Annotated in this window: 54 protein-coding genes and 1 pseudogene (2 of these 55 cut by a window edge); 9 read left to right on the top strand and 46 right to left on the bottom strand. The window is 55.1% G+C overall.

Annotated elements, in window-relative coordinates:
* The 35 genes from HMPREF9623_RS09575 to HMPREF9623_RS09400 form a co-directional block, all read right to left on the bottom strand.
* Window positions 1-850: the 5' end (the start) of an ABC transporter ATP-binding protein gene (locus HMPREF9623_RS09575; RefSeq protein WP_009533685.1), read on the bottom strand. 1067 nt of this gene lie to the left of the window's left edge; 850 of the gene's 1917 nt are visible here — the first part of the coding sequence; it begins with the start codon at window positions 848-850; its stop codon lies beyond the left edge, outside the window.
* A gap of 48 nt (window positions 851-898) precedes the next feature.
* A complete protein-coding gene (locus HMPREF9623_RS09570) occupies window positions 899-1504 on the bottom strand; it encodes a TetR/AcrR family transcriptional regulator (RefSeq protein ID WP_009533684.1) in 606 nt (201 codons plus the stop codon).
* 238 nt (window positions 1505-1742) lie between these two features.
* Complete coding sequence (locus HMPREF9623_RS09565; RefSeq protein ID WP_009533683.1) at window positions 1743-3389, bottom strand: flotillin family protein; 1647 nt, start codon at window positions 3387-3389, stop codon at window positions 1743-1745.
* Between the two features lie 53 nt (window positions 3390-3442).
* Window positions 3443-4729, bottom strand: a complete 1287-nt coding sequence (locus tag HMPREF9623_RS09560; protein ID WP_009533682.1) for an adenylosuccinate synthase — start codon at window positions 4727-4729, stop codon at window positions 3443-3445.
* A 28-nt stretch (window positions 4730-4757) separates the two neighbouring features.
* On the bottom strand, window positions 4758-6197 hold the full coding sequence (purB, locus tag HMPREF9623_RS09555) for an adenylosuccinate lyase (RefSeq protein WP_009533681.1): 1440 nt from the start codon (window positions 6195-6197) through the stop codon (window positions 4758-4760).
* 373 nt (window positions 6198-6570) lie between these two features.
* Window positions 6571-7824 carry a [FeFe] hydrogenase H-cluster maturation GTPase HydF gene (gene hydF / locus HMPREF9623_RS09550; protein WP_009533680.1) on the bottom strand — a complete coding sequence of 418 codons (1254 nt, stop codon included), beginning with the start codon at window positions 7822-7824 and terminating at the stop codon, window positions 6571-6573.
* A 189-nt stretch (window positions 7825-8013) separates the two neighbouring features.
* Window positions 8014-9093: an ABC transporter substrate-binding protein gene (locus HMPREF9623_RS09545; RefSeq protein WP_009533679.1), complete on the bottom strand. Its 1080-nt coding sequence runs from the start codon at window positions 9091-9093 to the stop codon at window positions 8014-8016.
* Window positions 9094-9148: 55 nt separating this feature from the next.
* Window positions 9149-9907, bottom strand: a complete 759-nt coding sequence (locus HMPREF9623_RS09540; RefSeq protein ID WP_009533678.1) for an ABC transporter ATP-binding protein — start codon at window positions 9905-9907, stop codon at window positions 9149-9151.
* Window positions 9908-10891 (bottom strand): FecCD family ABC transporter permease, encoded by a 984-nt coding sequence (locus tag HMPREF9623_RS09535; RefSeq protein ID WP_334290535.1) that lies wholly within the window; start codon window positions 10889-10891, stop codon window positions 9908-9910.
* 140 nt (window positions 10892-11031) lie between these two features.
* Window positions 11032-12495 (bottom strand): [FeFe] hydrogenase H-cluster radical SAM maturase HydG, encoded by a 1464-nt coding sequence (gene hydG / locus HMPREF9623_RS09530; protein ID WP_009533676.1) that lies wholly within the window; start codon window positions 12493-12495, stop codon window positions 11032-11034.
* Window positions 12496-12560: 65 nt separating this feature from the next.
* Window positions 12561-13643: a [FeFe] hydrogenase H-cluster radical SAM maturase HydE gene (gene hydE / locus HMPREF9623_RS09525; RefSeq protein ID WP_009533675.1), complete on the bottom strand. Its 1083-nt coding sequence runs from the start codon at window positions 13641-13643 to the stop codon at window positions 12561-12563.
* Complete coding sequence (locus HMPREF9623_RS09520; RefSeq protein WP_009533674.1) at window positions 13630-13878, bottom strand: TM1266 family iron-only hydrogenase system putative regulator; 249 nt, start codon at window positions 13876-13878, stop codon at window positions 13630-13632. The genes hydE and HMPREF9623_RS09520 overlap by 14 nt, the downstream gene beginning before the upstream one ends.
* Window positions 13879-13889: 11 nt before the next feature.
* A complete protein-coding gene (locus tag HMPREF9623_RS09515; protein WP_009533673.1) occupies window positions 13890-14624 on the bottom strand; it encodes a phosphoribosylaminoimidazolesuccinocarboxamide synthase in 735 nt (244 codons plus the stop codon).
* A gap of 13 nt (window positions 14625-14637) precedes the next feature.
* Window positions 14638-15408, bottom strand: a complete 771-nt coding sequence (gene dapB / locus HMPREF9623_RS09510) for a 4-hydroxy-tetrahydrodipicolinate reductase (protein WP_009533672.1) — start codon at window positions 15406-15408, stop codon at window positions 14638-14640.
* A complete protein-coding gene (gene dapA, locus HMPREF9623_RS09505) occupies window positions 15405-16295 on the bottom strand; it encodes a 4-hydroxy-tetrahydrodipicolinate synthase (RefSeq protein WP_009533671.1) in 891 nt (296 codons plus the stop codon). The genes dapB and dapA overlap by 4 nt, the downstream gene beginning before the upstream one ends.
* 223 nt (window positions 16296-16518) lie before the next feature.
* Entirely contained in the window at window positions 16519-17022 is a 504-nt protein-coding gene (locus HMPREF9623_RS09500; protein ID WP_009533670.1) for a hypothetical protein, read from the bottom strand.
* Window positions 17023-17280: 258 nt separating this feature from the next.
* Window positions 17281-18054 carry an ABC transporter permease gene (locus HMPREF9623_RS09490; RefSeq protein WP_009533669.1) on the bottom strand — a complete coding sequence of 258 codons (774 nt, stop codon included), beginning with the start codon at window positions 18052-18054 and terminating at the stop codon, window positions 17281-17283.
* Window positions 18032-18826 (bottom strand): ABC transporter permease, encoded by a 795-nt coding sequence (locus HMPREF9623_RS09485; protein ID WP_408640650.1) that lies wholly within the window; start codon window positions 18824-18826, stop codon window positions 18032-18034. The genes HMPREF9623_RS09490 and HMPREF9623_RS09485 overlap by 23 nt, the downstream gene beginning before the upstream one ends.
* Complete coding sequence (locus HMPREF9623_RS09480) at window positions 18810-19733, bottom strand: ABC transporter ATP-binding protein (protein WP_009533667.1); 924 nt, start codon at window positions 19731-19733, stop codon at window positions 18810-18812. The genes HMPREF9623_RS09485 and HMPREF9623_RS09480 overlap by 17 nt, the downstream gene beginning before the upstream one ends.
* Window positions 19734-19836: 103 nt before the next feature.
* A complete protein-coding gene (locus HMPREF9623_RS09475; RefSeq protein WP_009533666.1) occupies window positions 19837-20754 on the bottom strand; it encodes a sensor histidine kinase in 918 nt (305 codons plus the stop codon).
* An 8-nt stretch (window positions 20755-20762) separates the two neighbouring features.
* Window positions 20763-21497 (bottom strand): response regulator transcription factor, encoded by a 735-nt coding sequence (locus tag HMPREF9623_RS09470; RefSeq protein WP_009533665.1) that lies wholly within the window; start codon window positions 21495-21497, stop codon window positions 20763-20765.
* On the bottom strand, window positions 21494-22063 hold the full coding sequence (locus HMPREF9623_RS09465) for a GrpB family protein (protein ID WP_040800291.1): 570 nt from the start codon (window positions 22061-22063) through the stop codon (window positions 21494-21496). Before HMPREF9623_RS09465 ends, HMPREF9623_RS09470 begins: the two co-directional genes overlap by 4 nt.
* A 14-nt stretch (window positions 22064-22077) precedes the next feature.
* Complete coding sequence (gene galT / locus HMPREF9623_RS09460; protein ID WP_009533663.1) at window positions 22078-23559, bottom strand: UDP-glucose--hexose-1-phosphate uridylyltransferase; 1482 nt, start codon at window positions 23557-23559, stop codon at window positions 22078-22080.
* Between the two features lie 40 nt (window positions 23560-23599).
* Complete coding sequence (locus HMPREF9623_RS09455; protein ID WP_009533662.1) at window positions 23600-24352, bottom strand: EFR1 family ferrodoxin; 753 nt, start codon at window positions 24350-24352, stop codon at window positions 23600-23602.
* Between the two features lie 10 nt (window positions 24353-24362).
* On the bottom strand, window positions 24363-25037 hold the full coding sequence (locus HMPREF9623_RS09450) for an LbetaH domain-containing protein (RefSeq protein ID WP_009533661.1): 675 nt from the start codon (window positions 25035-25037) through the stop codon (window positions 24363-24365).
* Window positions 25034-27085 (bottom strand): DNA topoisomerase, encoded by a 2052-nt coding sequence (locus HMPREF9623_RS09445; protein ID WP_040800395.1) that lies wholly within the window; start codon window positions 27083-27085, stop codon window positions 25034-25036. The genes HMPREF9623_RS09450 and HMPREF9623_RS09445 overlap by 4 nt, the downstream gene beginning before the upstream one ends.
* Window positions 27082-28167: an aldose epimerase family protein gene (locus HMPREF9623_RS09440; RefSeq protein WP_009533659.1), complete on the bottom strand. Its 1086-nt coding sequence runs from the start codon at window positions 28165-28167 to the stop codon at window positions 27082-27084. Before HMPREF9623_RS09440 ends, HMPREF9623_RS09445 begins: the two co-directional genes overlap by 4 nt.
* Window positions 28168-28247: 80 nt before the next feature.
* Entirely contained in the window at window positions 28248-29345 is a 1098-nt protein-coding gene (locus tag HMPREF9623_RS09435) for an acyltransferase family protein (RefSeq protein ID WP_009533658.1), read from the bottom strand.
* Window positions 29346-29665: 320 nt separating this feature from the next.
* Window positions 29666-30772, bottom strand: a complete 1107-nt coding sequence (gene asd / locus HMPREF9623_RS09430; protein WP_009533657.1) for an aspartate-semialdehyde dehydrogenase — start codon at window positions 30770-30772, stop codon at window positions 29666-29668.
* A gap of 201 nt (window positions 30773-30973) precedes the next feature.
* The gene (locus HMPREF9623_RS09425) at window positions 30974-31516 is read right to left on the bottom strand and encodes a glutathione peroxidase (RefSeq protein ID WP_009533656.1); all 543 of its coding nucleotides are present in this window, start codon (window positions 31514-31516) and stop codon (window positions 30974-30976) included.
* A 66-nt stretch (window positions 31517-31582) separates the two neighbouring features.
* Window positions 31583-32152: a hemerythrin domain-containing protein gene (locus tag HMPREF9623_RS09420; protein WP_009533655.1), complete on the bottom strand. Its 570-nt coding sequence runs from the start codon at window positions 32150-32152 to the stop codon at window positions 31583-31585.
* Window positions 32149-32748, bottom strand: coding sequence for a hypothetical protein (locus tag HMPREF9623_RS09415; RefSeq protein ID WP_009533654.1), 600 nt, complete (start codon window positions 32746-32748; stop codon window positions 32149-32151). The genes HMPREF9623_RS09420 and HMPREF9623_RS09415 overlap by 4 nt, the downstream gene beginning before the upstream one ends.
* 147 nt (window positions 32749-32895) lie before the next feature.
* Window positions 32896-34311, bottom strand: a complete 1416-nt coding sequence (gene pyk, locus HMPREF9623_RS09410) for a pyruvate kinase (RefSeq protein ID WP_009533653.1) — start codon at window positions 34309-34311, stop codon at window positions 32896-32898.
* A gap of 96 nt (window positions 34312-34407) precedes the next feature.
* Window positions 34408-35505 carry a sugar kinase gene (locus HMPREF9623_RS09405; RefSeq protein ID WP_009533652.1) on the bottom strand — a complete coding sequence of 366 codons (1098 nt, stop codon included), beginning with the start codon at window positions 35503-35505 and terminating at the stop codon, window positions 34408-34410.
* Window positions 35506-35536: 31 nt separating this feature from the next.
* Complete coding sequence (locus HMPREF9623_RS09400) at window positions 35537-36829, bottom strand: glycosyltransferase (protein WP_009533651.1); 1293 nt, start codon at window positions 36827-36829, stop codon at window positions 35537-35539.
* Between the two features lie 215 nt (window positions 36830-37044).
* On the opposite strand from HMPREF9623_RS09400, the gene HMPREF9623_RS09395 reads away from it, so the two are divergent.
* From HMPREF9623_RS09395 to HMPREF9623_RS09380, 4 genes are all read left to right on the top strand, one after another.
* Window positions 37045-37554 carry an HD domain-containing protein gene (locus tag HMPREF9623_RS09395; RefSeq protein WP_009533650.1) on the top strand — a complete coding sequence of 170 codons (510 nt, stop codon included), beginning with the start codon at window positions 37045-37047 and terminating at the stop codon, window positions 37552-37554.
* A gap of 3 nt (window positions 37555-37557) precedes the next feature.
* Window positions 37558-38082, top strand: a complete 525-nt coding sequence (locus tag HMPREF9623_RS09390) for a DUF1836 domain-containing protein (RefSeq protein ID WP_009533649.1) — start codon at window positions 37558-37560, stop codon at window positions 38080-38082.
* Window positions 38083-38293: 211 nt separating this feature from the next.
* Window positions 38294-39196, top strand: a complete 903-nt coding sequence (locus tag HMPREF9623_RS09385) for a radical SAM protein (RefSeq protein ID WP_009533648.1) — start codon at window positions 38294-38296, stop codon at window positions 39194-39196.
* Window positions 39197-39203: 7 nt separating this feature from the next.
* Complete coding sequence (locus HMPREF9623_RS09380; RefSeq protein WP_009533647.1) at window positions 39204-40457, top strand: coproporphyrinogen-III oxidase family protein; 1254 nt, start codon at window positions 39204-39206, stop codon at window positions 40455-40457.
* A 51-nt stretch (window positions 40458-40508) separates the two neighbouring features.
* Here the strand turns inward: HMPREF9623_RS09380 and HMPREF9623_RS09375 are convergent, their stop codons facing one another.
* From HMPREF9623_RS09375 to HMPREF9623_RS09355, 5 genes are all read right to left on the bottom strand, one after another.
* Window positions 40509-41309: an ABC transporter ATP-binding protein gene (locus tag HMPREF9623_RS09375; RefSeq protein ID WP_009533646.1), complete on the bottom strand. Its 801-nt coding sequence runs from the start codon at window positions 41307-41309 to the stop codon at window positions 40509-40511.
* Entirely contained in the window at window positions 41303-42250 is a 948-nt protein-coding gene (locus tag HMPREF9623_RS09370; RefSeq protein WP_009533645.1) for an ABC transporter permease, read from the bottom strand. Before HMPREF9623_RS09370 ends, HMPREF9623_RS09375 begins: the two co-directional genes overlap by 7 nt.
* A gap of 9 nt (window positions 42251-42259) precedes the next feature.
* Window positions 42260-43327, bottom strand: a complete 1068-nt coding sequence (locus HMPREF9623_RS09365; RefSeq protein ID WP_009533644.1) for an ABC transporter substrate-binding protein — start codon at window positions 43325-43327, stop codon at window positions 42260-42262.
* 110 nt (window positions 43328-43437) lie between these two features.
* Window positions 43438-44163, bottom strand: a complete 726-nt coding sequence (gene trmD / locus HMPREF9623_RS09360) for a tRNA (guanosine(37)-N1)-methyltransferase TrmD (protein WP_009533643.1) — start codon at window positions 44161-44163, stop codon at window positions 43438-43440.
* The gene (locus HMPREF9623_RS09355) at window positions 44160-44645 is read right to left on the bottom strand and encodes a flavodoxin (RefSeq protein WP_009533642.1); all 486 of its coding nucleotides are present in this window, start codon (window positions 44643-44645) and stop codon (window positions 44160-44162) included. The genes trmD and HMPREF9623_RS09355 overlap by 4 nt, the downstream gene beginning before the upstream one ends.
* Before the next feature lie 230 nt (window positions 44646-44875).
* Between HMPREF9623_RS09355 and HMPREF9623_RS11005 the strand changes: the two genes are divergently transcribed.
* A complete protein-coding gene (locus HMPREF9623_RS11005) occupies window positions 44876-45649 on the top strand; it encodes a TraX family protein (protein WP_009533641.1) in 774 nt (257 codons plus the stop codon).
* 14 nt (window positions 45650-45663) lie between these two features.
* On the opposite strand, the gene HMPREF9623_RS09345 is transcribed toward HMPREF9623_RS11005, so the two are convergent.
* On the bottom strand, window positions 45664-46581 hold the full coding sequence (locus HMPREF9623_RS09345) for a heparan-alpha-glucosaminide N-acetyltransferase domain-containing protein (protein ID WP_009533640.1): 918 nt from the start codon (window positions 46579-46581) through the stop codon (window positions 45664-45666).
* A gap of 150 nt (window positions 46582-46731) precedes the next feature.
* Here HMPREF9623_RS09345 and HMPREF9623_RS09340 point away from each other — a divergent pair, with 150 nt between their 5' ends.
* The gene (locus tag HMPREF9623_RS09340) at window positions 46732-48672 is read left to right on the top strand and encodes a flavocytochrome c (RefSeq protein ID WP_009533639.1); all 1941 of its coding nucleotides are present in this window, start codon (window positions 46732-46734) and stop codon (window positions 48670-48672) included.
* A 189-nt stretch (window positions 48673-48861) separates the two neighbouring features.
* Here HMPREF9623_RS09340 and HMPREF9623_RS09335 read toward each other — a convergent pair whose 3' ends face one another.
* From HMPREF9623_RS09335 to HMPREF9623_RS09320, 4 genes are all read right to left on the bottom strand, one after another.
* On the bottom strand, window positions 48862-49908 hold the full coding sequence (locus HMPREF9623_RS09335) for a Fic family protein (protein WP_009533638.1): 1047 nt from the start codon (window positions 49906-49908) through the stop codon (window positions 48862-48864).
* Window positions 49909-50126: 218 nt separating this feature from the next.
* Complete coding sequence (gene lon / locus HMPREF9623_RS09330) at window positions 50127-52409, bottom strand: endopeptidase La (RefSeq protein ID WP_009533637.1); 2283 nt, start codon at window positions 52407-52409, stop codon at window positions 50127-50129.
* Window positions 52410-52511: 102 nt separating this feature from the next.
* Window positions 52512-53768, bottom strand: a complete 1257-nt coding sequence (locus HMPREF9623_RS09325) for a 6-phosphofructokinase (protein WP_009533636.1) — start codon at window positions 53766-53768, stop codon at window positions 52512-52514.
* 148 nt (window positions 53769-53916) lie between these two features.
* Window positions 53917-54477, bottom strand: coding sequence for a biotin transporter BioY (locus HMPREF9623_RS09320; RefSeq protein ID WP_009533635.1), 561 nt, complete (start codon window positions 54475-54477; stop codon window positions 53917-53919).
* 157 nt (window positions 54478-54634) lie between these two features.
* Between HMPREF9623_RS09320 and bioB the strand changes: the two genes are divergently transcribed.
* The 3 genes and pseudogenes from bioB to HMPREF9623_RS12195 form a co-directional block, all read left to right on the top strand.
* Complete coding sequence (gene bioB / locus HMPREF9623_RS09315; RefSeq protein WP_009533634.1) at window positions 54635-55672, top strand: biotin synthase BioB; 1038 nt, start codon at window positions 54635-54637, stop codon at window positions 55670-55672.
* Window positions 55673-56132: 460 nt separating this feature from the next.
* Entirely contained in the window at window positions 56133-56396 is a 264-nt protein-coding gene (locus HMPREF9623_RS09310) for a SemiSWEET family transporter (protein WP_009533633.1), read from the top strand.
* Between the two features lie 105 nt (window positions 56397-56501).
* A pseudogene (locus HMPREF9623_RS12195) lies at window positions 56502-56843 on the top strand (transposase); the annotation flags it as partial.
* A 185-nt stretch (window positions 56844-57028) separates the two neighbouring features.
* Here the strand turns inward: HMPREF9623_RS12195 and HMPREF9623_RS09305 are convergent.
* Window positions 57029-57035 carry the end of a hypothetical protein gene (locus HMPREF9623_RS09305; protein WP_009533632.1) on the bottom strand. Its footprint extends 698 nt past the window's final position, so the window shows 7 of its 705 coding nt (coding positions 699-705); its start codon lies off the right edge, out of view; the stop codon is at window positions 57029-57031.

Raw genomic sequence — 57035 nt, 5'->3', positions numbered from 1 at the left:
CGTAAGAAGCCTTATCTTGTGCAAACGCTTTGATTACAGGGATTCCGCGAACATATTCAGCGCTTCTATCCGCAACATTGGCATAGCTCGACAACCAAACAGCCATCCTACTGCGGTATTTATGCATCATTGTCGCCATTCCTATAAGAACAACAGGTAGAGGAACGAAAATCGACAATCCTATACGCCAATCCAAGCAAAATAAAATGATCACACAAAGGATTGGATGTAAAAGACGGCTTGGCAGCTCCGGCATGAGATGAGCTACCCAATCTTCCATATCCGCTACCCGGTCCATAATGATCACCTTGATTTTCCCCACGGGATTATCCACCAAGTATCCCATGGGAATTACTTTTAACTTCTCGAATAGCGTCTGCCGGAGCTTTTCCAATATAGAAAAGGACGTCTTATGCGAAATAGTTGTGCTGAGGCCGGTAAGCACAAAATAAAGCAGTAACGAGCCCATTGCCAAAAAAGCGTATTGCAGAAGTTCATCAAAACCGATCGAACTGCCTCCGGCTCTTTTTATAAGCCATGCGGCAGCGTAAGCGCTAAAGAAATAAGTGGCGAAACTGAAAATCTCTCCGAGGCAAGCAAAAATGACAGAAAGCCGCATTCTGCCCTTGTACTCCGGAGCAACACTCATGAGCGCTTTGGTTAAACCATCCATGCTGATTTTAGCTTGCTTTTCACTTTGCGCAACATCACTTTCGATCCGCTGCATAATTTCCTGCGGAACGTCAAGATTCAGACTCTCGACCTCTTTTATTAACGCTTCATCCTTCCCTAGCTTCGTACCGCCCGAAGTACGTTTAAGCATTTCATCATGATGTTTTTTCTTCTCCATATAATTTATCCTCATGTTTTAGTTTTGACTAACTAGCAGTCGAAAAAATTATTTGATTTTGCCTTTATCATAACCATCAATAAACAGCTTTACTGTATTCAGAAAGAACTCTCTGTTCCTCACAAAGCTATCCCTTGCTCCATCCAGAATTTCACATCCTAGCACAATCGTGTTTATAAGAAATATCAAAAAGTCGTTGCGAAAATACTTGTATACATCCTCTCTTGCCCCTTTCACTCCGCTGTAGCTCGCTTTTAAGGATTCCTCAACCAAGATCGGGAACAAAGCTCTCAACTCTTCATTGTTTTTCATCGATTGTAGATATATGGCATATACGCTCATAAGCTCACTTTCACCGAGCATTTTATCGACAATCATCTGTGCCACTGCATTTCCGTCCAGTTCTCCCGAATAGGACGATAAAAATTCATTGATTTTCTCAATCCGATAAGCCATGCCCTCCCGCATTAGATCATGTAATATTTCTACCTTGTTTTTGTAATGGTAATATACACCTCCTCTTGAAAGGGATGTTTCGGTGATAATATCCTCCATTACCGTGTCGGCAAACCCTTTGCTCAAAAAGACCTTTTTAGCCGCATCTAAAATCTCTTTTTTCCTGATTTGACCGGCTTTCTGTTTTTTCTCTTCCAAAAATAGATTTCTCCTCGTAGTAAAAAAACCGACAACTTTGTCGGTTTTATTGTAGCACCAAGTTTTGATAGAGTCAACTAATATCCCCATGTTTACTCTATTATCCTGAAATCAAAAAAGAGAAAAGGGACGGCAGAGCCACTCTGCCGTCCCTCGCTTCATCTCTGAATTCGATTCATCATATTCTGAATTTCTTTTGCCTGCTAGGATCTGCTGACGTATTGGGGCTTAAAACGACTCATTGTGCCTTCCGTCCGCTGTGCTTGTTTGTCGAATTCGTGTCATTCGTACTTCTCGGCTCTACCGCCGGAGCTTCCGGCGCAGCTTCCCGCTTTTCCGCAGGCACTGCCGGCACTTCCGCCGTTCCCTCGGCGCTCACATTGGCACGCTCAAGTCCGGTCACATTGAGGTTACGATTCACCTTTGCGTCATAGGTGCCCGCGCGCATAATCTCGCCGAGATCGATGCCCGTGGTCTCCTTCATCGACTCGAAGAGCTTGCCCATGACGACGGGGACATTCGACGCAAGCTGAGATACGCCGTTTTCATTGCTACCGCTGCCGCCGATGATTGTGATCTTATCAATCTGCGCGAGCGGCTTCGCAATCTCACTTGCAATGTCCGGGAGCACTTTGATCAGCATCTCCGCCATTGCGGCATTGTTGTACTTCTGGTAAGCCTCGGCCTTCTTTTCCATGGCCTCGGCCTCCGCAAGACCCACGGCTCTTCTCGCCTCAGCCTCCGCCTTACCGCGGAGAGCAATACCGCTTGCCTCTGCCTCGTACTTCGCGCGGATACCGCTGGCCTCCTGCTCTGCGGCGTACTTCGCAGCCTCGGCAACGGCCTTTTTCGCCTCTGCCTCTCTCTCCTGCTCGTACTTTCTCGCCTCTGCCTCTCTCTGGCGCTTTGCGAGCTCTGCGGCTGCCGCCTGCTCCACGCGGTACTTCTCGGCATCCGCCTTCTTGTTGATTTCGGCATCCAGCGCCTGCTGCATGACCGCAACTTCCTGCTTCTTCAGCTCGGAGTCGCGCTCTGCCTTTGCGATTGCGGCATTGACCGTCGCAATCTGAATATTCTTCTCCTGTGCCTGCTTCTGAATCTCGTACGCGGCATCCGCCTCTGCCTTCTTCGTATCGGAAATGACCTTCAGTTCAGACTGGCGAATTGCGAGTTCATTGTTCTTCTGCGCAATCTCGGTGTCCGCGAGCACACGCGCATCGTTTGCGGCCTTATTTGCCTCGGCCTGCGCAATCGCGACGTCGCGGTCCGCCTGCGCCTTCGCAATCGCGGCATCCTTCTTGATCTTAGAAGTGTTATCCGCACCGAGGTCGTTGATGAGACCCTTCTCATCCGTCACGTTCTGAATGTTGCAGGAGAGAATCTCGATGCCGAGTTTCTCCATGTCGGCAGCTGCCTTCATCATCACCTGATCCGAGAACGAATCGCGGTTCGTATTGATGTCCTTTAAGGTCAGCGTGCCGATGATTTCACGCATATTACCCTGCAGGGAGTCCTGCAGATCCATAGCAATCTGCTCGGGTTTCTTATTCAGGAAGTTGCGGGAAGCCTTTTCAATGCCCTTGCTGTCCGGCGCGATTCTGACCTTCGCGACCGCATCCACATTGACGTTGATAAAGTCCGTCGTCGGCACCGACTGCTCGGTCTTGATATCGACCGTCATCTGGCCGAGGTAAAGGACATCGAGGCGCTCAAGGAACGGAATTTTGACGCCCGCGCGGCCGATTAAAATCTTCGGCGTCTTCCGGTAGCCCGAAATGATGAATGCCTTGTCCGGCGGCGCTTTGACATATCCCGAGAGTACGACGATCAGAAAGAAAACAATGAGGATAACAGGAACAAGGGTGCGAAGCAATGCAAGATCCATGACAAAATCCTCCTTTTCTCAAATGACTGTGCCGCTGCCAAAAAACTTTTTTCTTACTTCTTGCGGTAAATGAGTTCCTCTCTGCCAGGTCCGTTCGAGACCATCGTAATCGGCACGCCGATCTCCTTCTCGATGAACTCGACATACTTTCTGCAGTTCTCCGGTAACTCCTCATAGCGCGTGATGCCGCGGATATCCTCTTTCCAGCCCGGCAGCACCGTGAGCACCGGCTTGCAACGCTTTAAGAGCGGCGTGACCGGGAAATAGTCAATGACCTTTCCGTCGAGCTCATAGCCCGTGCAGACCGGAATCTCGTCGAGATAGCCGAGCGCATCCAACACCGTGAGCGCGACCTCCGTGCTGCCCTGGACGCGGCAGCCGTAGCGGGTCGCGACCGCGTCAAACCAGCCGACGCGGCGCGGTCTTCCGGTGGTCGCACCGTACTCGCCCTTGTCGCCGCCGCGCTTTCTGAGTTCCTCTGCCTCGGTCTCGTCGAGAATCTCGGAGACAAACTCACCCGCGCCGACCGCGCTCGAATAAGCCTTGGTGACCGTCACAATGTCCTTTAACTCATAGGGCGGGAACGCCGCACCGACCGCCGCAAAAGCTGCCGTCGTGTGCGAGCTCGTGACCATCGGATAAATGCCCTGATCCGGGTCCTTGAGGGAGCCGAGCTGGCCCTCGACGAGGACGGTTTTGCCCGCGCGGAGCGCCTCGGTGAGGAAAGCGCCTGTATCCGCGAGATAGGGGGCAATCGCCTCGCGGTACTCCGTCAGGGTCTGCATGATCTCATCCGCCTTCAGCGACTCCTGATGATAGAGATGCACAAAGAGGGCATTCTTAATGGTGCAGATATTCTCGACCTTCTCGCGCAGCGCCTCTTCGTCGAAGAGCTCAGCCGCCTGAATGCCGATTTTCGCGTACTTGTCCGAGTAGAACGGCGCAATACCGGACTTCGTGGAACCGAAGGCCTTACCCGCGAGGCGCGCCTCCTCGTAGCTGTCCTGTAAGATGTGATAGGGCATCAGGAGCTGCACACGGTCGGAGACCAGAATCTTCGGTGCCGGCACGCCCTGCGCCTCGATGCTCGCGAGTTCCTTCACAAACGAGGGAATGTGGAACGCGACACCGTTGCCGATGACATTGGTGATATTCTCGGAGAACACGCCCGACGGCAAGAGGTGCAGCGCAAATCTGCCGTAGTGGTTGATAATCGTGTGCCCCGCGTTTGCGCCGCCCTGGAAGCGCACCACAATGTCCGCATCCTGCGCGAGCACGTCCGTAATCTTTCCCTTGCCTTCATCGCCCCAGTTGGCGCCGACAATTGCTTTAACTGACATATGATAAACTCCTCTCTCTTTTCGTCCCTTAGACCTGAATCTCGGCCTTTTCGCCGAGCACATCCTGATTCTCCTTGAGTAGCGGATTGACCACTTCGTTCAGGTAATCCGTGACCTGCTCCGCACTTCTGCCGATGTAGCGCTCCGGCTGCATGGTCTTCTCGAGATCCGCTAAATTCAGGTGGAACGAAGGCTCTGCGGCAATCAGCGCAAGAAGGTCGTTGTCCTTGCCCTCTGCCTTCACATGCTGTCCGGCAATCATCGAGAGCTCGCGAATCTTCTCGTGCAGTTCCTGGCGGTCACCGCCCGCCTTGACCGCGTCCATCATGATGTTCTCGGTCGCCATAAACGGAAGCTCTGCCATGAGACGCTTCTCAATGACCTTCGGGTAGACCACGAGGCCGTCCACGACATTCATGTACAGGTGGAGGATGCCGTCGATTGCGAGGAAGCCCTCCGGGATCGAGAGGCGCTTGTTCGCGGAGTCGTCGAGCGTGCGCTCGAACCACTGCGTGCTCGCGACGAGCATCGGGTTCATCACATCGCTCATCACATAGTTCGCGAGACTCGCCATGCGCTCGCAGCGCATCGGGTTCCGCTTGTAGGCCATGGCCGAGGAGCCGATCTGGCTCTTCTCAAACGGCTCCTCGACTTCCTTCAAGTGCTGCAGGAGGCGGATGTCGTTCGAGAACTTGTGCGCGCTCTGGGCAATGCCCGCGAGCACATTCAGAACGCGGGTGTCAATCTTCCGCGAGTAGGTCTGGCCGGAGACCGGTACACAGGCCGAAAAGCCCATCTTCTCCGCGATCATCGGATCGATCTTCTTAATCTTCTCTTCGTCGCCCTCAAAGAGCTCCTTGAACGAGGCCTGCGTGCCCGTGGTGCCCTTACAGCCAAGCAGCTTCATGTTTGCGAGCACGTGGTCCAGATCCTCGAGATCCAGAAGCAGTTCGTTGATCCAGAGCGTTGCGCGCTTGCCGACCGTGGTCGGCTGCGCCGGCTGGAAGTGGGTAAAGGCGAGGGTCGGGAGGTCCTTATACTTCTCCGCGAAGCTTGCGAGCTCCGCGACGACATTCAGAAGTTCGCGGCGCACAATGCGGAGCCCCTCCGTCATCAGAATAATATCCGTGTTATCGCCCACGTAACAGCTGGTCGCACCGAGGTGAATGATGCCCTTTGCGCTCGGGCACTGCTTGCCGTAGGCATAGACATGACTCATCACATCGTGGCGCACTTCCCGCTCTCTCGCCTCCGCGACTTCGTAGTTGATATCCTCGGCGTGTGCCTTTAATTCCGCAATCTGCTCCTCCGTAATCGGAAGTCCGAGTTCCCTCTCTGTCTCGGCAAGTGCAATCCAGAGTTTTCTCCAGGTGCGGAACTTTTTCTCCGGCGAAAACAAATACTGCATCTCCGCCGAGGCATAGCGCTCGGAGAGCGGACTCAGGTATTTATTGTATTCTTTTTGCATATGCGGTCTCCTTCTTGTTCCGATTGGCAGACGACTCCAATTTCCATGACATTCTGTATTTTAACACGAATACAGGCTTAACTCCAGTCCCACTGCATACAGGAAACATGCTCCATCGAGCCGCTCCGTGACAGACAGCCCGCCCCGTCCCACTGCATACAGGAAACATACTCCGAACCGAAACAGCCTCTCCTGGATTCTCACGCGCAATCGAGTCCCAATCGGATGCCGCATACAAAAAAGCACGCAATAAAGCGTGCTTCTCCGCCATGAACGAACCGACACTATCGTTTCAGGCAGCGCTACCGGTGACAATCGCCTCCCGCTTTGTTCTGCCCTACACGCTTTGTCGCAATCACGAATACACTTCGTCTCAATCACGGGATCGCTTTTCTTTCAGCAGCGGTACAGCCGCGCGCGGCAGTATGCCCTGCATCGCGGCGAGCGCCACGCCGTAATTGGTAATCGGAATATCCGCATTGCGGCTCTCTTGAAAGCGCGATAAGAGTTCCGTATCCCCGAGCATACAGGCGCCGCAGTGCACCACCAGCCGTATCTCTTTTTCGCGCATGTCCTCCGGGAACTCGTGGCCGGAGCTGAAATAAAAGCGGAGTTTTTTCTCCGCGGCCTTTTCGAGTAACTTCGGGAGCTTCACCGTGCCGATGTCCTTACACTGTCTCTTATGGGTGCAGCCTTCCGATATCAAAACGGCGTCGCCGTCCCGTAGCTTCCAGATCGCCGCCGCACCGATTAACGCCTCTTCGAGCACACCGCTCTGCCGGGCCAGCAACATGCTGAAAGAACTGAGCGGCTGCTCCGCGGGAATGCAGGCTGCGACTTCGGCAAAAGCCTGCGAATCCGTGATGATGAGGGTCGGCGGCTCACGAAGGGCCGAAAGCAGAGCGGGCAGCCCCTCCGGCTGACAGAGAAAGGGAAAGGCACCGCCGTCCAAAAGCTCTCGCACCGCCATCTGCTGCGGCAAAATGAGGCGACCGCGCGGCGCGGATTCATCCTGCGGACAGACCAGGACGACTGTGTCACCGGGCGCAACGAGATCCATGAGCAGCGGTTTCTTCTCTGCCTTACGCGGCAGCATACCGATGGCAGTCTTTACTTCCTCTATGCCTTCTCCGCTCACGGCAGAGCAAAGAATAATTTCTTTGACCTTTGCCCCGCAGCGCGTAAGCAGCCCGGAAACGTAAGCCACAGACTCTGCGCGCTCCTTTTCCGTGAGCGCTTCCGCCTTGGTGATGACCGCTAAGAGCGGAATCCCCTTTGCCGCGAGCGCGCGAAACAGCTGCTCTTCGGCCTCTCCTGCCTCCCTTTTTCCCGCAAGACAGAGAATGGCCGCGTCACAGCGCTTTTGCATCTCCTCAGCGCGCCGCACGCGTTCTCTTCCGAGTTCCCCCTCGTCATCGATGCCCGGGGTGTCGATTAAGGTAATCGGTCCGAGCGGCAGTATCTCCATAGTCTTTTTGACCGGGTCCGTGGTCGTGCCGGGCGTATCCGAGACCAATGCGGCCTTCTGCGCGCTCAGCGCGTTAAACAGGCTTGACTTACCCGCATTTCTCGCGCCGAAAATACCGATACAGGCGCGAAATTTTTCGCTTGCTCCGAATTCTTGCATGCACTGCTTCCTCTCTGATTTCTTTCTGTCTTAATTTCTTTCTGTCTTAATTTCTGTCTCTCTTGATTTCTGTCTTTCCGACTCCCGACTTTCTTGAGCCTGTCTTTCTTCGTTCCGCATGATTCTCGTATGCTTCCGAAAAAAGGCGGATGAGCCTTCCGCCCATCCGCCTTCTCTCAGGTAAATCGCTTATTTCTCATACATGAAGTCGTAGAGCTTCTCGGCGGAGTCAATGACGCGCGCGCCGTAGTCCATCACATCGTCATAGTCCATCTCGATAATCTTCTTGCTCTTGATTGCGGGCACATCCTGCACCACCTGATTTTCGCTGAGCGAAGCGACCGCGTTGACATCCGCCGCCGCAAAGCGGTCCGAGCGGACATAGACAATCACATCCGGATTCATCGAAATCAGATTTTCGAGCGTGAGGCCGTTGCCGCCCTTCTCGAGCACATTCTCTGCGTTCAGAGTCTTTAACATGCAGCTGCTCATCTTCGAGTTGAAGCCCGCAAAGGTGCCGTCCGTATAACCGGCCATAAAGAGCACCTTCTTCGGCTCTCCCGTTTGGTTGCTGACCTTCGTAAGCAGCGCGTCAATTCGCTTGTCAAGTTCCGCCGCATAGGCATCCGCCTTCTCCTGCACATCGAAGATTTTGCCGATGTTGCGGACATCTTCCGGAATGTTCTTGAGCGACTGGTCAATCGAAGCACTCGCGAGTTCGGTGTAGACCGGAATGCCGAGTTCCTGATAGGACTGCACCGTGCCGATTGCCGTGTCGGTGAACATGAGAGGCCCCTTGCCGAGAATCAGATCCGGCTCGAGTGCAAGTATGCTCTCCTTCGAGACCGACTTCTTGTCGCCGAGACTCTTTAAGGAGGCAATTTCGGTCGCAATGTCGCCCTTTAACGCATTGTCGTTGTCAAAGACCGCGACAATCTTATCTTTTAACCCGAGCTTAATCAAGAGCTCGGTCATCGAGAGCTGCGTCGAGAGTACGCGCTCCGGTGCATGGGCATAGCTCATCTCGACTTCCTTGCCCTCGGCGTCGTAAATCTTGAGCGTCAGGGGATAAGCGGTCTTTGCAGCCGCACTGTTCTTCGCCGCCGCGCCGCTCTCTGCCACTGCCTTGGTCTCGCTCCCTGCTGTGGTCGCTGTTTCCGAAGCGTTTGCGGCGCTCGTCTCGGAACTCGCTGCCTTTTGTCCGCAAGCGGTAATCATCAGTGCCGCCGCGACTGCCGCGAGCGGTAAAAGCATGGTCTTTTTCTTCATAGCTCTCCTTTTTCTGCGAAATCTCTGCTAAAACCTCTGTTGCCAAACACAGTTGTCAGAGATACTGAATCATGAGCTTTCCGTCAATGGGGCTCGGGTACACCGCTGCCTCGACCTCAAAAATCCGCCGTATGGTTTCGGGTGTCATCACCGCTTCCGGCACGCCGCTCTCCACGATTTCGCCCTGTCGCATGAGATACAGATAGTCGCAGTACTGCGCGGCCAGACCGAGGTCATGCAGCGCCGCGAGCACCGTGATGCCGAGATCTTTGATGATAGAAAGGATCTCGAGTCGGTAGCGAATGTCCAGGTGGTTCGTCGGCTCATCCAGAATCAGGACTTTCGGGTTTTGCGTGAGCGCGCGCGCCAGGACGACGCGCTGCTTCTCGCCGCCCGAGAGCGACTGAAAGTTCCGGTCGCGGTAGTCTTTCATGCCGACCTTCGAGAGCGCCTCGAGCGCCGCCTCATAGTCCCCGTCCTTTTCCCGCTCAAGGAGCGTGTGGAACGGATAGCGCCCCATCAGCGCAATGTCCATGACCGTATAGTCAAAATTAATCTGATTGAACTGCCCCATGACCGCCATGCGGCGCGCGATTTTTTTTCCCGAAAAGCGGGCGATGTCCTCACCGTCGAGCCGCACTGTGCCGCTGTCCGTCTTCTGGGTCTTATAAATCGCGCGAAGCAAGGTGGTCTTGCCGCTCCCGTTTGCACCGAGGAGCGCCGAGAACTTGTGCTCCGGCACATCGAGCGTCACGTTTTTCACAATGGATTTTCCGGCGATCGAGACCGCGATATTTTCTGCTTCGAGTCTCATTTATTTGCCTCCGAATCCGTAGCGTTTTCGCACCATCACATAGACAAAGAAGGGGGCACCGATTAACGCCGTGAATATACCGACCGGCAGCTCCGTGTTCGGCAGTAAACTCCGCGCGAGTGCGTCGACCCAGAGCATAAAGAGGCCGCCGGAAAGCGCCGCGACCGGCAAGAGTCTTCGATGTGCGGTGCCGACCAGCGCCCGCGCGAGATGCGGAATGATGAGCCCCACAAAGCCTATGGTGCCGCAAGCTGAAATCAGAGCGCCCGTGAGCAGCGAGAGCACCAGAAGGTACGCGAGGCGGCAACGGAAGGTATCGATGCCGATTGTGACAGCCGCCTCCTCGCCGAGCAAGAGGCCGTCCAAAGTTCTCGCCTGACTCATGAAATAGAGCGCCGCAAGTGCGACAATCACGGCAATGAGCCCGATATTCTTCCAACCGGCGCGCGTCAGCGCTCCCATGGTCCAGAACTTAATCGACAGCACACCGTCGGAATTGCCCGCGACGGCAATGATGAAATTGGAAAAGGCGGTGAGCAGCGCGTTCACGATCATGCCGGCGAGAATCAGCTTGACCGAGGTGGTTTTGCCGTCCGCCGAGGCGAGTGCAAGCACCAGAAAGCAGGCGAGACCCGCGCCGAGAAACGCCCAGAACCCGGACACAACGCCGACACCGAGGAACAGAGAGCCCGTTGCGCCGAGTGTCGCCCCGGCTGAAACGCCGAGGATATAGGGATCTGCCATGGGATTTTGCACGACCGCCTGCATCACACAGCCGCAGAGCGCGAGTCCGCTCCCTGCGAGAAAGCCGAGGATAATTCTCGGCACCCGGATTTGCCAGACAATCTGCTCCATCGAAACCGGTATGCTGCGTCCGCTTTGTCCGAAGAGGTGGCGCAGTAAGACAGCCCAGGTCGTCTCGACCGGAATTCGCACCGCCCCCATGCAAAGCGTGACGACCGCCGAGGCCAGCGCTGCGAGTATCAGGCAGAGAACAAGCCATTTTGTTTGTCTCGTAGCGTATACCTCCTTTTTCTTTGATTAGATTTGACTACCGATAGTCAATCTTAACTTATCATATCTCTCTTGTCCAGCAGAACAGGGCATCCGTACAGTGCCGAATCTCAGAAGCGGAAATCCCGGCGGTTCGAGGCGTAAATCTCTTTGATATTCTCCGCCGCAATCGTGCGGCTTCTCTCATTCGGGATGGTCGTGAGCTCGGTTTCAACGAGCGCCTTGCCGGTCTCCCTGGTCTCCTCGGACGCATAGTCGGTCAGGTATTCCGCGAGCGTCATGAGTGCGTTCGGATGACAGCAGTTCTGAATCTGTCCGCTCTTGCAGAGACTCATGAAGCGGTCGCCTGTACGCCCCTCGCGGTAGCAGGCCGTGCAGAATGAGGGCAGAAAGCCGTCCCGCATAAGCCAGAGCAGCACTTCGTCCAAGGTTCTCTGGTCCGAGACATCAAACTGCTCGGTGTCGTGCACTCTCTCCTCCTCCGCATAGCCGCCGACCGAGGTGCGGGAGCCGCCCGAAATCTGCGAGATGCCGACCCGGAGCGCTTTGCCGCGCACCGCCTCCGACTCGCGGGTCGAGATAATCATGCCCGTATAGGGGACCGCGATGCGGATGCAGGCAATAATCTTCAGGAAGGTCTCATCGTCGATGCCGTTATTGAATTTTGCGGGGTCAATGTCGTCCGCCTTTTTGAGGCGCGGCACGCTGATGGTATGGGGTCCCACGCCGTGTACGGCTTCCAGATGTTCCGCGTGCATCAAAAGTCCCGCGAATTCATAGCGGTACTTGTCAAGCCCGAAGAGCACGCCGATACCGACATCGTCGATGCCGCCCTCCATCGCGCGGTCCATCGCCTCGGTGTGGTAGCGGTAGTCGTGCTTCGGGCCGGTCGGGTGCAGTGCCTCATAGCTCTCCTTGTGGTAGGTCTCCTGGAATAAGATATAGGTGCCGATGCCGGCGTCCCGGAGTTTCCGGTAGTTTTCGACCGTGGTCGCCGCAATGTTCACGTTGACGCGGCGTATATCGCCATTCTTATGATGAATGCCGTAAATCGTACGGATGCACTCCAAAATATAGTCGATCGGGTTATGCAAGGGATCCTCGCCCGCCTCAAGCGCAAGGCGCTTGTGTCCCATATCCTGAAGCGCAATGACCTCCTGCCGCACTTCTTCCTGCGTCAGCTTTTTCCGCTTGATGTGCTTATTTTCCGCATGGTAGGGACAGTAGGTGCAGCCATTCACACAGTAATTCGAGAGGTAGAGCGGCGCAAAGAGAACGATGCGGTTTCCGTAAAAGGCGAGCTTGATTTCCTCCGCGAGTTTCATCATCTCGGCATTTTTTTCGGGAAGATCGCACGCCAATAAGACCGAGGCCTCCCGGTGCGTAAGTCCCTCACAGCGGACTTTCCCGCCCTCATACTTGGGGCGCGCTTTCTCGAGTATGCGATCGATCAGTTCTTCGTTTCGCTTGTTTTCCTCCGCGTAGCGAAGGGTCTCTAAGATTTCTTCGTGGGAAATAAACTCCTCTGCCGAAAGAGAGGCAGGGTTATACGATGTGCTTGCAGATGTAGCCATGAAGGGTTTCCTTTCTTGCGGTCCGGGTTTTCCCGTTCCGTTCAGATTGAAATTGTATTGGGGTACTATTCGAGCGCCGATGGCGAAGGGAGCGGTTTCACGTCCCCGCGTGTCTCGGTCAGCCGATAGCCGATGGATTCCATGCGCCGGTTTAAACAGGAGCGGCAGGCCGCCGACTCATCTCCGGTGCAGATTTTATTATCGTAGAGCAGATATTTTTTCCGGACTTCGACCGGAGACAGATTGGGCATTACGACATTTGCTCCCGCCTGTATGCCCATCTCCCGCCCAAGCGGGTGAATGGTGCCGAGCGCCGTCGTTGCAGGCAATAAGAGATTCGGCTGCAAAATCCGGAGCAAAGAGAGCAAAAACAGGGTCTGATGCAAATCCCCCTGCTTCTCGTCCCGAAACACAGTCGCGTGCTGCGGAATAAAGGGGCCAATGCCGCACATGGCGGGCTTGAATTCCTGAATAAAGTGGAAATCCTCCGCTAGCGTCTCGACCGTCTGTCCGGGCGAGCCGACCATAAAGCCGCAACCCACCTGATAGCCTATGCGCTTCAAATCCTCGAGACAGTCGAGCCTGTGGCGGAGCGAGAGTTCCGCCGGATGCAACTTCCGGTAGTGCGCCTCATCCGCGGTCTCGTGGCGAAGAAGATAGCGCTCCGCCCCCGCATCAAAGAGCCGCTGATAGCTCTCGTGCGTCCTCTCGCCGATCGAGAGCGTAATCGCGCAGTCCGGGTGCTGCGCCTTGATTGCGCGGACAATACGGACAAGCCTGTCATCGTTAAAGTACGGGTCTTCCCCGCCCTGCAAGACGAAGGTGCGAAACCCGAGCCGGTAGCCTTCCTTGCAACAGAGCAGTATGTCCTCCTCAGAGAGCCGATAGCGCTCTGCCTCCGCGTTGCTCCGCTGCAGGCCGCAGTAATGACAGTCGTTCTTACAGTAACTCGTGAACTCGATGAGCCCCCGTGTGAACACCTGATCCCCGTAAATTTGTTTTCGAAGCCGCACCGCTCTCTTGGCTGCCTCCTTCCGGAGTGCCTCCGTCTCGGCATCGATTAATTCCGCATATTCCGAAAAAGTAAGCCCCCGCTCCCGCTCCAATTTGTCGAGCAGGACGAGGGCTCTCTCGTCAGCGCTTCGCATAGGCAGTCTTGACACTCACATGTGGCAGATTACCGACTTTACCGGCGAGCTCCGCAATCGTGTTCTCCGGCGCGTCGAGGGCAATCGCCATGAGGCTTATATTCTTCTTTTCGTACGGCAGTCCCATACGCCCGATGATATAGCTCCCGTAGCTGTGCAACAGCTGGTTCAGGGGCTCCGCGCTGTCTCTGTCCTCCACGATGATACTCATCACCGCAATTCTGGTCTCTTCCAAACGCTTTCTCCTTACTCGCCCAGCAGTTCCTCCGGCTTTAAGGAGCCGATGCCGAGGCGCTTGTAAATTTCAAGATAGGCCTCTCGCACATTGCCGAGATTCCGGCGGAAGCGATCCGCATCTAGGCGCTCGTGCGTATCTCTGTCCCAGAGGCGCATATTGTCCGGCGACAGAGCCCCGGTCAGTACCACTTCCTCCTTGTTTTTGCCGAAGGCAAGCGAGAGGTCGATTAAGTCCACCCGGCGCTCCGCAAAGTAGGGAATCAGAATCTCGTTGATGCGGAAGGCGAGCTGTGTCATCTTCCGCAAGTCCTCCTCTTTGACCAGTTCGAGCGCAAGCGCGTCATAGCCGTTTAAGAAATACCGCTGCCCGCCGTCTTTCCGGTTCCGGAGCTCCGCCGTGGGGCGCGAGAGCGCCTTGCCCTCTGCCACGCCGGTTCTCTCCGCAAAACTGCCCGCGCTGAAATTTCGCACCACGAGATCAAAGGAATAACGATGCACGGCGCGGAAACTTAATTCCCGCGCCGAAATCTCTTCCAGAAAAGCTGTCCGTATTCCCTTGGTCTCGAGATGGCGAAAGAGGCTTGCTGTCATGCGGCTCGCGACAATTCCCTTGTCGGCGACGGTCTCGGTTCTGCCGTCCGCATCCGCGACCTGATCCAGCCACTCGACGAGGGTCACGCCCTCGGTGTCCGTCGCATAGCACCGCGTCACGGCCGTGCCGCCGATACTCTCTCTCTTCTCCATCCCGTCTTTCCTCTTACCCCTGTAAACTTGCGGCAATCACATCCGCCATCGTATAGCGCCCCGGCTTCTGTCTCGCGAGAAACTTTGCCGCCTCGACCGCGCCCTGCGAGAAAATGCGGCGCGAGTACGCGCGGTGGCTCAGGGTCAACACCTCGTCATCGCCCGCGTAAATCACATCGTGGTCGCCCGGAATCGTGCCGCCGCGCACCGCGGAAATGCCGATTTCATCCTGCTCCCGCGCCGTGTGGCGCGACTCGCGGTCGTACACATAGTGAAAACGCTCGTCACAGGCCGCATTGATCTCATCCGCAATCGCAAGTGCGGTGCCGCTCGGCGCATCCACCTTTCTTCTGTGGTGCTTCTCGACAATCTCAATGTCAAAGCCCTTCGCCGCGAGCACATTTGCCGCTTCCGCCGCGAGCTTCATCAGAAGATTCACGCCGAGCGACATATTTGCGCTCCGAAGGATTGCCACCTTCTCCTGCAGCGCCGCAATGCGCGTAAGCTGCGCTTCGCTGAGTCCCGTCGTGCAGATGACCGCCGGCATACCCGTGCGCTCCGCAAAGTCGAGCACGGCATCCACGGCCGCCGCGACCGAAAAGTCAATCAGCACATCCGCGCTCTCTTTGGTAAGCTTCGAAAAATCCGCATAGACCGGATAGTCGGCCGGTCCCGCCGTGCGGTCCACACCGGCGACAATCTCCGTGCCTGCATCCGCGAGCGCGGTGGCACTGACCTCCCGTCCCATATGACCGCAACATCCGTGCAGTAAAATACGAATCATAAAATTCCATACTCCTTCATCGCAGACTTCAGGCTCTCCAGGTGCTCGGGCTCCATCTCGCAGAGCGGCAGACGCAGCGGGCCGACCTCCTTGCCCATCAGGTTCAGCGCGGTCTTCACCGGAATCGGATTCACTTCGATGAAGAGCTGGTGAATGAGTTCCGCTGCCTCAATCTGCATTGCGGCAGCCTTCTTGACATCGCCGTCCAGCATGGCGCGGCAGAGCTCATGGGTCTTCCGCGGCACCACACAGGCGAGCACCGAAATGACGCCCTTTGCGCCGAGCGACATGAGTGGAATAATCTGATCATCGTTGCCGGAGTAGAGGTCAAAATCGTGACCGTCCAAAAACTCAAGCGTGCGCAAAATATTCGTAAAGTTGCCGCTCGCTTCCTTCATACCGACAATGTTCGGCACATTCTTTCCGAGATAGGCGGCCGTCTCCGGCTGAATCGTGAGTCCGGTTCTACTCGGAATGTTGTAGAGCAGACACGGCAGCTTCACGGCATTGGCAATCTCGGTGTAGTGGTGAATGAGTCCCTTCTGCGTCGCCTTATTATAGTAGGGCGAAACCAGCAGGAGAGCGTCCGAACCGTACTTCTCCGCCTCAATCGACATCTCTACCGCGGTATCCGTCGAATTGGAGCCGCTGCCGGCCACAACCGGAATCCGGTGATTTACAATCTCAACACTTCTCTGAATGACTTTGAGATGCTCCTCGTGCGTGAGCGTCGAAGCCTCGCCGGTGGTGCCGCAGGCAATCAGCGCGTCCGTGCCCTCCGCAATCTGCTCCTCAATGAGCTCCTCAAGCTTCTCGTAATTGACCGTGAGGTCATCATTCATCGGTGTTATCAGGGCAACACCGGAGCCCTCAAAAATGCTTTCCATGCATTTCCTCCGTCTTCACATCCGTGATCGAATCCAATGCGTTTACTTTTCCGTACATCCGGCGCTGCGCCGTTTTCTGACGAAGTCGCGATAAAATGAGACTTCCTCTGCTACATTATCGTAACATAGCCATATTTGAAAAGCAAGGCAGGGCTCTATGGACGCTGCGGCTCTGCTCTGCCAAAAAAGGGGAAGAGCCGTCAAAGCTCTTCCCCTTTTTGTCTCAGTTCTCCTGATAGACAATGATATACGCTTTCACATTCTCGCTCCCCTTCACCAGCGTCAGCGGAATGCTGAGCACATCGCGCGGCACATCGCCTTTGTAATATTCCCTCCGCTCCTCCGGGGAGTAGGCATACATCGCAACCGAGTAGCTGTGCCCCTTCTCGAGCTCTGCATCAAACTCCACCTTCTCGCTCTCGAGGTTGATATTCTGTCCCAAAGCGCTGACTTCCGTGCTCTGATAAACGCCGGCAATTCTGTGAGGGCCCTCCGGAAGCGCGACAATCTTCTCAAGGTTCTCTCCGCTCACCGTCTCAAAGAGAGATAGGTCCCGACCGTCAATCGAAAACTTCTTTCCGTAGAGATGCAGAAGCGCCTTGTCCGCATTTGACGCCCGGTAGTCCGTTGCCTTACTTTTGCGCTTCTTCTGAATGCTCATCATAACCACAAAGAGCAGCGCCCAGACGCCCACCACAATTGCAACAATCAGCTTTGTGTCAATCATTTTCTTTTCCCCCAAAGTAAAACCTGTTTTTGAAACGCCTGTTTTTACCGCTTCCCAAGCCGATTCACAGACTGTCCGCGCGCCTTTATACGCTTGTTATATTGATTTGTACGCTTGTCATATTGAATAGCAACTCTCACACTCTGTGTGAGAGCAAATACAACCGTGATCGAATCCAATGCGTTCACGTTCTCGTACTTCCAGCAATATTCCGCCTGTCCGATCAAGTCTCGTCAAAATGAGACCTTCTCCGCTATATTAGCGTGACATAGGCATATTTGAAAAGTAAGGCGGGTTCTTGCAAAGGAAAATGTGCTCCGGCAAATGAAACACGTAAAGAATCAGGAACAACACAATCACTCCGTAGACTGCTATCGAGACAAGCGGAGAAGATGCCTCATAAGCCGCTGCATAATGAACCAGTCTATATCCCGCTGTAATGGGAAAAATATTTGTCAATGCTGATTTTCCAATAAACAAGCTGATCAGGCCAAGCAGAAAAGATATGCCTGTGCCAAACATATAATATCCCTGTCTCCTGGAGGATACTATAATAATTGGAGAAACCGCAATATAATTCCAGAATGCCATTCCGCATATTTGTCTCAGCGAAAGCAGTACCTGCTCTCCTGTGATATCAAAGTGTAACAACAGGCATCCCAAAAGTATGGCGAGTACAAAACTTGCCATGCCAAATACTACAGCGAAAAATCCAGTTACCAACAGTTTGATCGTAAGAATCTTTCGCATAGAGACCGGTACTGTCAAAAGAGATTTCAGCGTATCGGCTTCGTATTCAAGATTGATCAGATGTCCTCCAAACAATGTCAACATAGCTGGAAAAACCAGCGTCGTATTATTGAAAACCATGACATAGTTCAACAGATCAAAATTCATTGTGTCGCCTGAATGATTTCCCAGATACATCTGAAAAGCAGAATATCCTGCGGAAATCAACACTGCAATCAATCCAACCATCAGAACCTTATTGCGTCTGATTTTCATGAACTCACAACATATCATGCCACTCATCCTTATCCCCCTTCTGATGGTATAAAACAGCAGAGATCAGCAGCGCAGCGCCCCCTGTACAAAAGAGAAACAATCCTGCGCTGACTGTCGGCAACGCAGAGAGGCCAGATGAAACAGCTGTGCGCTCCAAGTCAAATACGTATAAAAACCAGCGAAAGATAACAATGCGGGGCAAGTTTGCAATCACTCCATCCGAGGCAACCATACCTGAGGCATAAGAATTGACCAGCAGAAAGCCTGCGATGGCATAAAACAGCGAAAGAATAACGGCAAAAAAGCTGCTCGCGCGACACAGGCAGAAAAATAAAACAAGCGGCAGTATGTCAAAAAACAGCATGATTCCAGTCATCAGACTGCAGTATATATATACTGCCAAAGCTCCATGCTGCCGTTCCAAAAGCAGCCCTCCCAGGGCAGTTGCCAGAAATTCAATCAAAGAATATAGAACTGACAGGCAGAGCAGTAAAGCCATTTTCGTGTGAAATAATTGTGCTCTGGTGATTGGGATTGCTCTTAAATTTTTGAATGTGTCATTTCTCTGCTCCATAGAAAGCAGCAGCACAGAGAGAATTCCAAGAATGCAGGGTTTGAAAAGCAGGTCTCCATACAAAAAGACAAAGCGATACAGCAATGCAAAGCTGCTTCTTTTATAGAAGACATAAATAGTCAGAATGATTGGGAACAGGAGAGCCATCACAAGCGTGATTTGTATGAGCTTTAATCGCTTTAATTTCCAAAATTCGCATCGAATCAGGTTAAGCAATTCCCTCACCTCCTGTCACATGCTTGAAATAATCCTCTAATGTCTCTTCACAGGTGTGAGCCTCGAATACCTCCAATCCATTCTCCACATAAGTAGAAATAATCCTTTCTACCGGCAGTTCAAGATTGTAGAGAATAATATGATGATCATCCTGAACAGTATAGTGTGTCTCTTGAAATACACTTTCCAAAAGCAATGCTGCCGAGGCGGTGTCAGAAACAATAAAATGGATGTAGCGATTGCTCTTTCGCTCCAGTTCTTCAAAGCTCTCTTCCTCCAGCAATACCCCCTGATCAATAATTCCTATGTCATCCGCAAGGAGAGCAATCTCAGAAAGAATATGACTGGAAAGCAGAATCGTTTTCCCCTTTTTCCCACTGAGATCGCGAATAAAGGTTCTCACCTCTGCAATTCCGATCGGATCAAGTCCATTGATCGGCTCATCAAGAATTAAAAGTTCCGGATCGTGCATTACTGCAAGTGCAAGCGCAAGACGCTGCTTCATACCAAGCGAGTATTGAGAGAACAGCTTTTTATCCCGATAGGGCAATCCGACAAACGTAAGCGCATCCTGAATTGCACTTGCCTTTGGAATCCCGCGCAATGTCGCAAAAATGTGCAAATTTTCTGTTCCAGTCAGATTGGGATAAAACCCCGGGGACTCGATCATACTTCCAATCCTTGGAAGCACTTTCTTCTCATTGCCGCGCAATGCTTTTCCCCAAAGAATGACTTCGCCGGCACTCGGAGGCGTCAGCCCCAGCAGCATCTTCATTGTTGTGGTCTTGCCGGCTCCGTTTCTCCCCAAAAGGCCGTAAATTCGTCCTCTCCGCACATGGAGATTCAAATCAGAAACACCCTTTTGCGCTCCATATTGTTTTGTCAAATGCCTTGTCTCTATGATCATCTCACTCATAACAAAGTCCCTCCGCATTCCTTTACAGTTCTTCTTAACAGTAGCGGAGCAACCTTGTGAGAACCTTGCGGGAACCTTGCAGAAACCTTGCAATTTTGAATCCTTATCGGGGAACAGGCAAAGTCAGTATGAATGTAGCCCCCTGCCCGACAGTGCTATCCACAGTAAGTCTCCCGCCCATCTTCTCCGCCAATCGACAGGCGATCGACAGGCCGAGACCGCTGCCTCTTTCACCTCGCCCCTTATCACATTTATAAAGCCTGGAAAAAATCCTTGTCAGATCTTCTTTTTGAATGCCAACGCCATTGTCCGCGACGGAAATCTGTATCTCAGCCTCACGCTCGATGAGAGCTACAACAATGCAATCTGCATGGCTGTGTGAAATACTATTTTGAAGCAGGTTATTGATGATTCTCCTGTAACTGTCAGAATCCAGATTCACCGTAACTGCACACTCTGGGATCTCTATGGAATATTCAATCTTATGATCTTCCAGAATTGGAATCCAGTCGATCATGATATTGCGTGTCAATTCCGCCAGCTCCACTCGTTTTATCGTGACAGAAAACTCATCCGAACTAAGCTTAGACCAATCAAACAGAGCATCAATATACTCTTTGAGATCATAGGCCTTCCGCCGGGCAGTTTCTATATACTTCTCCCGCTCTATTCCTGTGACACTTCCTCGATGTACTGCATCCAAATATCCAATCAGTGTTGTCAGAGGTGTTCTCACATCATGAGAAATATCTGTCATAAGTTGTTTGCTTGTCTCTTCCATCTGCTGCAGAATCACAATTTTTTCCTCATACATGCAGACAATATCATTGATCTCATACACAAGTGGAGAGAGGGCCTGGTCTGTGCGAGCAAGAATTCGGCGGTTGCCATTTCCATTTTTCACATCCGCCAGCGCCTCGACAAGTTCTCTGATCTGTCTTCGTTCCCTGCGTAGCATAAACACTGCAGACACGCTCACAATCACAGTGATGGCAAAAAGAATGATGTTTGAAATATTCATATCAAATCTCATACTTTCTTATTGAAGCGATAACCAACCCCCTTGACTGTCTGTATATATTGAGGATTGCCGGGATCAACCTCCATCTTTTTGCGCAGACGACTGATCACAGCCATAATATTGCTGTCGTCGTAGACATATGGCGCTCCCCATACTTCCTCATAGATCTGCTTTTTTGTCAAAATCCTCCCCTGATTTTTTGCACAATATAACAGCAGGGAAAATTCTTTTGGTGCAAGCTCAAACGTCCCGTTTTGCACTGCAATCAGATGCGCATCCATATCAATCGTCAAGCCGTCGTAAAAAAGCTTTTCGATATGATTTTCGTTCTGATTGAACCTTGTATAGCGGCGAATCAGAGAGGTGATGCGCGCCAGTAACTCCCCCATGTCAAAAGGTTTGGTCAGATAGTCATCCGCTCCATTCCGCAGCCCTCTCACTTTTGAAGCACTGTCATTTTTCGCCGTCAAAAGCAGAACCGGCAGATGACTTTTCCCTCTGATCTGCTCCAATACTGCAAAGCCATCAGAGCCCGGCATCATAACATCTAAGATGACAAGCTGATACTCTCCCTCTTCCAACCTGTCAAGTCCATCTCTGCCCGAGAAACAGCAGTCAGCCGCCATTCCCTCCTGCCAGATTGTGCGATGAAGCAGCTCACAGAGCTCCCGGTCATCGTCAATCACCAGAATCCTGGTCGCTTTTTCACTGCCCTTTGCAGCTAATCGGCATTCTACGTTCAATGATATCTCCCCGCATATTCTACTTTCGCTGCTTTCGTCCACTTCCGGATAAAAGCGGTCTTGCCCTCTGTGTAGGCGTCCCGGTCATGCTCGTACTGTCTCCAAAGTTGCTGTTTCAACGCCTCGTATTCGCTTGCGAGCGCCGGATTCTCACGGAGATAATCCCTGAAGTAGAGCTCATCGCAGTCCCCGCGATACCTGAGGTGTAAGTGAAAAACCTCTTTTGCAAAGCCCTCTTCGGTGTAGCCGAGGCGCAGAAAAATCCTGCCGGGCTCCGTGTATTTTCGCACAAAGCCAAGGCTTTCTATGGCCTCGGCCGCCCGCTCCATATCCTCTCCCGGCGCAAGTTCCGCCATGATATCCACAATATTCTTGGCCAGGATACCCGGAATTGCGGTGCTGCCGACATGGCTGATTCTTGCGACAGCGAAGGCACGCAGAGTCTTCTTAAGCGCCTTTTCCATCGCCGTGTACTGCGTGTCCCAGTTGTCATCATGTTTGACCAGAAAGATGGGGAACAGTTCCCGGAATTTCTCCGGGCTCATATCCGTCACTTGCCTCTCCATATTCGCCCTTTCTCTCAGACCGTCTCTAAGAAGCGGAGAAACGCCTGCTTGCCTGCCTCGTTTCGCCGGTAGACGCCCGCATCTTCGAGGACCTTCGTAAACACGAGACCGGTCTCCTTCCGCACAATTTCAAAGGCGTTGTCCGCCGTAATCCGGTACTGCGGGGCAAACTGCTCTGCCCAGTCAGCATGCTTCTCGGTCAGAGGATTTTCGCGGAGCGACCGGCCGCTTGCAAGTGCCGCAGCGACTGCCGTGAGCTCGGTCTTCAGTCTGGCGGGCAGCACCGCAAGTCCCATGACTTCGATTAAACCGATGTTCTCTTTCTTGATGTGATGCAGAGCCGCATGCGGATGATAGAGCCCCAGCGGATGCTCCTCTGTGGTCAGATTGTTCCGGAGCACGAGATCCAGTTCGTACTTGCCGTCCCGCATGCGCGCAATCGGCGTAATTGTGTTGTGCGGCACGCCGTCGGTCTCCGCAAAGATCATCGCGTCGGCATCGGTATAACTGCGCCACGCCTTTAGAATTCGATCCGCGAGCTCAATGAGCCGCTGTCTGTCCGATGCGGAGAGGCGAATGACCGACATGGGCCACTTCACAATGCCCGCACTCACATCGTCAAAGCCCGGGAAACGGAACGCTGTCTCAATCTCCGCCCGCTCCATCGCAAAGCTGTAGTGACCGCCCTGGAAGTGATCGTGCGCGAGAATTGAGCCGCCCACAATCGGCAAATCCGCATTCGAACCCACGAAATAATGCGGGAACTGGCGCACAAAATCGAGGAGTTTCGCGAAGGTATCTCGGTCAATCTTCATCGGCGTGTGCTCGCGGTTAAAGCAGATGCAGTGCTCGTTATAATAGACATAGGGCGAATACTGCAAAAACCAGGGCTTTTCATTGATTGCAATCGGAACAACCCGGAGGTTTTGCCGCGCGGGGTGATTCACGCGACCCGCATAGCCCTCATTTTCCGCGCAGAGCAGACAGCGCGGATAGTTTGACGCCGGCAGATTTCTGGCTGCCGCAATGTCCTTCGGATCCTTTTCGGGCTTCGAGAGGTTGATGCTGATGTCAAGCGTCCCGTAAGCTGTCTCGGTTGTCCAGCGGAGGTCCTTCGCGCAGCGGTCGCGACGGATATAATTCGTGTCGCCGCTGAACTTGTAGTACCAGTCGGTTGCGGCTTTCGGGCTCTCCCGGTAAAGCGCTTCAAACTTTCGTCTGACTTCCGCCGGACGCGGCGTGAGCCGTCCCATGAGTTCGGTGTCAAAGAGATCCCGGTAGGTGGTCGTATTCTCCTTCAGCACGCCGCGCGCGTACGCGTCGTTGAGCAGGGTGTCCAGAATCTCGGGCAGGGTTGCATTCTCCGCGACCGGGAGCTCTGTCAGCGCGTCGAGGCCGAGCGCATCGAGCAGCGTATTGACCGCCCAGATTTGCTCTTCTTCCTCGATAAGCCCTGTTTTCTTTGCATAATCCACCAGTTTCAGTACAGCATTCATACGCTTTTCCCTCATTCTATTGATATTGGCTGATGCCGAATCAGCGCGCTGTGTCTCTCATGTGATTCACATACTGCCCGTGCGCCTTTGTGTGCTTCCCGTACTGAATCGCAAACACAGGACAGCGGTGCAGGCAGCCGAGACAGAGCGTGCACTTCTCTTTGACCCAGACCGGCTTTTTATTTTCCATTGTTATGGCCGAGACAGGGCAGTTTCTCGCACACTTGCCGCAGCCGATGCAACTGTCTTCCACAGAAAAATGCCTGGTCTTACGCTCAATCCGATTGTAAATCGGCTGTGCAATCAGGTCGGCCACGAATGTCGGCACGCGGGGCCGCATGCCCCGGTTCCGGTGCCGCTCTCCCACCTTTTGCAAGAGCTCATTCACCTGCGCCTCGGTGGTCACGGTAAATTTTGCGACCTTCTCCGGCGTCGAGAGGTCAAAAATCGGCGTCCAAGTATCCGGCATGCGAACGGAATAATAAGCGTCTATCTCTCTGCCTTGTATCGCACGATTCATTATGGCGCCGATTGCACCGGGCGTGGTCCCGTAGCTCGCGACCAGATAGAGATAGGGCGTCTCAAAGCTCGCGTTTTTCAGGAATTCAAGCACCAGGCTCGGCGGGCCGAAGTTGTACGTCGGCACAATCAAGCCTATGCTGCTTTCATCCGAAAAAGAAAATTCTCCCGCGCGCATACAGTCGGTTATGCTCTTTTGTTCCTGCGGCTCGCGTTCGCATAAGCGATCCGCAAGGTACTTGCCGTTTCCGGTCGCCGAAAAATATAAAAGCATCCGTTTCCTCTCAATTCTGTTTTATGACAATGTTCTCCGCGCTCTTCACAATCGAATTCGCGGGCACCGGACCGCGCACCGAAGTGAGTGGATAAATCATCGTATTTTTTCCGACGACAGAACCGGGGTTTAAGACCGTACCGCACCCCACTTCGACATAGTCGCCGAGAATCGCGCCGATTTTCCGAAGGCCTGTCTCGATTGCCCCGTCGTCGGTCCGGATCACGATATTCTTCCGGTCGGACTTGATGTTACTCGTGATCGAACCCGCGCCCATGTGCGCGTGGTAGCCGAGAATCGAGTCGCCGACATAGTTATAGTGCGGCGCCTCGACACTGTCAAAGAGCAGTGAGTTCTTAAACTCGCAGGAGTTGCCCGCGACGCTGCCCGCGCCGATCAGAACATTTCCGCGGAAATAAGCGCAGTGCCTGAGTTCTGCGTTTGCGCATACAATGAGCGGCCCCGTGAGACTCACACTCGGCGCAACTTTGGCGCTCTTATGAATCCAAATCTGCTCGCCCCGCTTTTCGTACTCATCCGAAGAGAGCTGCGGGCCGACCGCGGCAATCCACGCCCCGAGCTCGGGGAGCGCCTCGTAAGGATAGCGAAACTTCGCGAGAAACTCTCCCGCCATGCTGTGACTAAGGTCAAACAGCGCCTTCACTTCGATCTCTGCTGCCTTCATTTACTGCCTCCTTTTCGCCGTACCGCGCGCCTTTTTTCCGTGACGGCCGGATAATACTGTCTGCTCGCCTCAAACGCCTCGCGGAGCTTATAGCTTGCGCTCTGCCCCGCCGCGAGACCAGTGCGCCGCGCCACAAAGTCGCGAAGTTTTGCCATGTAGTCGGCCTCGCTGATTTCGCCCTGCTGTACCATCGTGAGCCCCTTCTCCCAGCTCGCCGTGAGCTCGGGGCGAAGGAGGGGCGGCATCGAGAGATTCACTGCCTCCACAATCAGTTCGCCGAGCTGGGTCGGCGTGATAATCTGGGTTTTTCCGTTCAGCGCAAGGTATTTGTTGTTGACGAGTTTTTTCAGAATTTCCGCGCGGGTCGCACTCGTGCCGATGCCGGAGCCCTTGATCTGGCTCCTGAGTTCCTCATCCTCAATCAGCTGACCCGCATTCTCCATCGCGAGTATCATGCTGCCCGAGGTGTAGCGCTTCGGCGGCGAGGTCTCGCCTTCGCGGAGATCAAAGCCCTTCACTTCGACCGCCGCGCCCTTTTTCGCTGCCGCGAGTGCGGCGGCGAGCGCCGCCGTGCCGCTGTTCTCGGCCTCCCCCTCTTCTTCCTTTTCTTTCTCCTCTTTGTCCTTCTGTTTCTTCTCGCCGGACACTTTGAGCCAGCCCTCTTCCACAAGGGAGCGAATGCCGGCAAAGAAGTGTTCTCTGCCGAAGAGAAGTTCCAGAGAGCGCTTTTCATAGACCGCGGGCGGATAAAAAACAGCCAGAAAACGCCGCGCAATCATCTCGTAAATCTGCGCGGAGAGCGGCGTAAGCCCCGGGAGAGCTCCGAGGCCCTGTCCGGTCGGAATCAGCGCGTAGTGGTCGGTAATCTGCTTGTCATCCGTGTAGCGCGTCTTCGCAATCCCTTTGTAGCTACCGTTTGAGAGCACCTCCTGCGCGAAGCCGCCGACGGCCTGCACCCGCGTGAGGCCGCTCAGATTCTTCTGAATTTCTTTTGCGACCGCCGAGGAGAGGACGCGCGCATCGGTTCTCGGATAGGTCACGAGCTTTTTCTCATAGAGCTCCTGCGCGACTTTCAGGGTCTGATCCGGGCTTATCTTAAAGCGCCTCGCGCAGTCGTTCTGGAGTTCCGCGAGGTTGTAGAGTAAGGGCGGACGCTTGACCTCCTTCTTCTTCTCGTTTTTTAGGAGCGTCGCCGTTCCCGGGAGGGCTGCCGTTAAATTCTGCCGGAACGCCTCGGCATCCTCCTTTTTCAGGAAGCCGTTGTTCTTATAGAGCCCCGGAAAGCCCTCATAGGCAGAGCCCTTCTCCGCGCGCCATTCGCCGAAAAAGCGCTGGCCCGAGAGTTCAAACTGTCCGAAGATGCGGTAAAAGACCGTCTTCCGGAAGACCCTGATTTCGTTTTCCCGCCGCACGACCATACCGAGCACACAGGTCATGACGCGTCCCACCGAGACCACGGTATAGCGCTGCTGTAAAAACGAGGCGAGCGCCGCGCCGTAGCGGAGCGTGAGTACCCGGGAAAAATTGATGCCCATCAGATAGTCTTCTTTCGCGCGGAGATAGGCCGCCGCCGCGAGATTCCGATAAGCGCTCCAGTCCTTTGCCTCGGCGACGCCGCGCCGTATTTCCTCCTCGGTCTGGGAGTCGATCCAGACCCGCTTTCTTATTTTCTCCGCGGGAACCCCGGCCATCTGATCGACCAGGCGGTAGATATACTCGCCCTCGCGCCCCGAGTCGGTACAGATATAAATCGTGTCGACATCCTCTCGGGTCAGCAGTCGCTTCACAATCTCAAACTGCTTTTTGACCTCCGGAATCACCTCATAGCGGAATTCTTCCGGCAAAAAAGGCAGGGTGTCGAGCGACCACTTTTGATAGCGCGCGTCGTAGACCTCGGGATAGCTCATCGTGATGAGATGCCCGACGCACCAGGTCACAATGCTGTCACCGGACTCGAGGTAACCGTCCTGCCGCCGACCCGAAACCCCGAGTACGCGCGCAAACTCCTGCGCGACACTCGGTTTCTCCGCAATAAACAGCCGCTTCAGTTTCTCCCCTCCTCTTCTGTAAAGCCGCCGAATCGGTAGATGCTGGTAGTCCGCACGGTCACTCCTGCCGGAATGACAGGCTGTACCCAGTCCGGGTGATGCAATGCGTCCGGAAAACACTGGGTCTCAAAACAGTAGCCGCCGCGCTTTCGGTAGACAGCTCCTTCCTTGCCGATCGGCGTGCCCTCGCCGAGCCAGTTCGCCGTATAGAACTGGAGTCCCGGGCGGTCGGTGTAGACAGCGAGGGTTCTGCCGCTCGCCGGATCGCAGGCTTCCGCGACCAGGCGCACCAGGCCGTCGTAGTCCTTGACGACAAAGTTATGGTCGTACCCGTGGCCGAGTAGCAGCTGCTCTTCCTCTGCCCCGATGTCCCGCCCTACGGGCTTCATCTGCCGGAAGTCAAAGGCTGTCCCCGCGACCTCCCGCAGTTCGCCGGTCGGAATCGAGACCGCATCAGTCGGCGTGAAATAATCAGCGTGAATCCAAACTTCCTGTGCGTCTATCTCGCCCGCATCGTGCCCCGCCAAATTAAAATAGGCGTGGTTCGTCGGATTGAATACTGTGTGCGCGGCTCCCGCTGTCAGGGTTCCCGCATAGTGAATCTCGACCGCATTTTCCTCCGTGAGACCATAGGTCACCGAGAACGAAAGTGCACCGGGAAAGCCCTGTGCGCCGTCCGGCTCTTCGATGGAGAAGCGCACCGCATTCTCTTCCTCGAGCACTTCTGCGCGGAAGAGGCGTTTCCACCAGCCGTCCGGCCCCGAGTGGAGATTGTTCTCGCCCTGATTTTTTTCGAGCTGACAGCGCCTGCCGTCGAGCGTAAAACCGGCCCCCGCAATGCGGTTTGCGTGCCGCCCGACGATTGCGCCGAGACAGCCCGGATTCCTCTCGTAAATTGCCGGGTCGTCGTAACCGAGTATCACATCTACCGTTTTTCCGCCTTCTGCGGGCAGTTCCATGCCGACCCACGCCGCGCCGAGATCCGTAAAGCGTGCGCAAGCACCTGCTTGGTTGCTGAGTTCATAGAGCTTTGCCTCCCTGCCCCCCGAGAAGGTACCGAAACTTCTCTGTTTCACCGCCATTTTTCTCACCTCCGCTGTCTGAGTGCCCTGCCTGCGGGCATTCTGCTTCGAACTCTCAATCTTTTATTTTAGCACATCTATCACATTTTTCTCTGTTTTTCCGCAGGTCCGAGAAGGACATCCAAGGCTTTCCCCGGTAACTTTTGCACTGCGAGAAAGAGCCGGTACACGGGCTCCGCCGCAAAAAGCCTGACCAAAAGCAGGGAGAGCAAAAAGAGCAGCGGGAATGCGAGTCGCAGGTTCGTCGCAAAATAGGCCGGGTATCCGAGCAGGAGCCCTATGTCTCGAAGCGGCCGGTGAAGCATATAAATCGGCAGACTCCGTTCACCGCGCGCGGCGAGTCCCGCGCCGAAGTTCGGAAGTCTGACAAGCAGTTTTCCGAACACAAAAAAGCCCGCACTGATGATTCCCGAAGCTAGATACCAGAAGAGACGCAAAAGCCAGGGCGCCGTCCGAACAAGTTCCGGCATCGCGGAAGTATCCAAGCGTGTGTACCAGACACCGTAAATCAGATTTTGATAGGGGTGCAGCCATCCGCCGCTTTGAAACGCAAAATAGAGGGCAAGGACGGCAGCGACAAACATGATTCCCCATTGCGAGCGCCCTCCATTCTTGATCCATACAGAGAAACGTTTTTCCTCGAGAAAGGTGCCGCCGTAAAAGAAGGGGGCAAAGGCAATCACACGGTCCAGTGCGAGAAAATCCGTGAGATGTAAACGTCCGTCCAAGTCACCGAGACACAGGCTTAACGCAAGGATGAGGAGCAACACCGGCGCTGTCGTAAAGGCGCGCCGTAACAGAGAAAAAAGCGGCAAAGCGAGCGTCCAGAGAAAGAGCGCGAGCACAAACCAGGGGGTGCCGCTTTCATGCCAAAAATCCGGCCGGGTTCCGCCCGTTTGATAGGCCGCCCGCTCCGGATAAAAGACCAGCCACTTAAAGCAGACATAGAGCCAGAGTAAGGTGAGGCAGCGCTTACACCAGTGCCGCGGACTCCTCAGCGCATGCCCCGCGAAAAGCCCCGAGAGAAAGACAAAGGCCGGCATGTGAAAACTGTAGATCAAATCAAAGGGCAGGTTGATGCTCCTTGCCCCGAAGCCGAGTAGCGGCAAGAGAAAGTGCCCGAGCACCACCAAAAAAATCAGTGCCCCCTTCATTCCGTCGATTTCCTTTGCTCTCATGCCATCCCCCTTCTCCTTTGCGCTACCTTCAAGTTCTGTTCCCCTGTGATACCGTTTCCGCTCAGCGCTCTGTATCTTCTGCGATTCTATGGTATGCCTTTGCCGTCAGCTTGTCGCTTTTATTTTGTTGGCTTTCTCTTTTTCTCTGTTTCTCTTTGCGCACTGCTATGCCGCGCTTTGCAGCTACCAAGTTCCGCTTCCATACCGCTTCTATTCTACCGTAAGCGCCCGGATTCAGCCACAACACAAAAGAGCCGCTCGCCCAAATTCGGGAGAGCGACTCTTTTCGCTGTTCTTACAATTCGGATTCTGCCTTACGGTTACTTCGCCGCGATATAGCCGAGCGCGGTCAGCGCCTCCGCGCACTCGACCGCGCCGCCCGCTGCGCCGCGAAGCGTGTTGTGGGAGAGACCCACAAACTTCCAGTCATAAATCGTATCCTCGCGGAGACGGCCGATCGAGATGCCCATGCCGCCCTCGTAGTTCACATCAAGCGCGACCTGCGGGCGGTTCTCCTCCTCCATGTAGCGGATAAACTGCTGCGGTGCGCTCGGGAGCTTCATCTCCTGCGGCAGACCGCTGAACGCCGCGAGCTTCTCAAGGAGCTGTTCCTTCGTGGGCTTCTTCCGGAACTTCACGAAGACCGCCGCCGTGTGACCGTTTAAGACCGGCACGCGGATGCACTGGCTGCTGATTTTCGGCTCCGTCGCCGGCTCGATATGATCGCCCTCGATATGTCCGTAAATGCGGAGCGGCTCTTTCTCGCTCTTCTCTTCCTCGCCGCCGATGTACGGGATGATGTTGCCGACCATCTCCGGCCAGTCCTTAAAGTTCTTGCCCGCGCCGGAGATTGCCTGATAGGTCGTGACAATCGCCTCATAGGGCTCAAACTCCTTCCACGCCGCAAAGACCGGCGCATAGCTCTGAATCGAGCAGTTCGGCTTGACCGCGACAAAGCCTCTCTCGGTGCCGAGGCGCTTTCTCTGCGCGGCGATAATCTCAAAGTGCTCCGGGTTCACCTCCGGAATGACCATCGGGACATCCGGAGTCCAGCGGTGCGCCGAGTTGTTCGAGACAACCGGCGTCTCGTGCTTTGCATAGGCATCCTCGATTGCGCGGATTTCTTCCTTCGTCATATCGACCGCCGAGAAGACAAAGTCCACCTCACGCGCCACCTGCTCGACCTCATTCACATTGTGAATGACCATCTTCTTGTAGCGCTCCGGCATCGGAATGTCGAGTTTCCAGCGGTCGCCGACCGCCTCCTCATAGGTCTTGCCGGCGCTCCGCGGGCTCGCGGCCAGAGCCGTGACCTCAAACCACGGGTGCTGCTCCAGAATTGTCAGAAAACGCTGTCCCACCATGCCCGTTGCGCCGAGAACACCAACTCTCAGCTTTTTTTCAGGTGCGTGAAATTCTCTTTTCATCCTCAAATCCTCCGTGACATGCGCCATCGCGCGAACTACTCTTTCGTATGGCTCATAACTATACTCTGCTTTTTCCGAGTTGGCAAGTATGTTTTCGCGGTATGCGCACATTTGTATTTATTGCGCGGACAACCCCGCCACTTTGCTTTTCTCTCACGCAAAAACGCACAGTCCGCTCGGGACTGTGCGTCGTATTCTATGTTACAGCAGACTCTCCACAAACGCGCTGACCTCTGCCATGTCCGCGGTCGGCTCAAAGCGCTTCACGACATTTCCGTCGCGATCCACGACGAACTTCGTGAAATTCCACTTGATGTCCGGCTTCTCGGCGTAGTGTCTGTCCTGCTTCAGAAGAAGCGCGGACATCATCAGCGCCTTCGGCCCCTTGCCGAAGCCCGCAAAGCCCTGCTGACTCTTTAAGAAGGTGTAGAGCGGGAGCTCATGCTCGCCGTTCACCTCCGACTTCTTCTGCTGCGGGAAGGTCGTGTGGTACTTCAGCGTGCAGAACTCATGAATTTCCTCGTCCGTGCCGGGCGTCTGTCCCGCAAACTGGTTGCAGGGAATATCGATGATCTCGAGTCCCTTGTCGTGATCCGCCTCGTACATTGCCTCGAGCGGCTCGTAGTGGGGCGTAAAACCGCAGCCGGTCGCCGTGTTGACAATCAGCATAACCTTGCCCTTGTAGTCCGAGAGTTTCAATTCTCCGCCGCCGACCGACGGCACACTGTAATTGTAAATGCTCATAACTTGTCCTTTCCGGTAGATACCAAACAGGCAAAGCCTAGCATAGTTCTAGGAATAAAACAAGTCTCAGGCCGCCGTGCCGTATTTCATTTCGAGACGGTCCGCGATTGCCTTGTACTTGTCGCGCAGCGCCTGCTCCGCGGAATCCGCCTCAAAGGCTGCGGAAGCCGCATTGATTTCCGCAAAAATCTCCGGCGAAAGACTGCGCTCGGCAAACGGGTAGACGACGGTATTTTCCTTCTCGATGTGGCGGTCTAAGAGCGCGGCATAGCCCATCGCCTCGGCGATAATATCGAGGCGGTTGTCATCGCTCGGGTCCTGCCGGAAACGCTCCAACGCTTCGGTCAGGGCAAGCACATGGCCTCTGCCGAGATCGTGCTCGACCAGCATGCCGTGAGTCACCAGATTCTCGCCGATCTTTCCCATATTGGCGACCATCGCCTTGAAGAGGTGTTCCTCCTCTTTCTTGTGGTGGTGGTGATCCGCGTAGTTCCGAATGAAGTCGATTGCGGCGGCAAAGTCCGCCTGATCCACTTCCTCGCCGTGCATCACCGAACGGCACATCGCGCGAAGCACCCGCAACATGCGCCTTATGTTCTCATGCTCTTCGACCATGAGAGAGATGCTCTCGTTCATGCCTTCTCCTTTAACACATAGCTCATCTCGGAAGGCGAGAGCAGCTCTAAACGGGTGCCGGAGAGCATACCGCGCATCTCGGCGAGACGCAGCGCATAGTAGAGTTCCGGAGACTGACCGGCCTGAATCCAGAAATCGCCGTGCAGATCCTGATCGAGGATCCAGGCAATGTGATCCTCCGCCTGCTCCGTCACGCGATCCACATGGTCGCAGGGCATGCCGTTCACGAGGTTGTCGCCGTAAAAACGATACGCCTCCGCGGGGCTCGCCTCCGCCGGCGCCGCATTCGACGCGCCGAACGCAAAGACCTCGTCTTCAATCCGGGACTTTGCGCCGCTGTCCTCTTTCAGAATTGCCGCGACAAGCGCCGCATAGCGACTCTCGGCGTCGTGAATGCGCGCCTGCAGCCAGCCGTGAATGTTGTCGGTGTCAATCAGCTCCTCGAGCGGGCGAAGCTCGCGGTTCACATAGGTCTCGTACTTGCCGCTGTCGCCGCTTCTCGCGCCCTCCCGCTCGGCGAGGGTTGTGATCAGTTCCTCCTGGAGACGGATTTTGTGATACAGCCAGTGGTGAATCGGTCCTAAAAATAAGCTCATACTTTCCTCATTTCTCCGCAAGCTCTGCGGTCTTCGTTTTTTTGAACGGTTCCCTGTATACAGGAAGACGCCGTGCGGCATCCGCCCTACCCGAGCAGTCTACCACACGGCGTCTTTTTATTTCCGTTGCCGGTGCAACAATTTGCGTTAAATCACTTCCATCACACGAATCATGTTCGTGTTGCCGCTCACGCCGAGCGGCAGACCTGCGGTCAGGATGACCGTGTCGCCCTCGGACACCAGCCCGAGCTTCTTGGCCTCGTGGAGTGCGGCGTCGAAGAGCATGTCGGCATTGTCCTCCTGCGGAATCAGCACCGGGATCACACCGAAGAGCAGATTCATCTGGCAGGCAACCGTCTGGCTCACTGTGCAGGCAATGACCGGGCACTCCGGGCGGTACTTCGCAAGCCGTCTCGCCGTGAAACCGGAGATCGTGACCGTGACAATCGCCTTTGCGCGGACATCCTCCGCGACCGTGCAGGTCGCATGGCTGATTGCGGTCGTCGCATCCTCCTGCTTCTCGGTCTCGAGTCTTCTTCTGCGCTCGCTGTAGTTGATGTCCTGCTCGGTCTTCTCGGCAATCTTGCTCATCATCTCGACCGCCTCGACCGGGTAGCTTCCGGCTGCGGTCTCGCCCGAGAGCATAATTGCCATCGTGCCGTCGTAAATCGCATTTGCGACGTCCGTGACCTCGGCGCGCGTGGGCCGCGGGTTGTGAATCATCGAGTCGAGCATCTGGGTCGCCGTGATGACAATCTTGCCCATCTTCGCGCCGAGCTTGATGATGTCCTTTTGGATTGCCGGGACATCCTCAGCCGGAACCTCAACACCGAGGTCGCCGCGCGCCACCATGACGCCGTCGGCCTCCTTAAAGATCTCCTTGATGTTCTTCACGCCCTGTACGGACTCGATCTTTGCGATGATCTTCATCTTGCTGCCGTGCGCATCGAGAATCTCGCGGATTGCGCGGATATCCGCAGCGGTTCTCGTAAACGAAGCCGCGATATAGTCAAAGCCCATCTGGCAGCCGAACTCAATGTCGCTTCTGTCCTGGTCGGAGATAAAGGGCATCGAGAGATCGGCGCCCGGAATGTTCACACCTTTGTGGTTCGAGACCTTGCCGCCGTTCTCGACCGTGCAGTGAATCTCGGTGCCATCCACCTCGTCGACGCGGAGACCAATCAGACCGTCGTCAATCAGAATGACGCCGCCCTTCCGCACATCGCTCGGCAGATCCTTATAGCTCACGGAGACAATCGTGTTGTCGCCGAGCAGCTCTCTCGTAGTCAGTGTGAACTTTGCGCCCTTCTCAAGCACTTCCGAACCGTTCTTGAAGTCGCGGAGACGAATCTCCGGGCCCTTCGTGTCGAGCAGCGTTGCAACCGGGAGACCCAGCTCTCTGCGGAGCTTCACCACGCGCTTGAATTTCTCGGCGTGCGCCTCGTGCGTGTCATGAGAAAAGTTAAAACGTGTCACATTCATGCCCGCGAGCATGAGCTTCTTCAGCATCTCCTCGCTGTCACTTGCAGGTCCAATCGTGCAGATAATCTTTGTCTTTCTCAAAATTCTCTCCTTTGAAGTCTCTCCCGAGACCTTGAAACAACAACATCCCTCTTCAAAGCGCAAGATTTTAGCACAAGTCTTGCCCTTTTGCAAGTCTCAGCGCTTCACGCGCGCGCCCTTGCCCGCCATCAGCGCTTCGACCTCGTCGACACTTGCCATCGACGTGTCGCCCGGTGTGGTCATCGCGAGCGCCCCGTGCGCCGCGCCGTACTCGACCGCCTTCTTCGGGTCGCCCGTCGTCATGAGCCCGTAAATCAGACCCGAGGCAAAGCTGTCCCCGCCGCCCACGCGATCCAGCACTTCCATGGCCTCATAGCCGCGCGAAAAGGCGAGCGCGCCGTCGGCAAAGCAGATGGCCTTCCAGTCGTTCACGGTCGCCGAGTGCACGGTGCGGAGCGTTGTCGCAACCACCTTCCAGTTCGGGAACTCGGCCGCGCCGCGCCGGAGCATCTCTTGGTAACCCTCCAGATTCAGCTGATCAAGGCTCTCGCTGTTGCCGGGAACCTCGAAGCCGAGGCAGGCCGTGAAATCCTCCTCGTTGCCGAGCATCACGTCCACATAGCGCGCGAGGGCGCGGTTCACTTCCTGCGCTCTTGCCTTGCCGCCGATTGCATTCCACATCGAGGGACGGTAGTTTAAGTCGTAGGAAATCACGGTGCCGTAGCGGTGCGCAGCCTCGCAGGCCGCAATCGCGGTCTCCCCGGCGCGCTCCGAGAGCGCCGCGTAGATACCGCCGGTGTGCAGCCAGCGGACGCCGAGCTCGCCGAAGATGTAGTCGAAATCAAAGTCCTCCGGCCCCATCTGGGAGATCGCCGTGTTGGCCCGGTCGGAGCAGCCGAGCGCGCCGCGGACACCGAAGCCGCGCTCCGTAAAATTGAGGCCGTTCCGGCAGCTTCTGCCGATGCCGTCCGTCTTCACCATGCGGATAAAATCGGTCGCGACGCCGCCCTGCTCAATGCAGTCGACCAGGAGCTTTCCGACTTCGTTATCGGCGAAAGCCGTGATGACCGCCGTCTTTAAACCGAAACACTTGTGGAGGCCGCGCACCACATTGTATTCGCCGCCGCCCTCCGAGACACGGAAGCTCCGCGCCGTTCTGACTCTTCCCTCGCCCGGATCGAAGCGAAGCATAATCTCACCGAGACTCACGGCATCAAAGCGACATTCCTCGCGCGGTCTGAGTTGCAGGTCCATTTGTCTGTCCTCCTTCGTGACTGTCGTTTGTTCAGCGCTCCAGCTGGGCGCGCATGTTTTCCATTCTGCGCAGGCGGCTTTCGGGCTGCTGTTGCATTTCTTCTTCGGTGAATCCCTGATATATAGTCTTCTCCGCCTCTTCCTCGGCCTGCAGTACGGCCTTTTTCAGTTCCTCCGCCTTCTCCGTGAGCACGGCACTCTCCGGCTGGCCGAGTTCCGTCCGCACATAGCCTTTCAATGCGAGATACTCGAGCAGCGCATTCGCGCCGATCTGCGTAGAGTTCAGGTACTCCGCAAACTCGCGCATACTCTCAATCTTCTCAAAGTTCGCAAGGAACATGACCGCCGCGATTTCCCGCTGCTCAAGGTCAAAGCGCGCACCTATCGTGTCGGCGTAACGCCGGAACAGCCGCTCGACATAGTAGTGTTCCGTCCAGACATTGGCGCTAAGCGGCGCATGCGCCGCAAAGGCTTTCTCCTCGCCGAGCCGCTTCGAGCCGGGCAAAAACGGAATCACACCGTCGTCGTGCGAGTAGTCGAGCAGAAAACCGTAAATTTCCGGGCGGTGGCTTGCATACTCCTCCTCCGAAAAGACTTTTTTGTAAAAGTCCCGGTAGTAGTTCAGCACATTCATCTTCATCCGGACGATGTTCGGGATATTCAGACCCTGTTGCACGAGCGAGCCTTCTGTCTTCACATAGTAGTAGGTCGGCGCGCGGAGCACAAAAATGCGCTCGGCGTGCAGGATGTACTCCATATTGAAGATAAAGTCCTCGCACCAGCGCAGCTTCTCGTCCATGCGGAGATGATAGTGCTCCACGATGTCGCGGCGGAAAAACTTGTTCCAGATGACGCCATAATAGTAGTCGGCTGGGCTTTTTGCCATGCAGGATGCAAATTCCTCCCGCGTGAGCAGTCCCTCTTCGTCAATCGAACCCTTTCTGGCGGTCCAGCCGTCCACGACGCGATAAAAGTCGGAAATCACGAGATCCGCCCGGTTTGTCTCGGCGGCGTGAAAAAAGAGAGCCGTCGCCTCCGGCGTAATCCAGTCGTCGGCGTCAAGGAACTGGAGATAGTCGCCGGTTGCGAGCGAGAGCGCCTGATTCCTCGTGTCCGAGACGCCGCTGTTTTCCTTGTGAACCGCGCGGATGCGGGCATCTTTCGCCGCATAGGCGTCACAGAGCGCCGCCGTGCCGTCCTTACTGCCGTCGTCCATGACGAGCACCTCAAAGTCCGTAAAAGTCTGCGCGAGCACGCTGTCCAGGCAGCGCGCAAGAACCTTTTCGGCGTTGTAGACGGGAATGATAATCGAAACTTTCGGCATTCACACCTCCCACCGGAAAAACAAAAAAACGCTGGTTTCTGCCTTTCAGTATACCTGTTTTCAAGGCAATGCGCCTCACATTTTCTCGGACTTCTCGAAATAAAATCCGGGCGTCCGTCCTGTGAGCATTGTCTCAATGCCCGCTTTCCGCTATACTGGGGAGCGTCGGCGCGGTATGCAGCGTTTTCGCCGCGCAAGAAAGAAGGTTTTATTCTATGAATCGGAAGTATTTTGACTATTTGGAGCAGACGGCCCCCGAAGCCGCTGCCATTCTGGAGAGCCGGAGTTTCCGCTCTCTCTTACATTATCCGCGCCATATCTACACGAATACCTATGACCACTCGGTCCGCGTCGCGGTCTGCATGGCCTGGCTTGCCGCGCGCAGCGGCGCCGACCCGAACAGCGCCGTCAAGGTGGGCCTGCTTCACGACCTCTGCTTTGTCGACTACACCCGGAAAAACGACCACCCGGGGCTCTACTGCTTCTATCATCCCGAAGAGGCCGCGGCCAATGCCATGCGGGAATTCGGTCTGACCCGCAAAGAGGCGCGGGCCATTCGCGCGCACATGTTTCCGCTGAGCGTACATCTGCCGAGCTCCAAACTCGCCTTCCGGCTGCTGCTCGCGGACAAGGCAGTCGCGCTCTACGAAGTTCTGCTCGGCGTTCACTTTCTCCGGAACCGGGTCTCGCACTTTGCGGCCCGCCGCATCATTCACACCCGCTGAGCCATGGAGACCGAATACTTACTGCCGCGCTTTCGCGAATTGCCGCAGCTCGGCCTCTATTCCGATCAGGTTGTGACGCTTGTCAACGAAGTGCTGTCTCCCCTGCTGCCCGCCGACAGCCACAGCAAAAAGGAAGCGCAGCCCTTCACGGCGTCGATGCTGAATAACTATGTGAAACTCCGCATTCTGACAGCGCCGGTCAAAAAACAGTACTCGAGAGAGCAGGTCGCGACCGCGATTGTGCTCTGCATTCTGAAACAGGTCTACAGCATCTCGGAGATTGCCGCGCTCATCTCCTTTGCCCTGGACAGCGCAGAGCTCCCGAAGGCCTACGACCGCTTTTGCGCGCTCTTTGAGCAGATTCTGGTCTGCACCCGCGAGAAAACCGACTACGCCTCCGTCCCAGCTGCGGACGACACTCTTTATCTCTTGAAAACAGTGCTGATCTCCTGCTCCGCAAAATTCTATGCAAAGGCACAGCTCAGAAAAATGAACTCGGACAATACGACGGCATTCAACTTTGATTGATGCCGTCTTTTTTGTGTGTCGAACTTCCCCCGCTTTTCCCGCCTATCTTTTCCGTAACATGGCAGTTCATGCTATAATAAATATAGTTCTCTAAAAATACCGTTTTCCGAAATTACAGTTCTCCGAGAAGCATGTTTCCCAGACTCCGATCAAAGCTCCTTGGTTTATCGGGAGATGACATACTGTTGCGACCAATCTATGGAGATCCGTTATGAAGCTGTCCTCTTTTTTATACTTCGCTGCATTTGGCGCCAAAACCATTTTGTTTGGAAGAAAAGCGCCGATTCTTGGAACTGTCATCGTCACAGATAAGTGTAACCTACACTGTCGGCATTGTTCCGTCAACAACATCACGGCAATCATCCATCCGTATCAACAGATCCGTCGAGAAATGCAGGAACTCTATGCTATGGGAGTGCGAATCCTATTCTTCTGCGGCGGCGAAACCTTTCTCTGGGAAGACGGGCAGCGCAGACTGAGAGATTTGGTCATTGAAGCAAAAAATATGGGCTTTCTCATCGTGAATGTTGTCACAAACGGCACCTTTCCCATTGATCTCCCGGAGGCCGATTTGATTCTTCTCAGCTTGGACGGAGATCGGAAGCATCATAATGCAATACGCGGTGAGACTTATGACATCATCATGAACAACATCCGCAATGCCACTGCAGACAATATTTGCTTTTATATGGCCATCAATCAGATCAACAAAGACTGTGTGAGGGCTGTGTGCCAGACTGCCCGCGATACAAAGAATGTTCGTGCTGTGTCTTTCAATTTTCATACCCCCTACCCTGACACCAAGGAACTGGCTTTATCCCGGGAGGAAAAGGCCGGCTGCTGCAATATAATAAGCCGGATGATGAAGGAAGGCGCGCCTGTATTTAATTTAAAAAGCGCCTTCCCCTATCTCATCGAAAACAGCTTCCCCACTCCCTGTCATCAATGTGTTGTTATGGAGCGCGGGAAATTATACACCTGCGGACGTTGTATTGATATTCCCGGTCTCTGTGAGCAATGCGGATATTTCTTTGTTGCCGAATACACGCTCTTGTTCCAGGGCAATCTCAAAATCATTTCGGAGATGCTTCATACATATCTGAAGTACATTTAGGAGGAGTATGGGTGTTATCACAAATCTGACACGCATGTGGTTCACCAGAACCATACAGCCATTTACGTTCAAACGCGAGTATGACCGCCTATTGCCGTTTGCAGAATGCGAAAATTTGGGACTCTACGTCCATATTCCGTTCTGTAAAAGCATCTGTAACTTCTGTCCCTACTGCAAGGTGCCGTATTCCGCCCCGCTATGTAACCGCTACATAGATGCCTTGATTCAGGAAATACATCTGATTGGCCGCCAGCATAAAGGGCGGAAGAAAGTTACCAGCCTTTACTTCGGAGGAGGAACGCCGGCACTCGCAGCAAATCGGATCAAAGAGATTGTGTCTGCACTCAATGAGCACTTTATCATCACAGAGGGCATCGGCCTGGAGCTTCACCCAGACAATGTGCGGGTTGAACTGCTGCAAACGCTAAAAGATGCGGGCGTTACGAAAATCAGCATTGGCGTCCAGTCCTTTTCCGATAAATATCAGAAGCTGCTCGGCAGAAAGAAAATTGATACCGCTGCCCTGGCGGCTGCTCTGGCGGCTGTCCCGTTTGAAACCGTTTCCATGGACTTCATCTTTGCTCTGCCGGGACAGCGCTATAACGATTTGAAATCCGACATTGATCTGGCCTTTTCATTCGGGGCAAACCACATTGCCATATACCCGTTTATCGATTTCACATTTACGGAGAGCCCTGTTTCGGCTATGCCCAAAAAGGAAAAACGTGCGCTGCTGGATGCCATCACGAACTACTGTTTCAAAAAGGGGTATTCGCGCAATTCCATCTGGACCTTTTCCAGCGAAGCTGCCTCCAATTATTCCTCTATGACCAGAGATAACTTCCTCGGGTTCGGATGTTCCGCCACAAGTCTGTTCAAGCGGCAATTCAAAATCAATACCTTTGATCCGGACGCTTACTGCAAGAGAATTCATTCCAGAAAGCCTGCCACTTCACTGACGCTACGCTTTACCAGACGGCAGAGAATGATTTACTGGCTGTTCTGGACCGCCTACAGCACTAAAGTAAGGGCAGCCGATTTTCAAACATTTTTCGGTGTGCCTCTGAAAAAAATGTATGGCTTCGAGCTTTGGCTCGCAAAACAGTTCGGCTTTCTGACCGAGCATAAGGGCAGTTATGAGATGACCCTGAAGGGAGCATTTTACTACCACTACTACGAGAATTTTTACACGCTGTCGTATATTGACAAAATGTGGGGTATCATGCGGAAAGAGGCTTTCCCAAAAGAAATCAAACTGTAAACGCAAAAAGCTCCGCTGCACCGATCCCTTTGGTGCAGCGGAGCTTTTTGCTCACTCGGAGAGCAGAATTCTGTCATTGTTCAGTTCACTGCCTGCGCCCTTCTTAAACTGGTCGAGCAGGTCCTGCACCGTCATCGCGGCTCTCGTCTCCCCAGACACATCGAAGACAATGCGCCCGCCGTCCATCATGAGCGTGCGGTTGCCGAGCGCAAGCGCCTGGTGCATGTTGTGCGTGACCATGAGGCAGCTGATGTGCCGCTCCCGGACAATTTTGGCCGTCAGGTCAAGCACCTTCTCGGCCGTCTTCGGATCCAGCGCCGCCGTGTGCTCATCGAGCAGTAACAGTTTCGGGGTTACCACGGTCGCCATCAGAAGCGTCAGGGCCTGGCGCTGTCCGCCGGACAGGAGGCCAACCGGCTGCTCCATTCTGTCCTCAAGACCCATATGAAGCTCGCTGAGCTGTTCCCGGAAGAAAATTCTGTCCTTCGCCGCGCTGCGGCTGAAGGCGCTCGTGTGCCCCGAGGCGCGGAGGTAGGCAATCGTCAGATTCTCCTCAATGGTCATGTGCGGCGCGGTGCCAAGCAGCGGGTCCTGAAACAGGCGCCCGATGATGCGGCTCCGCTTATGCTCTGGCATAAAGGTGATATCCAGATCGTCCAGAAAAATCTCGCCGTCATCCACATAGAAGCTGCCCGCAATCGCGTTGAAGAAGGTGGACTTACCGGCGCCGTTCGAGCCAACAATCGCCGCGAAATCGCCGTCCGGCAGCGTGAGCGAGAGGTCGTTCAGCGCGACCTTCTCGTTGACCGTGCCCTCGTTGAACGTCTTCTTTAAATGCGAAACTCTCAGCATGCCTTGCCTCCTCTCTCCCGGCGCCGCCGCATGGCCGCCTTTTTCCGGCGGTGCAGGGCAAGGGCGCGCTGTGCCTCCGGCGCCGCAATCGCAATCGCGACAATCAGGGCCGAGACCAGCTTAAAGGCCTCCGTCGGCGCGTTTAAGCGGAGCGCAATCGAAATCATGAAGCGGTACAGGCAGGAGCCGATTACGACGCCGACAATCCGGACCGGCATGCGCCGCTTGCCAAACAGCGTCTCGCCGATGATCAGCGCGGCAAGCGCTATCGTGACCATGCCGGTTCCGAGGTTGATGTCCGCCGACTTGTTGTAGCTCGCAAAGAGCGAACCCGCGAGGCCGGTCAGGGCGTTCGAGCAGCAGAGTCCCACGACTATCATAAACGAAGGATCGATTGACGAGGCCCGCACCATTTCCATGCTGTCGCCGGTCGCCCGAATCGAGAGACCGATCCGGGTCTTCAGGAACCAGTTGAGGGCCGCACAAATCAGAGCGACCAGAATCAGCAGCAAAATGCTTCTCGACCAGTCGCCGAGCACCGTCCCGTCAAACAGTTTGCCCCAGAGTGAAAAGAGGGTGTCCGTCCCGAAAATCGAGACATTCGAGGAAAAGCCCATGACGCCGAGGTTTACGGTATAGAGCCCCGTATTCACAATGATGCCCGCAAGGATGCTCGGCACGCCGAGTTTGGTCTGCAGCAAGGCGGTCACCGCGCCCGAGAGCACACCGGCCAGCATCGCCGCCGGGATTGCGAGCAGCGGATGCCCCGCCATCGTCACAACCGCGCCGACCGCGCAACCAAGCGTAAAGCAGCCGTCCGTCGAGAGATCACAGATATTCAGGATACTGAAACTGATAAAGAGTGACAGCGCGACAATCGCATAAATCAGGCCGACTTCCAGCGCTGTCCGCAGCATAACCGGCGTCAAAAAACTTCCCACAGCGCCTCCTTACTTCTTATCAAATTCTTTCTTGGTCGTAATCTCATTGACCGCCGTGCTGTGCGGCGCAAAGTCCTTCTTCAGGGTCTCAATGTCATAGCCGAGCGCCTTCGCCGTGTCGGTGTTGACGGTCGCGATGCCGTTGTCAAAAGTCTTGACCGGGACGCTGCCCGCATTGCCAGCCTTCAGCACCTCCGCTGTTAAATCAGCGGTCTCCTTGCCGAGCTGCGCGTAGTCGACGCCGTAACCCACAAACGCGCCGTTTAACGCGAACGAATCCGCGCCGCCGAAGTGCGGAATCTTCGCCGTGATCAGCTTCTCGTAGAACGAGAGCTCCGCATTCTGCACCGTGTTGTCGGTCGGCGTGAAAATCGCATCGACCTTCTCGGCAATCAGCGCGTCGACCGCCGCATTGATCTCATCGTTCGTCGTGCCCGTCTTCTCAATGTAACGAATACCGTGCGCATCGAGGAAGGCCTTTGCGTCCGCAATCGGCTTCTCGGAGCTGTCCTGGCTCTTGGAATACAAAAGACCCACATACTTGGTGTCCGGCTTGGTCGCGAGAATCAGCTCCATAATCGCGTCCGTGTTCAGGCTGTCCGAGGTGCCGGTGATGTTGCCGCCCGGTGCATTCAGATCCTTCACGAGCTTTGCGCCGACCGGATCGGAGACCGCAGAGAACACAATCGGTGTCTCGGAATGTCCCTCGACCGTAGACTGCACAATCTGTGCCGCCGGGGTCGCGAGCGGAATGATCACATCCACCTTGTCGTCGAGGAGCTTTGCCGCCATCTGGTTTAAGGTCGCGGAATCTCCCTGGCCGTTCAGCGTATAGGGCTTATACTCATAGCGAACCTCATCGTTCGAGAGGGCGTCGAGTTCCTTCTCCACATTCTGCTCAATCTGGTTCAAGGACGGGTGATCCATAAACTGGAGAATGCCGACCTTGTAGACCTTTGCGCTGCTGTTCGCTGTCTTGCTGTCCGCCTTCGCACCGTCGCTCTTTGCGCCGCAGGCCGCGAGCGCCAAGGTCATAAAGCCAAGGAGCGCTGCCGCCGCCAGTCTGTTCTTCTTCATCTGAAAACCTCCCCTGTTGTACTGCGAGCATACCGCCGAAAACGCCCCGTGAGCACTCGCTCACGGGGCGAAGAAAAGCGAAGTATCCTCTGTCGTCATATCTGCTGATTTTATCTCTTTTGCGAGGTAAGGTCAATCGTTTCCAGCAAATCCGGGCGAAAGCGCGCCGTTGCGCGGACTGCCGCCGCCTGCCGCCAGGCTACCACTTTTGCGTGGTCGCCGCTACAGAGAACCTCCGGCACGCGCTGCCCGAAGAGTTCGGCGGGCTGGGTGTACTGCGGATACTCGAGCAGTCCGGTCTCAAAGGACTCCTCCTCCGCGCTGCCCGCTTTCAGCACGCCCGGCAGGAGCCGGAGCGCGGCGTCGGCGACCGCCATTGCCGGAATTTCGCCGCCCGTCACAATATAGTCGCCGATCGAGATGCGCTCATCCACCGCCTCGAGCGCTCTCTCATCGATACCCTCAAAGCGCCCGCAGAGCAGCACAAGCGTATCGCAGGCCGCATAGCGGTGCGCTGTCCGCTGAACAAACGGGACTCCGGTCGGCGTGAGCGCTGCGACCAGACTGCCGTCCGCACCGCCGGGCTGTCCCGGTCTCTCCTGCAGGCGCCGCCCGGTCAGAGCTTCAACCGCGCGAAAGATGGGCAGCGCGCGGAGAACCACGCCTCTGCCGCCGCCGAACGGCGAGTCGCTGACCTGCCGGAAACTCCCGTCCGCAAAGTCGCGGAGATCCGAGACCTCGACCGAATGCCCCTGCCGCCTTGCGAGCTGCACCGCATGCGAGGCAAGATAGCTCTCAAAAAATTCCGGCGCGATGCTCAAAAAGACCAGTCTCAACGGATTGCGTCCTCAATGGCCGCGTCCTCCGAGAGCTCCCGCTTCCAGAGTGCATAGTCGTCGCGCTGCATGATGCCGAAGTGGAAGGGATTCCGGATCTCGGCATTCGGAAAGAGCGCCCGGAGACTCTCGATTGCGCGGCTCATGTCCGAGCGGCCCGAAGTCGCAAACGGAATCAGGCACTTGCCGTCCGCCTCGAGTCTCCCGAGAAACTCTTTATAATAGTCCGGCATATCGTCCCACCAGATCGGGAAGCCGAGGAATAAGGTGTCGCAGTCCGAGACATCCGGCGTCTCGGTGACGGACTTCGGCAGATTTTTCTGCAGGCGGTCGGCGACCACACGCGCGCAGGCGGAGAAGAAGCCGCCGTAGAGCACATCCGCCTCGACCTTCAGCAGCGGACTCTCAAAGTCCTTCGCAATCCGCTTTGCGATTTTCTCCGTGCTGCCCGTTTTGCTACAGTAAATGACCATTGCATTCATGATTCGTCCTCATTTCCGCGCGCTGACCGCGACTTGTCTTACTTTGGATAAATTTCAGTATACCATGCCGCACGCGACAGGGCAAAGAACCGAAAAGCCGTAATGTCAGCGTGCGGCGGGTGGATAGGCCTCTTCACATATATTATACTGATATATTATACTGATACCAACGAAGCATATCTGAAACGCGCACGAATACACAACGTCTGCGATTTTCCCGGAGGTACCCTATGTTTGCAAGTCCCCGCTCCCGCGTAAAGCTTCTCGCCCTGCTCTGTATGAGCCTCAACCACTTTGCGCACATTTTTTTGCCGGGCAGCAGCCCGCTCGCTATGGTCCTGACTGGACTCGGCTACTTCACCGCGCCCGTCATGTGCATGTACCTTGTGGACGGCTACTTCTACACCCGCTCACGGCGAAAGTATCTTTGGCGTCTCGCTGTCACGGCGCTCCTCTCGCAGCTCCCGTTTTGGCTCGCGTTTCACATTCCGTTTCAGCTGAACATGCTCTTTTCGCTCACCTTTTGTCTTCTACTTCTGACAGTCGCCGAGGAAATGAAGGAAAGCCCGTACCGAACGCCGCTCCTCGCTCTCCTCTTTTTTGTCTGCACTTTTTTCTCGGACTGGTCCGCGTTTGCGCCCGCCATGGTGCTCCTCTTTCTCGCCGCGCGCGGTGTCCGCGAAAAAAAGCGCTACGGCTTTCTCTTTGCGATGCTCGGTCTCTCGATTGACGCTGTCATAACCGGCCTCGCCTTACACGAGCCACTCCCGTTATTCTGTTTCCGCCTGTTCTCCGTGAACGCCGGGCCGCTTCTCGCGCTCCTCATCGCCTACCCGGCGGAACCCGCTTTCACGCTCCCGGACCCGCGCGCCGAAGAGACGGCGCAAAAGACACCCGCGGGCACTGTGCCGCGCGCCGCAGGCGTCTCGCAGTGGTTTTTTTACCTCTACTATCCGCTGCACCTCACCGCTCTCGTCCTGCTAAAGCACTTTGTGTTCGTCTGAGCAAAGCGGCGCATTCAACGCCGCAGCCGGATCGCGATTTCAAAGATTGCCATCCAGATCGGCTGGTGCAGGAGGTAAATCGGCAGTGCGTGTCTGCCGACCCAGCCGAGTAACCGCCCTCTCCGGCGAAAGAGCGCCTGCCCCGAAAGCCGCTGCACCAGAACCTCCCCGAGCGTGCCGCCCTCTTCCGCGGGCGCAACGCCCCCGAAACCGCCGTTCACGCCGTACACTGGCCGAGACCCTTCCGCTTCCGCCGCATCGCGCCGCTGTTCCGCACGGTACTGTGAGAGAAAATAGCCAGCGAGAAACAAAAACCCCCAGGGCAGCAGCGAAAAATAGTCGAGCGAAAAGAAATCGGCAGGCGGAAAGCCGAGGCAGGCCGTCAAACGACTGCGGTACAGGGCGCCCGGCAGCGTGACAAGCTTCAAACTCTCAAAGCCGAGACTTCCTTGATTCACATTGCGGCACAGGAAAAACAGGCCGAGACAGATTGCAAAGCCGAGAGGGCCGATCCGGCACCAGGAGCGGAGACGCATCTCGCGCGAAAGCTGATCCTCCGGCAGGGTGAGCAACAACTGCCAAAGCCCCAGAAAGCTCAGAATGCCGTAGTGGATTTCCTGCCCGAAGGCGCCCGCAACCGCCTCGACGAGCGCGCCCGCAAACAAAATCGTCGCGCCCCGCCGGAACTTGTTCTTCCCGAGCGCGTAGCTATAGCCCGACAGAAAAATAAAACTCCAGCAGATGCTCTGCTGCCAGACATAGCCGGGCAGAGCGCTGTACCAGTCAAAGCCCGGCAAGCGAAAGTAGTAGACCAGATCCCAGAGACCGTGGTACAGACACATGTTGATCACCGCGATTCCCCGCCAGACATCGAGCCACATAAGACGCGGCTGCTTCTCTTCTTTTTCCGTCATTTCCCTCTGTTCTTTCATCCGTCACCTGTCTCTCTGCGCTGCCCGGAGAACTCCGGGCAGCGCTTTCATTTTCCCCTGTATTTTAGCAAAATTCTTCCTGTTTTCACATGTTCAGACAGCCCTCTCTATGATATGATAAAAAAATAACAAAACAGGGAGGGACACCCCATGAAACAGAAGCGAAGCTTCTTGCCGTATCTCCTCATTCTGATCGGCATCATACTTCCGATTTTTCTGATGCAGCACCTCATGCAGACCACAGCGCATAAGGGCGGCGTCGCGAAAAAGGATATTCCGGCCGATGCCGTCACTGCGACCGCCTCGGCGCAGGGCATGAACGGACCGGTCGAGGTCGAAGTCATTGCGACGCCGGACCGGATTTACTCCGTCAAAGTCCTGGATCACCACGAGACCGAGGGCATCGGTACCGTGGCGATCGGCGAGCTCCCGGAGAAAATCTTCAAAAACCAGAGTTATGAGCTCGATGGCGTCTCGGGTGCGACCCTCACCAGCAACGCAATCCACGACGCCGTGAAAGCGGCGCTCGAACAGGGCGGCATTGACCCGAAGCCCTTCTCGACCGCAGTCCACGAGGTCCGCGAAAAGCAGCCGGATCAGACCCTCGACACCGACATCGTGATTGTCGGCGGCGGCGGCGCCGGTATGACCGCTGCGATTGAGGCGGCAAATGCCGGCAAGAAGATTGTGATTCTCGAGAGTCAGGCCATGGCGGGCGGCAATTCGATTCGCTCGACCGGCGGCATGAACGCGGCAAAGACCCCGGAGCAGGATAAGAACAGCTTCGACGAGGCGGCGGGTGTCGAGAAGACCCTGAAGACCGCCGAGGAAAAATACACGGACAATGCGGCAATCACCGCGCTTGCGGCTACCGTGCGCGAACAGTGGGCGGCCTACCAGGCATCCCCGAACGGCTACTTTGACTCCGTGGAGCTCTTTGAGCTCGACACGATGATCGGCGGCAAGGGGCGGAATAACCCCGAACTCGTCAAGGCTCTCGCCGAAAACTCGGCGGACGCCATTCAGTGGCTTGAGAGCATCGGCGCGCCGCTGCCCTCCGTCTCGAGCTTCGGCGGCGCTTCGGTGAAGCGCATTCACCGCCCGGTCAATGCCGAGGGCAAGACCGTCTCGGTCGGCACCTTCATGCTCCCGATTCTCGAGGAGAACGCAAAGAAAATCGGCGCGGATCTCCGCCTCGAGACCAGAGCCGAGAAGCTCCTCACCGATGAGAGCGGCAAGGTGGTCGGCGTCGAGGCAGTCGGCCCGACCGGCGAGAAGGTCACCGTCCATGCAAAGGCTGTGATTCTTGCGAGCGGCGGTTTCGGCGCAAACCTCGAGATGGTCACCAAGTACCGTCCGGAACTAAAGGGCTTCATGACCACCAACGCAAAGGGCGCACAGGGTGACGGCATTGTGATGGGCGAGGCCGTCGGCGCAGACACCGTGGATCTCGACCAGATTCAGATTCACCCGACCGTCGAGATGAATACGGCGGCACTGATTACCGAGGGACTCCGCGGCGACGGTGCGATTCTCGTGAACAGCGACGGCAAGCGTTTCACCGACGAAGTCGGCACGCGCGACGCGGTCTCCGCCGCCGAGATTCAGCAGCCCGGCAGCTTTGCTTATCTGATCGTCGATCAGGCGATGACCGACGCTTCCAATGTCATTCAGGGCTATATCAAGAAAGGCTACACGACGCAGGGCGACAGCTATGCGGCGCTCGCTACCGCCCTGCAGATTGACCCGACCGCCTTTGAGACCACGATGAACGAGTGGAACGCAGCGGTCGAGGCAAAGACAGACAGTCAGTTCGGGCGCACAAGCTTTGCGGCACCGCTCAGCACGCCGCCCTACTACGCAATCAAGGTCACGCCGGGCGTCCACCACACGATGGGCGGTCTCCGGATTAACCCGAACACCGAAGTCCTGACCGCAGACGGCAACCCGATTCCGGGTCTCTTCGCGGCGGGTGAAGTGACAGGCGGCGTGCACGGCGCGAACCGCCTCGGCGGCAATGCCGTCGCAGACTTTGTGGTCTACGGCCGCATTGCGGGCAAGCAGGCAGCTGCTTACCTCAGCCAAAATTAATTTGCTCCTTTCGTTACACTACCTACCATAAAGCTTCAAGAAAGAGAAAGACCCCGGCGCTGCCTGCTTTTCGCAGGCAGCGCCGGGGTCTTTTTAAGTAACGCGGAGATATACAAACGGCTCTCGCTGCAGAAAAAGATAGTATAGTCTCCGTCATTTTAAGGGAAAGTCATCCTTGTTAAGGGAATCCTAGTTTATTCTGTAGTAGCAGGTGCTTTTGCCCTTGCCTTCGCGCTTCAGTTCACCGGATGCAACGAGCTTCCGCAAAGCTCCCTCAACTGAACTTACGCTGAGTGAGGGGCAAAGCTCCCGAATGTCCTGTTTGGTGAAGCGCCCGATTTTGTTCTGCGTCGCAAGCCTCACCGTCTCAAGCGCAGATCGTTTGGTTTCCACCAGGGTGAAACGGTCTTCAAAATCCCTGTAGGCCGCAAGAATTGTTCCAAGCAGGTATTTGATGAACGGAACGGGATCGTCCGCTCCCTCATGCCAGCCTTCCTGCGATGCGGATAGCGCATCATAGTACAAATCCTTATTCTTTGCAATCTTCGCTTCCAGCGAAATATATTTTCCGACAAAGAACCCGCTTCTGTAAAGAAGGAGCGTTGTGAGTAGCCTACTCATGCGCCCGTTCCCATCGTTGAACGGATGGATGCATAGAAAATCATGGATGAAAACCGGAATCGCAATCAGCGGCTCAAGCTCCAGATTTCCGATAACACGATTATATTCCGCGCACAGCCTGTCAAGCGCATCCGGTGTTTCATACGGCGCAAGCGGAATAAAAAGCGTCTCCGTATGCCCGTCCGGGTAAGTCGCACTGATATAGTTCTGCACTGTCTTCGTCCTGCCCGCCACAGGATTGTTCATGTGGCTGTAGAGCATTTTATGAAGTTGAAGGATATAGCTCTGCGTAATCGGAATCGCGTCAAAACTCTCGTGAATAATTCCCAGCACATCCCTGTAGCCCGCAATTTCCTGCTCGTCTCGGTTCATCGGCTTGGTTTTTTCTTCCACAAGCTGCCGGATGCGCGTATTCGTGGTAATGATGCCTTCGATGGCATTGGACGCCTCTGTACTCTGCACCTTGGCAATCTCCACCAGCTTTTCAAGTTCCTCCGGTCTTTGCTTCAGATACATCTCCTGCTTTCCTGCTTCTTTGTATATGGCTGCGATCAGCCCCAGCAGTTCGGAATCCCACGTTTTATCCCTGATTAAGGAATAGTTGAACTCTCTCATTCCCTTACCTCTTCTTACTTTCCCTTAAATAGTATCATGAATTAAGGGAAAGTATAGCCCTTTCAGGGCATTTCTCCTGAATCGCATCTCTTTTTTCAGGGAAACTGTTTCGAAGAAATCAAATGAAACAAACGCCCTGCATTGCCGACCTTCCCAGCAATTCAGGGCTTTTGCTTTTCTTCGTTTCGCTTTCGCGATACGCGTCTGATTATTTCGTCTCAAGCTTTCTCGAGCAGCCCAAGCCTCCTCAGTACCTCGCTCACCTCGCGGACCGGAATGATTTCGAGCTTCTCCCGCACTTCGGGCGCGACATCCTCGAGATCCTCCGCATTGTCCGCGGGGATGAACACAGTCTTTACGCCCGCCCGCTCGGCCGCCATCAGTTTCTCCGGCAGGCCGCCGATCGGCTTCACCTCGCGCTGCAAACTCACCTCGCCCGTCATCGCGACCGTCGAGGGAACCGCCTTGCCGGTCAGAAGGGACGCGAGCGCTGTGGTCAGTGTGATACCCGCGCTCGGACCGTCCTTCGGCGTCGCGCCGTCCGGGACATGAATGTGGAGATCGTTTTCCGCAAAAAGCTGCGCCTTCTCCGGAAAGAGCGCCTTCACCTTGCTGACCGCAAGCTCCGCCGACTCTTTCATGACATCGCCGAGCTGTCCGGTCACATGAATCTTTCCGCTCCCCTTCGTGAACAGGGTCTCAATGTAGAGAATTTCGCCGCCGACCGCGGTCCAGGCGAGGCCTGTCACAATGCCGGGCGTCGTATTCTCGCGCACCTTGCGGTGCAGCATCGGGTGCGTGTCCATCAGAGCGCGCAGATTATCCCGCGTGACGGTGAGCGGCTGCCTGTTGCGGAGATACTGTACGGCCGCTCCGCGGCAGAGCTTGTCGAGGCAGCGCTTTAAGCCGCGCACGCCCGCCTCCCGCGTGTAATCCGAAATCAGAATGTCCAAAATCTCATCCGGAATCAGCACCTGCTCCGCCGTGAGCCCAACGCCGTCGAGTGCCTTCGGGAGCAGATGGCGCTTTGCGATTTCTTTCTTCTCAAGCGGCGAGTAGCCCTGAAACGAAATCACTTCCATGCGGTTTAAGAGCGGCGCCGGAATGGTCTCGAGACTGTTCGCCGTGCAGACAAAGAGCACATCCGAGAGATCGTAGGGTACATTCAGATAGTGGTCGGTGAAGCTGTGATTCTGCTCCGGATCCAGCACTTCGAGCAGCGCGCTCGCGGGATCGCCGTGGAAGCTTGTCGAGAGCTTATCCACCTCGTCGAGCACCATGACCGGGTTCGAGACGCCGCTCTTCTTGATGCCGTCCATGATGCGCCCCGCCATCGCGCCGATGTAGGTTCTCCGGTGACCGCGGATATCCGCCTCGTCGCGCACACCGCCGAGACTCACGCGGACATACTTTCTGCCGAGCGCGCGCGCAATCGAAGCGCCTATGCTGGTCTTGCCCGTGCCGGGTGCGCCGACAAAGAGCAGAATGGAGCCGGACTGCTGTCCCTTGAGAGACATCACCGCAATCTGCTGCAGAATGCGATCCTTCACTTTTTTGAGACCGAAGTGATCCTCGTTCAGCACCTGCTCCGCCGCCGCGAGGTCAATCGCCGCCGCTGCCTCCTTCTTCCACGGGAGATTCGTCACATAGTCGAGGTAATCGTAGAGCAGGCCGCTCTCCGCACTCTGTTGCCCCTCCTGCTTGAGGCGCTTCAAGACCTTTTCGGCCTCCGCCTTTGCACTCTCGTTCATCCCGAGGTCCTGGATCTTCAACTCAAACTTCCGGAGATCCGAGACTTTTTCGGGGTGCAGGTTGTCGAGCTCCTTTTGCAGATACTCAATCTGCTTTTTCAGCGCGTTCTCGCGGTACATCTTCTGATATTCCTCTTCCTGCGCGCTGCTTGCCTCGCTGTTCACCTTGTGAAACTCCAGATTTTCGCGGAGCAGTTCCTCTAACTTTTGCTCCCGCTTCTCTCGGCTGTCCTCGGCGAGAATGTCCATCTTCTCCTCGGGCGAATTGATGAGCCAGCGGTTCACAATGCCCGCGATGTCGCCGAGCGACGCCCAGCGGGACATCATGCCGCGGAGCATGGGGCCGAACTGCGGATTGTCGCCGTAAGCCTCGAGCATGTGTCGTTTCATCTGCTTCAGCCGCTCCGCCGAGACCGCCTCGTCGAAATCCTCAATGTCCGGCCTGCGCTCCACATCGAGATCAATGCTGTGATCGGGGTAGATGTTGACCGACTTTAGGTCGACGCGCGTATTGCTGCGGAATACCAGCACGCCCTGCTCGCCGACCTCGACCACGGTGCCGCTCACGCCGATCGGATAGAAATCGTCCGCGGTGAGCTCCTCTCTGGTCTTGTCCTCCTTCATAAAAATCAGAGTCACACGCTCTCCCGAGACCGGGACTCTGCCTATCATTTTATCAAAACGCTCCAGTGAGAGCGGAATACTCGCGCCGGGCACTGCCAGAATGTTATAAACCGGTACAACTGCCATGTATCAACCTCCTCTGCGCTTACTGTTATATTTGTTATGTAACAGAATGATACCAGCGCACAGGAGTTCCGTCAAGCGCATCTTTTCGCCTTACCCGCCGTCTCAGATCTGGTAGTCGCTGTAATTCTTCTGGTTCATCACAAGATGGCGCGGCAGACCGGCGACCATCATCGGGTTATAGTGCCCCTGAATCAGCGGCTTCACATAGCTCACGAACTCATCGGTCACATAGTCTCCGGCCGCGTTGATCCAGCTGCGCGGCACCAGCTTCTCGCCGTTTGCGATTCGGTGCACATCGTAGACGCCGATGGCCGACTGGTAGGGGTCGTCCGAGACGCGGTCTATCACGACCATCACGCCGCTCGAGCCCTCATCCGCCGCTTTGACCGTCGCACCCCCGACTGCAAACGCCTCGTCCACGTCGACGCGGCTCGCGAGATGCGCTGCCGCGCGCTGCAAGGTCGAGAGTTCCACGGCGCGGGTCTTGATGCCGAGGCGCTCATGCACGAGCCCCGCGAGATAGGAGGCCGTGCCCGTCATCTGAATGTGCCCGAACGCATCCTTGCTGTGCGCCCCGTCCGCGAGCTCACAGACATAGGCGCCGTCCGCCGTCCGTATGCCCTCGGAGACCGCCGCGACAATCACATCCTTCTTCTCAAGCAATCCCGTCACGCGCTCCACAAAGGCCTCAATGTCAAAGGACACTTCGGGGAGGTAGATGAGGTCCGGGCCGTCGCAGTCCTCCTGACGCGCGAGTGCCGTTGCGCCGACGAGCCAGCCGGCATTCCGCCCCATAATCTCGATGATGTTCACATTTTTCTTCTTATAGGAAAAGCCGAGCGCGTCGCGAATCACTTCCTTGGTCGAGGCCGCAATATACTTTGCCGCCGAGCCGAAGCCCGGCGTGTGGTCGGTAATCGCGAGATCGTTGTCGATGGTCTTCGGGCAGCCCACAAAGCGCTGTTTCGCGCCGGTGAGGAGTGCGTAGTCCGAGAGCTTCCGTATCGTGTCCATCGAGTCGTTGCCGCCGATGTAGATAAAGACTTCAATGTCCAGTTTGTCGAGCAACGCAAATACCTTGTCAAAGACTTCCTTGTCCTCGTGAATCTCCGGCAGTTTGTAGCGGCAGGTGCCGAGGAAAGCCGAAGGCGTGCGCTTCAGAAGCTCAAGTTCCAGCTCATTCCGGATATAGTCCGAGAGATCCACATACTGCTCATCCAGAAAGCCCTGAATGCCGAAGCGCATCCCGTAAACCTTCTGATAGCCACGTTCTTTTGCTGTCTTGAAGACACCCGCAAGACTCGAATTGATGACAGCGGTGGGACCGCCCGACTGCCCGACCAGCACATTCCCTTTCATGACATTTCCTCCTTTTCTGCGCTGAACAGCCAAACTTTTCAGCTCTTTTTAGTATAACGAAAGTTTTAAAAAGAATCCAGTGTCAGAAAAAGAGCGAAGAACTAAGGTTCTTCGCTCTTTTTTCTTTCTCTTCGATTTTGAAAACGCGTCAGGCGAGGCTCGCCGCTGATCTTGCCTGCAGGAAGCCGTGCAGCCGCTCTCTGACCGGGCGCCCGATGATAATCGCGAGGCCGAGCTTAATGCAGTCGAGCGGGACAAACGGATAGACGCAGACCGCGAGCGCCTTCGAGAGCGCCATCTTGGTCTGTCCGACAAACCACGCGGTGCCGGCCGCATAGCAGATAATCAGCGCGACAAACATCACAACCGCCTGGAGCGGGATGTTCCGGTAGAAGCGCTCCACCACGAAGCCCGTCATCAGCGCCATCAGGATGAAGGCCATCAGATAACCGCCGGTCGGTCCCAGAATCTTTGCCGGGCCGCCGCTGTAGCCGGACATGACCGGAACGCCGACAAAGCCGATCAGCAGATAGATAAGATAGGCAACGGTGCCGTTCCGCATGCCGAGAATGTAGGCAGCGAGGTATACCAAAAGCGGGGTCAGCGAAAAGGGTACTGCGCCGATCGGAATCGACATGGGGCCAAAGATACACATCAGCGCTGTCATCACTGCAATCAATGCCATGTTGCGAATATCCAAACGTTTCATTCTCTACTCTCCTCTTCCTGTGCGTTTTGCACTAACGCCTAGCATACCCGTCCGGACTCCGATTGTCAACCTCGAACATAATTTCGGTTGACAAATTTCGTTCAAACTGGCTATACTGGGCAAGGATTCCATTAAATACATTCGGGAGGCATGCGATATGAACGCATTGAAACTGGCAGAGGAAATCATCGGCGGGCGCCGTCTGAAGCGGGGCGATCGGGAACTCGAGGAGCTTCTGACCGTAGATCTCACGGAGCTCTGTCAGGCGGCGGATAAACTCCGCGAGACCTATTGTGAGGACAAAGTCGATTTATGTACGATTATCAACGGCAGAAGCGGCCGCTGCAGCGAGGACTGCAAGTACTGCGCGCAGTCCGCACACTCGAAGACCGGCTGCGAAGAGTATGCGTTTCTGCCGGAGGATGTGATTGTCGCTGCCTGTAAGGCGAACGAGCGCGAGGGCGTGGATCGCTTCTCCATCGTGACCTCCGGGCGCTCGCTGACCGGCGAAGAGTTCAAGCACGCGCTCGCCGCTTACCGCCGCATGGCCGAGGAGTGCAAGATTGATCTCTGCGCCTCCCACGGCTTTCTGACGAGAGAGCAGCTGCACGAGCTGCACCTCGCGGGCGTCACGAGCTATCACGACAACATTGAGACCTCGCGCCGCTTCTTCCCCGAGATTTGCACGACCCACACCTTTGACCAGAAGCTCGAGACCATTCGCGCCGCCAAGGAAGAGGGGCTCTGCGTCTGCTCCGGCGGCATCATCGGCATGGGCGAGACCTGGGAGGATCGCATCGACATGGCGCTGACCCTCGCCGAGCTCGGCATCGAGTCGATTCCGGTCAATGTCCTGATGCCAATCAAGGGCACGCCGCTCGGCGAGCGCGAGATTCTGAAAGACGAAGAAATTCTGCGCGCACTCGCAATCTTCCGCATGATCAACCCCGAAGCGAATATCCGCCTCGCAGGCGGCCGTTCGGCGCTCTCCGACAACGGCGCGCACAGCTTTGCCTGCGGCGTCAGCGCGACCATCACCGGCAACATGCTGACCACAAGCGGCTCCACAATTCAGCAGGATAAGGCGATGCTTCGCGCAATGGGCAGAGATGTGCAGCCCGAGTGGGAAAAGTATTCGGTGCGCCCCGCCTGCTTCGAAGGCGGCAAAAATAGCGCACAGCAAACTTCGCTGTGACACTGTCTCTTTTTGTTCGCCCAGCCGCAACAAGCGTTTGATGATTCAAAAAGAGGGAATTGGGAATACCGCAGGTAAAGGCGTTTTTATACATGCCGCTGTTCATAGCAACATTCAGGTGAAGAAGCTCGCCTTTGGCATAGGACTTTGCCTTTGCCACACAGAAGGCAATACCTCCCGGTTCTGTTACACCCAGCGCGGGAACCATGTCTTTTGGGATTAGTCGTGTCAATTCATGTATATGTAGAAACCTCTCTGCTTTTGTATTTGACAAGATCAGGCACTTGCATTATTGCAAGTGCTTTTTTATATTCCAAACAGTCAGTTTCTTAAACAATTCGCCAACTAAATAACATTTGACAAAAATATTATAATTTATTACCATTGATTTGTTAAAAGTGGATATTTGCGATATGATTTAATAATTTGTAGAAATCGTGTCCATTGAAAGGAGACGCAGATGACCAAGCAAAAACTTAATCTTTTGGTAGGGTCTATTGGAGCATTTATTGGAATTTTTGTCTTTATTGCCTATATCCCTCAAATTTACTCCAATTTACAAGGGAGCAAAGCGCAACCGTTTCAGCCGTTATTTGCTGCAATTTCTTGCCTGATTTGGGTTATTTATGGGTGGACTAAAGAACCGAAAAAGGACTGGATTCTCATTATTCCTAATTCAGCAGGAGTGATTTTAGGGGGCTTAACCTTTCTTACTGCTTTGTAACTCCATGTAATGAATACAAGAGGGGGCTGTGAAATAAGTCCCTGAAAGAAATAGGACCATTCGTTAATGCGAAAGGTCCTATTTTTGTGGTAAAATTAACTTGGAATGAAAACTTTACATACTAATTGTTGTAATTCAAAACAAGGATATTTACCACTGTTTCTTTCAGATTGTTTGGATCTGCTGGATCCTGTTTTAACATCTGACAGATTGATGGGAGGAATCGATTTAAACAAGTATCTGACCGATATTCCGGCGTACACAACCGGACGATTCAGATATAATCCAGTCAACATGTTAAAAACAGTACTTTTCGGATTTATGACTAGCGGTTACTGCTCTCTAAGAGAACCGGAAGACAACTGCAACGTTAATATCAGGTTCATGTATCTCATGGATCACCGGACTCCGTCATACAGAACCTTTGGATATTTCATCAATGAAATAAAAGATGTTAGGGGAAAGATGAGAAACAGAGCTGCCGCATAGATTCAAAAAAGAATTTCTATGGGGTAGGGGGACTGCGCTTTTTTTTGGTATGCTTTCAGTCATTTATACACAATAAATGCAAAAAGGGAGATGTGAAAAAACTCAATCGAGTTTTTTCGCATCCCCCTCTTTTTGGATTCCGCTCACTTC

The organism is Stomatobaculum longum (genome assembly GCA_000242235.1).
In the GTDB taxonomy this organism is placed as follows: Bacteria; Bacillota; Clostridia; order Lachnospirales; family Lachnospiraceae; genus Moryella; species Moryella longum.
Note: the sequence above shows the minus strand (reverse complement) of the source record. Positions and strands in the feature narration are given on the sequence as shown.

Bases quoted from the DNA above. Each gene is read 5' to 3' on its own strand.
- HMPREF9623_RS09400 (WP_009533651.1), bottom strand. From the start codon at position 36,829: ATGCCGAAAGTTTCGATTATCATTCCCGTCTACAACGCCGAAAAGGTT.
- HMPREF9623_RS09380 (WP_009533647.1), top strand. From the start codon at position 39,204: ATGGGTGTTATCACAAATCTGACACGCATGTGGTTCACCAGAACCATA.
- HMPREF9623_RS09435 (WP_009533658.1), bottom strand. From the start codon at position 29,345: ATGAGAGCAAAGGAAATCGACGGAATGAAGGGGGCACTGATTTTTTTG.
- HMPREF9623_RS09420 (WP_009533655.1), bottom strand. From the start codon at position 32,152: ATGAACGAGAGCATCTCTCTCATGGTCGAAGAGCATGAGAACATAAGG.
- HMPREF9623_RS09565 (WP_009533683.1), bottom strand. From the start codon at position 3,389: ATGGATCTTGCATTGCTTCGCACCCTTGTTCCTGTTATCCTCATTGTT.
- HMPREF9623_RS09310 (WP_009533633.1), top strand. From the start codon at position 56,133: ATGACCAAGCAAAAACTTAATCTTTTGGTAGGGTCTATTGGAGCATTT.
- hydE (WP_009533675.1), bottom strand. From the start codon at position 13,643: ATGCGAAGCGCTGACGAGAGAGCCCTCGTCCTGCTCGACAAATTGGAG.
- HMPREF9623_RS09545 (WP_009533679.1), bottom strand. From the start codon at position 9,093: ATGAAGAAAAAGACCATGCTTTTACCGCTCGCGGCAGTCGCGGCGGCA.
- HMPREF9623_RS09365 (WP_009533644.1), bottom strand. From the start codon at position 43,327: ATGAAGAAGAACAGACTGGCGGCGGCAGCGCTCCTTGGCTTTATGACC.
- HMPREF9623_RS09320 (WP_009533635.1), bottom strand. From the start codon at position 54,477: ATGAAACGTTTGGATATTCGCAACATGGCATTGATTGCAGTGATGACA.
- HMPREF9623_RS09515 (WP_009533673.1), bottom strand. From the start codon at position 14,624: ATGGAGAAGAGAGAGAGTATCGGCGGCACGGCCGTGACGCGGTGCTAT.
- HMPREF9623_RS09500 (WP_009533670.1), bottom strand. From the start codon at position 17,022: ATGATTGACACAAAGCTGATTGTTGCAATTGTGGTGGGCGTCTGGGCG.
- HMPREF9623_RS09480 (WP_009533667.1), bottom strand. From the start codon at position 19,733: ATGAGTGAGATGATCATAGAGACAAGGCATTTGACAAAACAATATGGA.
- HMPREF9623_RS09415 (WP_009533654.1), bottom strand. From the start codon at position 32,748: ATGAGCTTATTTTTAGGACCGATTCACCACTGGCTGTATCACAAAATC.
- hydF (WP_009533680.1), bottom strand. From the start codon at position 7,824: ATGCAAGAATTCGGAGCAAGCGAAAAATTTCGCGCCTGTATCGGTATT.
- lon (WP_009533637.1), bottom strand. From the start codon at position 52,409: ATGGCAGTTGTACCGGTTTATAACATTCTGGCAGTGCCCGGCGCGAGT.
- HMPREF9623_RS09465 (WP_040800291.1), bottom strand. From the start codon at position 22,063: ATGGAGAGGCAAGTGACGGATATGAGCCCGGAGAAATTCCGGGAACTG.
- HMPREF9623_RS09450 (WP_009533661.1), bottom strand. From the start codon at position 25,037: ATGAAGGCAGCAGAGATCGAAGTGAAGGCGCTGTTTGACCTTAGTCAC.
- HMPREF9623_RS11005 (WP_009533641.1), top strand. From the start codon at position 44,876: ATGTTTGCAAGTCCCCGCTCCCGCGTAAAGCTTCTCGCCCTGCTCTGT.
- HMPREF9623_RS09375 (WP_009533646.1), bottom strand. From the start codon at position 41,309: ATGCTGAGAGTTTCGCATTTAAAGAAGACGTTCAACGAGGGCACGGTC.
- HMPREF9623_RS09385 (WP_009533648.1), top strand. From the start codon at position 38,294: ATGAAGCTGTCCTCTTTTTTATACTTCGCTGCATTTGGCGCCAAAACC.
- HMPREF9623_RS09440 (WP_009533659.1), bottom strand. From the start codon at position 28,167: ATGGCGGTGAAACAGAGAAGTTTCGGTACCTTCTCGGGGGGCAGGGAG.
- HMPREF9623_RS09540 (WP_009533678.1), bottom strand. From the start codon at position 9,907: ATGAGACTCGAAGCAGAAAATATCGCGGTCTCGATCGCCGGAAAATCC.
- HMPREF9623_RS09560 (WP_009533682.1), bottom strand. From the start codon at position 4,729: ATGTCAGTTAAAGCAATTGTCGGCGCCAACTGGGGCGATGAAGGCAAG.
- HMPREF9623_RS09475 (WP_009533666.1), bottom strand. From the start codon at position 20,754: ATGAATATTTCAAACATCATTCTTTTTGCCATCACTGTGATTGTGAGC.
- HMPREF9623_RS09345 (WP_009533640.1), bottom strand. From the start codon at position 46,581: ATGAAAGAACAGAGGGAAATGACGGAAAAAGAAGAGAAGCAGCCGCGT.
- bioB (WP_009533634.1), top strand. From the start codon at position 54,635: ATGAACGCATTGAAACTGGCAGAGGAAATCATCGGCGGGCGCCGTCTG.
- purB (WP_009533681.1), bottom strand. From the start codon at position 6,197: ATGCAAAAAGAATACAATAAATACCTGAGTCCGCTCTCCGAGCGCTAT.
- HMPREF9623_RS09340 (WP_009533639.1), top strand. From the start codon at position 46,732: ATGAAACAGAAGCGAAGCTTCTTGCCGTATCTCCTCATTCTGATCGGC.
- hydG (WP_009533676.1), bottom strand. From the start codon at position 12,495: ATGGCTACATCTGCAAGCACATCGTATAACCCTGCCTCTCTTTCGGCA.
- HMPREF9623_RS09355 (WP_009533642.1), bottom strand. From the start codon at position 44,645: ATGAATGCAATGGTCATTTACTGTAGCAAAACGGGCAGCACGGAGAAA.
- galT (WP_009533663.1), bottom strand. From the start codon at position 23,559: ATGAATGCTGTACTGAAACTGGTGGATTATGCAAAGAAAACAGGGCTT.
- HMPREF9623_RS09325 (WP_009533636.1), bottom strand. From the start codon at position 53,768: ATGAAAGGGAATGTGCTGGTCGGGCAGTCGGGCGGTCCCACCGCTGTC.
- HMPREF9623_RS09390 (WP_009533649.1), top strand. From the start codon at position 37,558: ATGGAGACCGAATACTTACTGCCGCGCTTTCGCGAATTGCCGCAGCTC.
- asd (WP_009533657.1), bottom strand. From the start codon at position 30,772: ATGAAAAGAGAATTTCACGCACCTGAAAAAAAGCTGAGAGTTGGTGTT.
- HMPREF9623_RS09395 (WP_009533650.1), top strand. From the start codon at position 37,045: ATGAATCGGAAGTATTTTGACTATTTGGAGCAGACGGCCCCCGAAGCC.
- HMPREF9623_RS09335 (WP_009533638.1), bottom strand. From the start codon at position 49,908: ATGAGAGAGTTCAACTATTCCTTAATCAGGGATAAAACGTGGGATTCC.
- HMPREF9623_RS09490 (WP_009533669.1), bottom strand. From the start codon at position 18,054: ATGAGTGGCATGATATGTTGTGAGTTCATGAAAATCAGACGCAATAAG.
- HMPREF9623_RS09425 (WP_009533656.1), bottom strand. From the start codon at position 31,516: ATGAGCATTTACAATTACAGTGTGCCGTCGGTCGGCGGCGGAGAATTG.
- dapB (WP_009533672.1), bottom strand. From the start codon at position 15,408: ATGATTCGTATTTTACTGCACGGATGTTGCGGTCATATGGGACGGGAG.
- HMPREF9623_RS09405 (WP_009533652.1), bottom strand. From the start codon at position 35,505: ATGGACCTGCAACTCAGACCGCGCGAGGAATGTCGCTTTGATGCCGTG.
- HMPREF9623_RS09455 (WP_009533662.1), bottom strand. From the start codon at position 24,352: ATGCTTTTATATTTTTCGGCGACCGGAAACGGCAAGTACCTTGCGGAT.
- dapA (WP_009533671.1), bottom strand. From the start codon at position 16,295: ATGGAAAGCATTTTTGAGGGCTCCGGTGTTGCCCTGATAACACCGATG.